This is a genomic window from Siminovitchia sediminis, assembly GCF_042680885.1.
Lineage (GTDB): Bacteria > Bacillota > Bacilli > Bacillales > Bacillaceae_C > Siminovitchia > Siminovitchia sediminis.
On the sequence record NZ_JBHUEO010000032.1, the window covers coordinates 1 to 57,671 of the forward strand.

Consider the following 57,671-nt stretch of genomic DNA (forward strand, 5'->3'; position numbering starts at 1 on the left):
CAGCGTTCGTCCTGAGCCAGGATCAAACTCTCATAAAAGATGTTTGTTAGCTCATTTTAAAGCTGACTAAAAATCATAAATTATTGACGTTTCGTTTCGTTCAGTTTTCAAAGATCAAACTTACTTACTGCCCTTTCGGACAGGATTATTATTATATCGCATCTAATTTAGTTTGTCAACAAGTTTTTTTGGTTTGTCTTTCAACCTCGTTTGAAGCGACTTTATTAATATAACACCTCCAGCAAAACAAGTCAACACTTTTCCCAAAAAAGTTTAACTGGGTTACTTCATCTGCTCAAAAGTGTATTTACATACTATCATGCTCTGCAACCACCGGTCAACAGCCAAATATATACATAAAACAAAAAAAGGATCTGAGATAACAGACCCTCTTCCTATGATTAAAAGATAAAGATGAAATATAATACAAATACTATAAAGAAGAAATACATGATCGGATGAATTTCTTTTGCTCTTCCTTTAACGATCATGGTAATTGGGTAGAAAATAAAGCCTATTCCAATCCCAGTAGCAATCGAATAGGTCAATGGCATTGATATGATGGTAAGGAAAGCCGGAACAGCAATCTCAAATTTCTTCCAATCAATCCCTCCTATTCCTGAAACCATCAAAACACCGACAATAATTAAAGCCGGGGCAGTAACTGATGCGGTAATCACACCGAGCACCGGATAAAAGAATAATGAAAGTAAAAATAGCAGTGCAGTAACAATACTTGCAAAACCAGTCCTCGCTCCTGCAGCAACCCCTGCTGAGGATTCTACATAAGCAGTTGTTGTAGAGGTTCCAAGAATAGCCCCGACAACAGTAGCTGAAGAATCCGCCAAAAGCGCTTTTCCTGCATTCGGGAGCTTATCTCCTTTCATTAAGCCTGCCTGCTGTGCCACTGCAACAAGGGTTCCCGCAGTATCAAAAAAGTCGACAAACAAGAAAGTAAGAATAACTATAAGGAGCTGCAGCGTAAACAAATCACCCGGTGAATTGAAAATAGGCTCCAAAGCTGCTCCAAAAGTTGGAGATATACTTGGAATAGCCCCAATGACTCCATCTGGTTTTGGAACAACTCCCGCAAGCATTCCGATCAAACCTGTAATTAGAATACCAAAGAATATCCCCCCATTAATGCCACGGGTCATCAAGATAACCGTAATGAAAATCCCCAAGATCGCAAGCAGCACGTTTCCATCTGTCAAGTCGCCTAATCCAACCAAAACTGCATCATCATTGACAATAATACCTGCATTTTGAAATCCGACGAAAGTAATGAATAAACCGATCCCGGAACCTACAGCAATCTTTAATTCGGATGGAATCGCGTTAATCAGCATTTCACGGATACCTGTCAATGACAGGATGACAAAGATGATTCCGGAAAACAAAACTCCGGTCAGAGCCGTTTGCCAAGGAATCCCCATTGTCAAGATAACAGTATAGGCAAAAAATGCATTGAGCCCCATACCGGGTGCCAGAGCTATTGGATATTTAGCGATTAATCCCATCAGCAGAGTGCCCACCGCAGCGGCAAGAGCTGTTGCCACAAATACAGAACCATGATCCATTCTCAAAGCTTCCGGTAAATCTTCCACAGTATCCAGTGCCAGCGTGATCGGGTTTAATATAAGGATATAAGCCATGGATAAAAACGTTGTGATTCCGCCGATCGTTTCCCTGCGGTAATTGGTACCCAGTTCAGCAAACTTAAAGTAATTCTTCACCTTTTTCCCCCCAACTTTTTCATTTAGTGTCTTCAAGCAGCCTGGAACCATACGCAACATTGCATTTTTGCAATGTCAAAAACGCCTTAAGCAGCAGCTTAAGGCGTAAACTTCGAGATTATTATACAGGGAATAGAAAATGAATATTACATCCTGTTTTCATCTCGTAGTCAAGCTATTTACGGCAGCCTGGTAGAAACTTGCGGGCCATATCCCCGCAATTATACGATATAAAACGACATATTTCTCACGAGTCCACTTTACCAGCAACTATACAGTCCGTCAATACTTTATTCCCATTCAATGGTGGATGGCGGCTTAGTCGTAATATCATAGACGACTCGGTTGACATGGTCCACTTCATGGACAATCCTGGTAGAAATCTTCTCTAACACCTCATACGGAATTCTTGCCCAATCCGAAGTCATACCATCTGTTGAATGCACAGCACGAATTCCTACTGTGTAATCATAGGTCCTGGATTCGCTTCTCACCCCTACACTTCTAATACCTGGCAAGACAGTAAAGTATTGCCAAATATCTTTGTCGAGGCCGGCATTCTTGATCTCTTCACGCAAGATATAATCGGATTCACGGACGATTTCCAACTTTTCTTCCGTTACCTCTCCGAGAACCCTTACACCCAGACCCGGTCCCGGGAACGGCTGGCGCCATACAATTTCATCCGGGATCCCCAGCTCGGTACCAACCTGGCGCACCTCGTCTTTAAACAATGCTTTTAATGGTTCAATTAATGTAAAGTTCATATCCTCCGGCAGCCCGCCGACATTGTGGTGAGATTTAATCGTTTGGGATGTTGCCGTTCCGCTCTCGATGATGTCCGGATAAATGGTTCCCTGTGCAAGGAACTCAATTCCTTCCAGCTTGGAAGCTTCATCATCAAATACATATATAAACTCATTTCCTATAATTTTCCGTTTCTGTTCCGGATCCGTTACACCTTTTAGCTTGGTTAGAAATCTTTCCTGAGCATCTACTTTGATAACGTTCATATGAAACTTCCCTGTGAAAGTTTCCATGACACTCTCGGCTTCTCCTTTGCGAAGAAGACCATGATCCACAAAAATACAAGTGAGCTGATCGCCGATCGCTTTGTGGACCAGCACAGCAACAACAGATGAATCTACACCGCCGCTGAGCGCGCATAGAACTTTTTTGCTGCCAACAGTATCCTGGATTTTTTTTATTTCCGTATCTATGAATTGCTGCATGGTCCAATCTTCCGTGCAGTGGCAAAGCCCAAATAGGAAATTACCTAACAGTTCACTGCCTTGCTCCGTTTGGACGGCTTCCGGGTGAAATTGAATGCCATATATCTTATTGTCTGTATTGCTGATGGCAGCAATTGGAACAGAACCGCTTTCCGCATCTACAACAAAACCTGCCGGCATTTCTTCAATGACATCCCCATAGCTCATCAATACGTCCATCTTTGCAGGCAATCCTTTAAAAAGCTCAGGCCCGCCATCTTTTATTTGCAGAGTAGATGGTTCGTATCTTCTCTCTCCATTTCTTGAGATGTGCCCTCCAAATTGTGCTGCAATGATCTGCATTCCGTAACAGATTCCCAGGATCGGGATACCCATTGAAAAGATGTTTTTATCTATGGTCAAAGCATCTTCCGAATGGATGTGTCCAGGGCCTCCGGAAAGAATGATCCCTTTCGGATTTAATTTCTTCATTTCTTCGGCTGTAATGGTATGCGGGTGAATTTCGCTGTATACTCCAAGCTCCCGTATCCGTCTCGCAATCTGCTGGTTATAGTGACTGCCGAAATCAAGAACAACAATAATATCTTGATTAAATGATTCATTTTCTACTAGCATTCCCGGACCCTCCATCAAATATTTGAAACTCGGCAATAATCTCGAACATGCCGGTCGATAATACTTATTCATCTTATCCATTTTTTTTCACACGGTCAATTTATTGTCTTCTTTATTAAATTTTCCCATAACTCCTTGCTATATTCCCAATTTGTATGGGTTTCTTCCCCGCCATAGATCAGTTTTTCATACCTTTCGGTCAGTTGGCTCATATCTGTTGTCCCGAAATGATCATCAACCACTGAAGCATAATTTCTCAGCGTTTGTCCAGGCCCTTTCTTTAATCCAAAGCTGTCCAGCCGCTTCAATAGCGTTTCATAGGCTTCGGCAAAAGTTGTATCATTCTTATTAATTTTGTATTTCCATATTAACAGACGAGGGATCCACCGATTTCTGCTGATGAATAACCCCGACGCTCCAGCAATAATGGAGAAGAGCACAAGAGCAATGGTCCTCCAATATTTCATGAAAAACTCTGCAAATCCTGACTCTCGCAATGTGAATTCATTTCCGGAGGATGAATTTTCATCGATTTCTGCTGCCTGTTCTTCCTGTTCCGTTTCTTCTGATTCCGGAACAGATTCATCTGAAGAAGATGAGGATGTTGAATTTGAATGCTCATCGTTCACAACCTCAATAGGATTGTTAAAACCTTTGGTTGGTTCGAAGGGGACCCAGCCTTGTTCCGGAAAAAAAACTTCTACCCATGAATGGGCCTCATTGTTTGTTATTTCGTAAAGCCGATTGTCAGCATCTGACATCCCTTTATAATTCCCAGGGGCATATCCCTTAACCCATCTTGCAGGAATATCGAGGGTTCGAAGCATGACGACCATGGATGTGGAAAAATTATCGCAGTATCCCCTTTGGGTATCAAACAGAAACTGATCCACATAGTCCTCATCATTTGCGGGAACAGCCACATTTGTTTGATCATACGAAAATTCGCCCGTTTGAAAGTACGCTTCTATCGCACGAGCCTTATCATACCAGTTGTCATGTTCAGCAGTCAGTTTTTCCGCTAGTGTATGAACCCGCCGGGGGAGCGTTTCAGGCAACTGGGTATACTGTTCCTGAAAATCCGTATAGTCCGCCCCACCCGGAAGATTCTGCGTTTGGCGCAAGGCTTTTTTACTAAAAACAGCCTCCCGGTAAGTGATGGTGTAGCTTTTTAATCGCTCTTCATGATGTTGTTCTGTAAAAGTGTGGAGCTTATCCAGCCTGGAATCATAACGGACAAATCCGTTCCCCTCTGTTTGTTTTTCCACGGACAGGAACCCATACGGCCTGACAATATGAGGGTAGGATATTTCAAAATCCAGCGTCGCTTCTTGAATAGGGTTGTTGCTGGAAGAAACAGTATCCAACCGCCGTACTTCTCCATATTGAATATCTGCAATGGGGGCGCTCGCCTGACTTGAAGCAACCCAGCCTTTTCCTGTGTATACATCTTTCGTTTCAATTTTCCAATATTGACTTGTCGGCGTCCTTGCAATAAAAACAACTCGGTCATCATGAATGAAAGGTCCGCCTAATTGAGTGTCATCCATGCCATATCCAATTTTCGAAACGCCGCCATTCCTAATACTCTCAGCTTTAGATTCCAGGAATGGAACAGGATCCGGCCAGATAGGAGCAGCTTTTGGAGACAGGTATCCAATTCCGACCCCTGTACACACCACCAAAAACAACGGGATGATCCAGCGGCCCAACAGCGAAAACTGATCCTCCATTTGTTCCTTTTCATATAATCTCTTAAAAAACAACACGCCCAGCAAGGTAAAACCGATAATTACAATCCGGACAATCGCATGGCGGCCACTATATTCTGTAAAGGTATCCAGCAAGGTAACATACAGGATCGTCATGACATAAAAAACAAAAACTTTTCTTTTTATGGTCAGCCAATAACGCAGTAAATAGGTAATTTGCCACAGCAACAGGAAAAACAGAAAACTTCTGTATAACGGTGAAAGATCAAGCCATACCGACTTAAAGACCATCACCGTGTTTATTCTGATTTCATCGACAAGTTGAGAGGTCCAGGCTCCCAGTCCCATTTCACCGGAAAAGATGGCAAAAAGAGCGCAGAAAATAAAGGCAGCTTTCAACGGCCATGAAATAAACCAGGGAGCCTGAAGAAAGTTTAATAGTAACGAAAGCAAAACAAAAACCACAAAATAGTGAATTTCACTTGTTTGGGTAATTTGTTCGAGAGGAAGAAGCCACTCCAAAATCAGCATAAAACCTAAAACATATAATAAAAATGACAACAGTTGACTTTGTTTCATGCCTGCTTCACCCCTGAAAACCCCCTTGAGGAGCAATTTGTATCATCAACGATAAACAGCTGGATTCCTTTTTGACTTGCTGAAGCCGCCAATACGGTTTCTTCAGAAGTCATTGTGTCTTGCCCTTTGATAAGACAAATCATGACAGAACCCTTTCTGTTCAGAAGTTTGCCTGCCCTTTCTATTAATAGTTTGGACAATTGGGCTGTCATGATCGTAAATGAGGCATAATCACCTGCCAAAGCAGAATCCTTCAATACTAACCCGGGCTTAGATTGGTCCGTTTTGACCTTTGCCAGCTGATAGAATATGGCATGTTCTTGACCGGCCCCTTTACGTGGAGGGATCAGAATTCTTCTTTTTCCGGGTAAAAGTAATCCGGTTTCTATACCGTGTCGAATCGCGGCCCTTGAATAAGAGGCAGCAAAAGCCACAAGTTCTTCAAAGTGACAGGAAGGCTGCATATCCAATATCACCATTAAGTTGTTGGATCTCCGTGCCTCGAACTCTTTTGTCATCATTTCACTGGACCTTGCAGATGCCTTCCAATCAATCCGGGAAAATCGGTCTCCAGGTTCATATTCCCGAATACCGGCTATAAGCGTTGTGTTGTTCTCTGTCCGGGACCCGGGCAACACGGCCCCCTGCTCTGACTTTCCGCTGAGTGATCGGAGAACCACCGGATGATAGGAAGGATATACAAGAATCGTCTGCTGAAGGGGGATTTTTTTCTCCTTTTCTATGAATCCCAACACGTCTCCTGTTTTAACTCTTACAAATTGAAAGTCGTGTTCCCCCCGCACAGCGCTGTTGATCTTGTAATTCATTTCGATTCTTTTTCTGAACCAAGGAAATAACATCCGCTTTCCTTCTGTATGTTCTAATAGGTTGGGGCTGTCATCTTCAATGAGTAAGAAAAAAAGAGGAAATGGTAATTTCCTTGTCAGGATTAAAGTAATGTCGATTGAATCTCCGGCATTATACGTCTGTGAGTCAATGACCCGTTCAATTTGGAAGGCCATTGGGTAAAAAGAGAGCAGAATGGAATACAAGGCAATAGGCAAGAAGCTATAGAATAAAAACCAGCTGACAAATCCGCCTTGAAACATGGCATAAGAAAAAGTGCAGGCAAGCAAGAGCAGCAGCACAATAAAAGAGACTACCGGCTTTACCTTTTTTAACCTGTCCCTGAAATCCGTCATTTTACTTCACAGCCTTCTTTACTGGCACATGAACAGTGGAGAGCAAATCTTCCATCACATCTTGCGGGGAGACCCCTTCATATTTTGCTTCAGTTTTTAAAATAAGCCGATGGGAAAAAACATAGGGTGCCATATACTGGATATCATCCGGGACAACATAATCCCGTCCTGACAAAAAAGCCAAAGCCTGGGATGCTCTTAATAGAGCGATTGAAGCACGGGGGCTGACTCCAAGGTGAACCTGCGGGTGCACCCTTGTAGATCCTGCCAGTTCAACAATGTATTGCTTCATCATTTCCTCAATATACACATCTTTTGCCTGCCGTTGCAGATTCCGTAAGTCTTCAAGTGAAATGACTGGCTCCAGTTGGTCAATCCGGGAACCTTTCAGGCTGCGCGTTAATAACTCCAACTCTTCTGATGCACTGGGGTAACCCATTTCCAGCTTTAACAAAAAACGGTCAAGCTGTGCTTCCGGCAGGGGATATGTTCCTTCATATTCAACCGGGTTTTGGGTAGCCATTACAAAAAAAGGCTTTTTCATGTCCAGCGTCACTCCGTCAATTGTCGCACTATGTTCTTCCATTGCTTCCAATAGAGCTGACTGAGTTTTAGGGGAAGTCCGGTTAATTTCGTCCGCCAAAATGATATGTCCCATAATAGGGCCGGGACGGAAGGAGAATTCCATTTCCTTCGGATTATAAATGGAAACGCCGATAACGTCGGAAGGCAAAAGATCGGGGGTAAATTGAATTCGTTTAAATTCTGCATTCACAGACCTGGATAGAGCCTTGACCAACATTGTTTTCCCTACGCCGGGGACATCTTCCAATAGCACGTGTCCTTCTGCGAGCAAAGCCACGAGGCAAAGCCGCGTTACATCATTCTTACCGATCATCACCTTTTCAACATTCTGTAAAATTTTTTTTATTTGCTGATGAGTCATCCCGTCTGTCATACCGTTCACCTGCCGCTCATATTTTCAAAACGCCTGCAGAACTTTCAAAATCGTTGTGTAATTAAAATTGACCAAGAGAAAGTGAACAGGAATTACCCCGTTCACTCCTAGAATCATTTCCAAAAATCATCAAACACATTGACTGGCAAATGGCGTTTGTGCATTGATTTTCGGTACAACGCCTCGATTGTGTTCTTCGCTTCATCGGAGACTTCTTTTCCTTCCAGATAATCGTCAATTTCCTCATAAGAAACACCCAGTGCCACCTCATCCGGAAGCATCGGCCGGTCGTCTTCCAAATCAGCTGTCGGTATTTTCGTATATAAGTGTTCAGGACAGCCGAGCTCCTTCAGTAGCAGCCTGCCCTGCCTTTTATTCAGCCTGAAAATCGGAACGATATCTGACGCACCGTCACCATATTTAGTGAAAAATCCGGTAATGGCTTCAGCTGCATGGTCTGTTCCCAGTACAACACAGCCATTCGTGGCAGCTATACTGTATTGGGCCTTCATCCGCTCCCTGGCTTTCTCATTTCCTTTTGTAAAGTCGGAAATCTCAATTCCTGCTTTTTCAAGAGACGCGATGCTTGCATCCACTGCCGGCTTAATATTTACCTCATATGTGACAGACGGCTGGATAAACTGTAAGGCGTCATCCACATCTTCTGCATCACTTTGTACGCCATAAGGAAGCTTGACAGCGATAAAACGGTATTTCTTTGTACCGCGGTCCTCATTTAATTCATCAACGGCCATCTGTGCAAGCTTACCTGCCAATGTGGAATCCTGCCCGCCGGAAATGCCCAGCACATACCCGTTAAAAAATTCATGGGCCAGCATATACTTTTTTAAAAAGTCAACGCTGATCCGGATTTCTTCCTTCGGAACAATCGACGGTTTGACTTTCAACTCATCAATAATTTGTTTCTGCAGGTTCATGATGGAAATACCTCCTTTAAAAGCCAGGTTTCTCTCTCAGCGCGTCTGTTTTTTTCTTTACTTCTTCAATATTTCTCATCTTATTATCCCAGCATTTCTGGCTTAAATCGACCGGATATTCTTCGGGATTTAAGATCCGGCGATATTCGTCCCACAATATGTCCAGGTTTTTCTGAGCATAAGCCTTAATTTCATCAAGTTCAGGAATCTCATAAACCAGTTTTCCATCCACAAATATATCTTGAAGCAAATTTTTCGCCTCAAAGTTTGTAACGTATTTGCTGATAAATGTATGGACTGGATGAAACATCTTCAGCTTTTCTTCCGATTGCGGGTCTTCATCCCATAGCGTAATGTAATCTCCCTCTGATTTATGATTTAACCGATTAATGATTCTGTAAACCTTTTTCCTGCCGGGTGTTGTAACTTTCTCTGCGTTTCCGGATATCTTAATGGTATCCTGCCATTGGCCATGTTCATCCTCAATGGCGACAATTTTATAGACAGCACCCAGAGCGGGCTGATCATATGCCGTAATGAGTTTGGTTCCCACACCCCACGAATCAATCTTGGCTCCCTGTGCTTTTAAATGAAAAATTGTGTATTCATCCAGATCACTTGATGCTACAATTTTGGCATTCGGAAAACCTGCTTCATCCAGCATTTTCCTTGCCTCTTTTGATAAAAAGGCCATATCCCCGCTATCGATACGAATCCCTATGAAGTTAATCTGATCTCCCATTTCTTTAGCCACTTGAATAGCAGCCGGTACGCCTGATCGAAGAGTATCGTACGTATCCACAAGAAAAACACAATCGCGATGGCTTTCAGCATATTTTCTAAACGCAGTATAATCATCCCGGTAAGCTTGGACAAAAGAATGCGCATGGGTTCCCGAAACCGGCATTCCAAACAACTTTCCTGCCCTTACGTTGCTCGTTGCATCAAAACCCCCGATATAGGCGGCACGAGTTCCCCATAAAGCTGCATCCATTTCCTGTGCCCTTCTGGTTCCGAATTCAAGCGCTGCCCCCTCTCCTACAACTTCTCTGATCCGAGATGCTTTAGTAGCAATTAATGTTTGGTAATTCACAATATTTAGCAGCGCAGTTTCAACGAGCTGTGCTTCTGCAAGAGGAGCTTCAATTTGCATAATGGGCTCATTGTTAAAAACAATTTCACCTTCGTGCATCGCACGAACCGTTCCGGAAAAACGCAGGTTGGCCAGGTAATCAATAAACCCGTCATCATATTCCATCTCTTTCAAATACCTGATATCACTTTCTGTAAAGCGAAGCTCGTTTAAATAATGGATCGCACGTTCCAGGCCAGCAAAAATAGCATAGCCGTTTTTAAATGGCAGCTTGCGGAAATACAGATCAAAAACCGCTTTACGGTTATGGATTCCATCTTCCCAGTATGTTTTGGCCATATTAATTTGGTACAGATCCGTATGCAGCATCAAGCTGTCATCAGGATGATAATATTTCATGTCTGTTCCACTCCTTACTCCACGACGCGGGCACCCAATGTATTCGTAAAATGTGTCAGGGCCCAATTATGGCCCGCCTGGTTAAAGCTGGCTACTGCATCTTTATGAATAACAATTTGAAATCCCTTATTATATGCATCAACGGCAGTATGCAATACACAAATATCCGTACAAACCCCGCAGATGTGCACTTCCTCAATATTCCGTTCACGCAGTTTAATTTCCAAATCTGTTCCAGCGAATGCACTGTATCTTGTTTTATCCATATAATGTACGTTTTCGGCTTCTTTATGTTCATCATACAGCTGTTTCAAATCACCGTAGAAGTCTCTCCCGGGGGATCCCTCTATATTGTGAGGGGGGAACAGCTTTGTTTCCGGATGAAGCCTGTCACCTTCCACATGTTTATCCACCGCAAAAACCACATAATCGCCCGATTCTAAAAATTCCTTGGTCAAACGGACAACGGCCTTTTCAATATCTTGACCGGGTTTTCCGCAAGTCAGCTTTCCATCTTCTGCTACAAAGTCATATGTATAATCCACATTCAACAGTGCTCTTTTCATCTTGATCAAAACCCCCCATACTCTTTATGATAAAGAGATCTTTTGTATATGTTTTAAACCTTCTCTTTTTGCCAATTTTGACAGATCCTGACTTTCGATATATCGCCGGACATTCGAATATTCTCTAAGTGCCCATCCAATCGCTTTCTGAATAAAAAATTCATCTATGTGTTTTATCCTGTCAATGATTAAAAATAACCGCGCTTCATCCGTTTTGTCCTTGTATTTCAACTGGAAAAGAAGCATCGTCCGCTCGAGCCACATATTTCCGGAAGTCAACCATCTTTCCCCGCGGTTATCAGCACATTCCGGATATTTATAATAGATCTTTCCTGCTGCATGTGAGGCAAGAGCGTCTACAGTATCCCACCACGATTTAGTGACAATGAGGTATTCAATCAAGTCCAGGTGGCCTGTACAAAGATTATCCTTCTTTTTTACGAGAAAGTCGACCGCTATGTACTGGTATTCCCTTTCGGGGAGTTTCCATAAAGCCAATACATAAGGCTGGAAATCTTCTAGTTTACAGAGCCGTTGATAAACTGGCTCGACAACTTTCTTTGTTCCGGCGCTTGAATGCCCAGAAAAGAGAATTGGTGAACCATGTACTTTTTCATAGCAGCAGCCTTTTCCTTATGACGATAGTGATCCAGGTCGTGTTGAAAGGCTGCAATAAACAGCTGTGTGTCCATCATCCCTTTCCTCTTCCTTACTCCAGGACTTTCAAACCTGCAGCTCCCGCAATGATGCACGATAGAAATAACATTCGTTTCCACCCTGCAGACTCTTTAAAAAACAAAATACCCACCAATACGGCACCGGCTGCACCAAGACCAGTCCATATGGCATAGGCTGTCCCCAGCTGAATGTCCCTCATTGCCAGAGACAGAAAATAAAAGCCAAACCCAAAACTAAGAGTCATCATGAAAAGCCAGAAGTACGATTTTTTTTGATTATACAGGTTAATCATCATGACACCAAAAATTTCTCCTAAACTGGCAATAACCAAGAAAAACCAAGCCAATTTATTCTCCCCCTACAGCTGACTTTGCTTTTTCTTCCGGTTGGCTGTCCGTCGTAATTTTGATCCCTGCAACACCAATAATAATGAGAGCGATAAACACCACTTTAAAAACGGACAAGTCAGCCCCAAAAAATAAAAAGTCCACCAATACAATCGCTGCTGCACCGGACCCCGTAAAAACTGCATACACCGTACCCGATGGGATTTTTTCACAGGCTTTGATAATAAAAAAGAAACTAAAAATAATGGCTGTAATGGTACCGATCCACTGGGGCACTGAATTCGAATATTTCAGCCCGATAACCCAGAAGACTTCTACAATTGCTGCTAAAAGTACATATATCCAGGCCATGGTCTTCACCTCACATCGATGCTTATGAACTTATTCTATCACAGAAGAACAAGATGTGGCGGCTGCAAAAACAGGGAAGAAACTGGATAAAAAAGATGGTGGGCGATAGTTGACGCGGAAAAGAAGAACTGGTAAAATGAGGAAGTTTTCAAAAAATTGATTGAGCAACAAAAAACATGCCCAATCAATTTATTAATCATGATGGTTTGTCTCCGCGAAACCGGTTGATTTGGCTAATCGTATTTCTACGGTTGTCCCTTTTCCAAGCTCACTTTCAAACTGGATGGTACCGTGATGATTTTTAATAATCTGCCGGCTGATCATAATGCCGAGACCGGTTCCATTTTCTTTATTTGAATAAATGGGTATCCCCAGCCATAACATTTTTTCGGGAGTCATGCCTTTTCCGTCATCTTTGATCTTGACAGACAGAAACCTATCTTCGGATTCTTCAATAGAATAAAAATACTTCCATTTTTATACACGGCTTGAACAGCATTCTTTATTAAATGGAAGAAAGCCAACTTTAATTGTGCAGGCGACCCATGTACCATGGGAAGTTCCGTTTCGCAATTCACAAAAATATGGACATTTTTTTCTAACATTTCCGGATTGATTGTTTGGATAGTATATAATGCGTCACTTACTATATCTCGAACATCTGTATAATGAAAATCAAATTTGGGGTCAGGATCTGTAAGCACAATAAATTCATTGATGATCGAGTCAATTTTTTCAGTCTCCTGCAGAATCATTTCATAATAGGGATTCGATTGCTCCTGACTACTTAAAAGCTGAAGAAAGCCTTTTATCGTTGTCAGAGGGTTTCTAATTTCGTGGGCGAATGCAGCAGCAATTTGGGAAATAAAGTCCATCTGGCTAGATCGGGAGCCCTTTTTCCCCCTAGTTTTCCAATATGTGATATCGGTAGTAAAACTCAATTTTCTGGTTATATTTCCATTTTGATCCCTAACAGGAATGAAGATTGTCCTGAACCATCTTTCCTGATCCCCTTTTATTCTGTACTCCCATTCTGATGATTCAGGGGAATAAGCCATTTGAATCAGCTTGTCTGCATCTTCCGGATAGACTTTACTTCGAACCGCAGAAATGTCGTTGAATACATCCTCCACATCAAGGTCCTCCCAAAGATCATGGAAGGATGAACTGAGATAAAGAATTTTTTTATTCTTAATATCAAACAGACAAACTATTTCATTGGTTTGGTCAAACATGTCCAGATCCATACCTGAATCTGAATAAATATGGCACTTTTGTTCTTTTTCCACGAATTTTCAATTCCCCCTTATGATTACCAACACTTATACATATATTAACAAAAAGAAAAGTAGAAATTAACAAAAAATCCTTCACTAATAGGTAAAAAGAAGGAACTATTTTAAAAAAGACAAATTTTAATAAAAGTACTCCTCATAGTTACTCTTTTATCCGCCTTAATTAAGGAAAAGACGCAATACAACAGTTGCGCCTTTTTCCTATTTGATTTAACGCTGATTGGTATGATTTGGATGAATCCTGTTCTTCCGAAAACAGTTGCAGCCATTGAATTATTATATCCCTGCAGCTAACCACCTGACGGCTTTAGAGAACACTCCAGTGGCCGTTAACCTGCCAATGGTCCTTCGAGAGAACTTTGCCCTAAATAAGCATCCTTGGTCTCCTTCCGAACACCGTCTTTTAAGACCGGCTGCCTATTATTGCTTTATGATTTAATTCAACTCGGCAGCGAGCTGCGCCCACTTTTGTTCCTGCACCCCACATCCATTCCAATCCTTAACGATCGAACACATATTGAATTAAAATTTTAGATCCAATTGGAATGACTTCCTCATTAAACTGAAATTTCGGGTGGTGCAAATCAAAGTTTTCTCCTTTTTCATCACGCACACCCAATCTAAAATAGCAGCTTGGCACCTTTTCTGCAAAAAAACCGAAATCATCAGATCCCATGGAGACACTGTCCAATTCCAGTACATTTTTCTTGCCAATCATGGCCCAGGCGGCTTTATTTATTTTCTCTGTGGTATCCGGGTCATTGATGACGGCCGGCAATCCTTCCCTATAATCTACTGCAGCTTCTCCACCAAAGTCTTTTGCAATATTTTTTACGAAGACAGGGAATTCTTTCCTCAATTTTTCCCTCGTCTCGGATGAAATGGACCTTATCGTCCCCTCTAAAATAACCTGGTCGGCAATAACGTTTTTTGCCTTTCCGCCATGCATTTTTCCGACATGTATAACTAAGGGATCAACAGGATCTTTCCATTCCGTTGTGTAGTACTCTATCGCATCTACGATCTTTGAACCAATGGTAATGGTATCAATGCCTTCATGCGGCCTTGCAGCATGTCCACTTTTTCCCTTTACTTCAATTTTAAAATCATCTGATGCAGCGGTCACTGCTCCGGTCTTAGTGCCGATAGTTCCTTCGGGTATCTTTGGCCACAGATGCAACGCAACCATATTGTTTATTTCCGGCTGGGATAATACGCCAGCTTTGATCATTTTTTCGGCTGCTCCCAGTGCTTCTTCACCGGGCTGAAAAATACACCGCACCATCCCTTTTAGCTGAGATTTATATTTCCATATATGATAAACGGCCCCAAGCAGAATAGTTGTATGGCCATCATGTCCACACGCATGCATGACACCTTTATTCCTTGAGGCAAAATCGAGTCCGCTCTCCTCTCTGATTGGCAAAGCATCAATATCTGCACGAAGAGCAATGTTCGGTCCGTCGCCCGCTTCTCCCGTTATATCAACGACAACTCCAGTTTCACACACAACTTTAAAAGGAATACCCCATTGATTCAGCCAATCCTGAATATACAGGCTGGTTTGGTGCTCTTTAAATGATAATTCCGGATATTGATGGAGGTGTTTCCGAATTGAAAACAACTTCTCCGTTACACTGTCATCCCATTTCCAGAAAGTCTTGGTTTCCATAGTGCCACTCCCTCCATTTTGCTGTTCCGTTCTTTTCCTTTTCCACAAACGAATAAAAAAAAACGCACCTGAAACAGGTGCGAAAAATGAAGGTAGAGGTTTTTAACAATGAGTAAACAAGTCAATGATTATTGAACGAAACGGCCGCGTTGACGCATTAATTCACGGTTCAATTTAGGGTCCTTCTCGAACGCTGCACGTCCATGCATCCAGAACAAGTTGTTAAGAACAACAAGGTCTCCAACCGGAAGCTCTAACTCTATAACACTTTCGTCAGATTCCAGGGATGCGGAAAGATCTTCCAGGTATTTAGCCTGTTCAATCGTTTCGGGGTAAACGAATTGGTCAATAAAGCAGATGCATGGCTTGTCATTCACGTTAAAGAAAGTAGCACGATCTACAGTTTGAGTAACATTTTTACTTGGTGGTGCAATATATGTGAACTTATGCTGTCCAAGCGGGTTGTTCGCAAACTTGTCAAGCTCTTTCCAGTCATCCAGGTGAAGAAGTCTGGATTCGCCGCCCACAGCATTTTCTTCAACCATTTTCATCATGAGCAGCCAGTCTGTTGGCTCATCAACAAATGTTCCATCTGTGTGCAATGTGAACAGACGGTAAGCCTGACGAAGGTAAGAGTCACTATTGTCAGTGTCTTTTACTGTAAAGCGCGCATAGTATTTACCTGACATCGCGTCAAAGTTTGGAATACCTACCAAGTGGGAGATTGCTGTACCGAAGATAACAAATTCGTCTGTATCTTCTGTTACGCCTTCCAGCCCAAGTGTGAAACCGCCGGATTCACGGTCATGTACAATGGCTCTGAGAGTTTCGCCCAGATCCTCACCTACAAAATCTTGCAGAAGGGAAGCAACAATGTGACGCTGATATGGTGTATACTCAAGGCTTTGAACAATGATGTTTTTCTCTTCAACAGCTGCCAAGAACTTAGCAACTGCTTCTTTGTCGATTTCGATGTGATAAAGACGATTGGATTGCGGATGCGGCTTTACTTCGTAAGCCTTGCCAGTTTTAATAAACTTCAATTCTTGTGTCGTGCTCATTAGAGATTCCTCCTAATAGATAATTAGTTTTTTAATTGGAGAATACAGAACATATAAAAAGCCAGTTGCCGACGCAACTACTCCTAAAAAGGCATAGTTTATGCGTTCGAGCAACTGGCTTATATTCACTTCACCGCTCTATGGAAGTAGAGTCACAGTGAATATTGCAGTCTGCATTTATTGTTCTTGATCTCCGTATAATCTATCACTATTCACGATTTTGAAAAGGCATTTTTCAAAAGGTGAATATGTTTGAATTGCTGTTAATTACATACTATCATTCCGTTTTTAAGATGTCAACAATTTTTCACATTTTTTCTTGGCTATGGTCATCAAACAATGGCATTGAACCTGTCGGCCCCACAAAAAAACGGTGACATAACTGCGGGTATGTTTTTCATTGATGATCAATCGTTTTTTAAATGTCGTTTTGTATTATAGGACATTTTTTGGAACCTGCGCTTTTTAAACACCCCCTTATAAAACCATTTCAACTTAGACACGTTCCCGCCAATTTCAAATTGGGTGCGTGCTGCATCTTACAATAACTTAACTTTAGAAACAAAATGATGCTTGCAGTTTCGTTAAACTCATTTTATATGTACACAAAGAGATCCTTCCGGGACCAACTGTATCCGGAAGGATCTTATCATCAGATCATTTTCATAAGCCTATTTTTCAGCTGCCATCACCTGTTTATAATGGAGATCCAAATCCTTCATGGCAGCAATAAGTGCATTGGTAGCTTTGCCTTTGTAATACGCCTGGATCGCTTCAATCTGTTCATCGATCCCATCCCTCAAACTTGTACCCCTTAAAAGTCTTCCAATAAAATCACTGCCGTGTTCTGTGGCAAGAGTAGCAGAAGCTTTCAAAATCACCCCGTACTTGACATCAACTTCAGCTGTAATTGTTAAGGTCTCATACACGCTTTTGGCAGCCATTCCCTGCGGCAGGCGCGCATGGCCGGCTATAAACATCGTTTTGGCGTTAAACTCCATGGATATAGTCTCCTTTTTCCAATTATAATGTTACAGCAGCTTCTTTAAGATGCATTTGTTCAGGAATTCTTCTAACCACTTCTTTACCAATTTCAATGGATGCCGTTGCTGCTGGCGAAGGGGCGTTACATACATGGATGGTTCTGTCTCCCATAATGATATTAAAATCATCCACCATCGATCCGTCATCCTTAAGTGCTTGAGCACGGACACCTGCTGGAGCCGGTATCAAGTCGTCCTCTTGGATCTCAGGAATCAGCTGTTGCAAACTTTTTGTAAATTGGGCTTTGCTGAAGGAACGGACGTACTCATCCATCCCTTCTTTCGCGAATTTTCCAGCCATCTTCCACAGCCCTTTAAATGAGAGACTTTCCGCCAAATCTCTCGCACTAAAATCTAGTTTCCTATAACCTTCACGCTTAAATGCTAACACAGCATTTGGTCCTGCATCAACTTCCCCGCTGATCATGCGAGTAAAGTGAACGCCAAGGAACGGAAATTTAGGATTAGGGACAGGATAAATCAAGTGTTTGACAAGATGGCGTTTTTCCGGTTTCAATTTATAATATTCTCCGCGGAATGGCAGAATCTTCATATCCGTTTTATATCCTGCAGCTGCTGCTACACGGTCACTGTGGAGACCTGCACAGTTAATCACTAAACCAGCCTTTACTGTGCCGTTGGAAGTTTCAATAACTACTGTATCAGTACCTTCATTAATTTTTTCAACCTTGGTGCCAAGAAGGATATCTCCGCCGTTTTCCTGTATAATCTCTCCGAACTTTTCACTTACTTGCTTATAATCAATAATTCCCGCCATCGGGACTCGGATCGCAGCAAGTCCCGCAACATGCGGCTCAATTTCATTTAATTCTTCTTTGCCAATTTTAGTAATTGCCAAGCCATTCTCCAGGCCTCTTTCATACAAATGATCAAGAAGCGGCAGTTCTTCCTGTTTAGTTGCCACAATCACCTTTCCGCAAATATCATGTGGAATATCATGCTTTTCAGCAAACTCTCTCATCGACTGGCTTCCTTGTTTTGCAAAACGCGCTTTAAAACTTCCCGGCTTATAATAAATTCCAGAGTGGATGACACCGCTATTATGGCCGGTTTGATGTTGTGCCAAGGAAGATTCTTTTTCAATGACAACTACTTTCGCATTTGGGAAACGATTATAAATAGCCATCCCCGTTGACAAACCTACAATTCCGCCGCCTACAATCGCAAAATCATACATAGTCTTTATGCCTCCATTAATTAAGTATGTTTTTTAATGCTTTCCATACAGTCTATTAAATTATTTTTTGTATGCAGAATATGGTATTCGACCGCAGCCCGCAGTTCCGCAGGGTCTCCTCTGAGTGCAGCCTCATAAATGACCCTGTGTTCCCGCTGTGTTTCTAGATAATAATCGATCAGCAAATTGGGTGCGATGGGTGAAATCCCAAGGTTTTCAACCATTTTTCGCAAACGCGGCCATGGACACCCGCTTAACAGTATTTGATGAAATTCCGCATTTAAACGGATGTACTCCTCGTTTGTCTGATCGGTCAAATTCAAAGATTCCATCTGCACAAGAATATCGTGCAATTTCTGTTTGTCATCTTCTGTCAGAAAAGGGAGTGATTTCTCTACTGCCAATCCTTCCAGCATGGAACGGATTTGATAGATTTCCTCTACATTTTCCTTTGTAATCGGGGTAACTACTGCACCCTTGTGGGGGACGAGTTCAACAAGCCCCTCCATTTGCAGTTGTGCCAGTGCTTCACGAATAGGCATTCTGCTGACTTGCAGCTTGTCAGCCCACTCTTCTTGAATCAACCTTTCACCCTTTTTCAAAGTTCCGTCCAAAATGACCTCTCGCAGGCGCTTTGTGACATTATGAACAACTGTGGATTTCGACTCTGCCAAAATATCCACCTCGATTCACTTTGGATACAATTTAAAGTATACCACACGAATATTTAGCTTTCAATCAGTAAAAATCAAAAAATTGAATCCAATCTATTTTAGATTGGATTCAATTCTAAGATTATATTTGATTCTCTTTGTCGTCGTACTTTAATTTACCTTTAGGGAAACTTTCCCCCATTCCAACCATTAGAAGAAGCCCAAGAACCGCCCAACCAGCAAAAATCGCCCACTCATATGGCCATACAAGAGCTGCAGGCATACCTGGCATATAAAGGATTACAAAGAAAATACTGAAGATAATTGCGAGCCATCCGACAATGTTTGATTTTCCTGCTCGGAATGGCCGTACCATGTTCGGCTCATTTTTACGAAGCTGTACAAAAGCCACAGCTGCAAGGAGATAACCGACAACAATAGCGAGTCCGCCTGCATCTACCAGCCATACAAGCATCGGACGTCCAAGCAATGGCGCTACAGTTGCCAAAGCTCCGATGAATAGAACAGCGTTTGTTGGTGTACCATGTTTCGCATCTAATTTACCAAACCATGCAGGAATCATCTTTTTATCTGCCATCGCATATAAAATCCGGCTGCCGCCAATGATAAAGGCGTTCCAGCTTGTAATGATCCCGGCAATACCGCCAAGGATTAAGACAATTCCCCAAATGTCACTTCCAAATACAGCTGCCATAGCATCTGCAGTCGGAAGTGTTGAAGCTGCCATAGAAGCTTTATCCAATCCAAAAGCTACAGCCAAAATGACTGCAATATACCAAATAACAGCCATAACAACTGACAAAATCAGGATCTTTCCAATGGCTTTTGCGGGAACATTCATTTCTTCAGCCGTTTGCGGAATTACATCAAATCCAACAAACATGAATGGCGTCATAATAGCAACAACCATAATCCCGCCAATACCTCCGACAAACAACGGGTCAGCATTGGCTGCTTCTCCATTGAAAACTCCACCAAAAATAAGTAATAAACCAATAAGTGCAATAATAATCGTTAAGACCATTTGCAGAAAAGCTGCAGACTTAACACCAAGATAGTTAATAATAGTTACAAAAATAGACGCTCCAACGCCTACCAATACCCATGAGGCGTATACTTCATACCCATTAATTGTATACATATACCCAACTTTATAGTTCGGAAAAATATATTCAATAACTGTTGGAAGCGCAACTGCTTCAAATGCTACTACAGAGATATAGCCAAGTGCGAGCATCCATGCAGCTACAAAAGCTGATCTGGCCCCGACACCCCTAAATACATAAATAAGTGCTCCACCTGTCGTAGGCATAGAAGATGCAAGTTCGGCATATGTTAGACCAACAAATATAACAAGGATTCCGCCAAACACAAATGCAATCATTGCTCCAATTGTTCCGGCACCTTGTATCCATTCTCCTGACATGACAACCCAGCCCCATCCAATCATGGCGCCAAAGGCTAAAAACAGGACATCCCAGCGGCCTAACACTTTTTGAACATCTTGCTTTTTATTATCCATCGCTTTACTCCTTTTTTTCATTTTTCCATTACAATAAAAACGGTTTCTTTCCCTTCTGTATCCAGGGTTCCTGCCAAAGCCCTTCAGCTATTGGCAGGATGAAAAATGAATACAACGATTACTTGGTGAAAGGATTAATGGTAATCGTCTTGTTGGTTGTAAAGAATTCAACTGCAGCCTGTCCTTGTTCTTTCGGACCTTGTCCTGAAGCTTTTGTGCCGCCAAATGGAGCCTGCGGCTCTGCCCCGCCCGTCTCACCATTGATCTGCACCATACCCACTTCACTGTTTTCCATGAAATGGAAGGCTTTTTCAAGGCTGTCAGTGAAAACAGCCGCACTTAACCCATACATCGTATCGTTAGCTCTTTCAAGCGCTTCATTATAATCAGCGACTTTCATAAGGGCTACAACAGGTCCGAAAATTTCTTCTTTTACGATGGTCATATCGTGCGTGGCATGTCCAAAGACGGTTGGCTCAATATAATAGCCGCCATCAATATTCAATGTGCCGCCCCCGTATAATAGTTCGGCTCCTTCATCTTTACCCTTTTGGATATATCCGGTAACCGTATCAAATTGTTTTTTGGAAGCAACAGGCCCCATTGTAATTCCTTCTTGCAAGCCGTCCCCAACGGTAATATTCTTTACATTTTCAATAACTTTTTCGACAAAAGTATCATACACACCAGCTTCGACATACACACGGCTTGTCGCGGTACAGCGCTGTCCCGTTTGCTTCATGGCCCCATCCACTACAAGGCGGGCTGCAAGATCCAAATTAGCATCTTCCAGGACAACTGCAGGATTTTTCCCGCCCAGTTCAAGTTGATATTTTTTCCCATTGGCAGTCGCGAGCTTCGCAATATGCTGTCCGACTGCATTGGATCCAGTGAAAGTTACTGCCGCCACATCTTTGTGGGTGGATAGGATATCTCCCATGACCGATCCTCTTCCCAGAACGAGGTTCAGAACACCCTTAGGAAAGCCTGCATCTTTAAAAACTTCAGCTACTTTCGCCGCTGTAATGCCGGTTTCTTGTCCGGGCTTCCAAACTACCGTGTTACCGAATACAAGAGCAGGAGCAATTTTCCAAATTGGAATGGCAATTGGGAAGTTCCATGGTGTAATAGCAGCCACTACACCAACCGGTACCCGAACTGCAAGCAGTGTTGTTCCGTCTGATGCAGAAGGCAGCACTTCCCCTTTTGTACGATAGCCTTCCTGTGCATAATACCTTAGAATTGACGCTCCTCTTAGCGCTTCACCCTTGGTTTCCACAAAGCGCTTTCCCATTTCTAAAGTAGCCGTTTTTGCTATATCGTCTGCACGTTCTTCCAAAAGATCCGCAGCTTTCCGAAGAAGTTCCCCGCGATTCACAGATGACATCGCTTTCCAGCCTGGTGCAGCTTTTTTGGCTGCCTCTATAGCTCTTTCTGCATCAGCAACTGTAGAAACCGCAGTGAAGCCAATACTTTCATTGGGCTTAGCCGGATTAAAGTGCTCGCGTTTTTCACCCGAAGACGCCCCGGTCCACTGTCCATCAATAAAGTTTAGGTAATCTGCCACAACGTTCACTCTCCCTGAATTTTTTCGATTTGTTCAACTGAACCGGATAATAGCTCAATTCTCGTTGATTGTGTCGTGCAATATACAGACCTGCATCCCCGGTACTTGTAGAGCTTTAAATTCGCGCATGACAAGCTCGATGACAGACAGTATACATACTGTGCATGTCACCGGAGTAATCATTGGTTTCATCGGCGTGCATCATTTAACAGTAAAACAATTAACCGTTTTCAGACCAGCGCGTATTTCACCCGTTGAATTTTTCAGCTATACGATTTACCGATGAATCGGAGATGCCGCTGTACGACAGGCCATTAAAAAGAAAATAACCAGTTTTACTATAAAACGGCCTTTTTCGACACGAACATTGTGTTGAGCGGTCATTTTTTAAGTAAGAACTGGCTCTCATCTACGTTATCGCTTTGTTTTTCCAACAAAGTCAGGTAAGATTTGACAGTCTTTCTTAAATAACGTTATGCAGTCATGAATTATTTATGACATTTTAACTATAGCAATAACGTTTGCATACTGTCAATCTAATTTCTCTACAGATTCGACAAAATTTTTTCGAGAGTATTTAAAGTGAAATCGCCATCGCGATTTCATCGCACGCCGGAAATTTTGGGCAATGGATACAATCGGTCCAAACCTTTTGCGGCATCTCTTCCTTATTGATAACGGTAAAGCCGCATTTCTCAAAAAACACAACCTGATAAGTCAAAGAGATTAATTTCGGAATCCCTAACTTTTTCGTTTCTTCTATAATTTTTTCCACCAGAATTTTTCCAATTCCGCGTCCTTGAGCTTTTTTATCCACGGCAAGAGATCTAATTTCCGCCAGATCTTGCCCTAAAATTGCCAAACTGGCTACCCCCAGCACTTCACCGGCTTCTTCTGCCACAAATATGGATTGTATATTAATAATGAGCGAGTCCCTTGTTCTTGGGAGCAACAGTTCCTCACCGGCATATTGGTTGACCAGCTCATATACACGGTCAATATCATTAAGAACCGCCTTGCGGACTTTAATCATATTCATCACCTTTACATTCAATCTAATATGTTCATCTTACTGACTCACATGGCATGAAGTCAATAGATGTTTTAATAATTATTCACATATTTTAATATTTATACAATCTTAGTCTTTATTTCTACCGTGTAACCACTGTATAATACTGTTAACCTACTATATTATAAAAAGATGGGAGATTGTGTAATGGAGCCACAAACTTTTTTGCCCAAAGGCTTTTGGTCGTGCGCCAAGAACGTCGGAATTAAAGATGATACACTGGATTTTACTGTCATTTATTCCGAGACCCGTGCAGCCGCAGCTGCCTTGTTCACGCAAAACCAATTTTGCGGGGCACCGATAACGGTCGGGAAAGAAAACATAAAGGACGGAAAGCTGCAGGCTTTTGTCATCAACAGCAAAAACGCAAACGTTGCAACCGGCAAACAGGGAATCCGGGATGTTTATACGATCACTGAAGCCGCAGCAACTGAACTACACATTGATTCCAAAGATATCCTTCCCTCTTCAACAGGGGTTATCGGAGTTCCGCTTCCAGTGCAGAAAATTCTCGAAGGTATTCCCGGCATCAAAAAAGAGCTGAAGCAGGATGGATTAAAAGAATCTGCCGAAGCCATTATGACAACCGATACGTTCCCGAAATTTCGTTCCCGGAAAATAGGTGATGTCACTCTATGTGCGATTGCCAAAGGTTCAGGCATGATTGAACCTAATATGGCCACGATGCTGAGCTATATCATGACTGATGCAGAAATTACCCCTCAAACATTACAATCGATTTTGCAGCGCGCAGTTGACGTTTCCTTTAATATGGTTTCCGTAGACGGTGACACAAGTACAAGTGATACCGTCGCTGCAATGGCCAACGGCTTGGCAGGACCCGTAGATCTGCATGAATTTGAACGGGAATTAACCGGGATGCTGATCAGCCTTGCAAGGGACTTGGCTAAAGACGGGGAAGGAGCCACGAAACTTGTTGAAGTACAAGTTTCCGGTGCCCAAAACAATGACCAGGCCAAAACCATGATGAAATCAATTATCAACTCACCATTGGTAAAAACAGCCATTTTTGGTGAAGACCCAAATTGGGGCAGAATCATTTCAACAATCGGTAATGCAAAATTCCCTGTTGATCCAGAAAAAATTTCCTTCTCATTTGGAGGGCTGTATGTATTTCGGGAAGGAGAGCCAGCACAAACGGATAGAGAGGCCTTGGCAAATTATTTAAAAGGCGATGAAATTGTCATAACCATTTCTCTTGGTGACGGCCCGGGAGCAGCAACAGGTTGGGGATGCGACTTATCCTACGACTATGTGAAGATTAATGGTGAATACACAACGTAATGTGCAAGTGCCGAAAGCTGAAAGAGAGCAGGAAGCCCCGCTCTCTTCTTTGTTGCACCTATTACATGCTATTCAGTTAAAGTCAGGCTGCCTGCCCTTCGACCCGCTTTTCATATCTTCTCATTTTCTTTTCAATAGCTGCAAATAAGACTTCAAATATCCAAGAAAGGACCCAATAGATAATGGAGGCTACTAAATACATCTCCAGAAATCTATATCCATCGTTGGCAATGATCCTGGCTATAGCTAAAATTTCAACTACTTTTACAGCAAATGCCAGGGATGTCGCTTTAATCAGGCCAATAAAGGTATTTCCCAGATTGGGAAGGGCCACGACAAATGCCTGCGGTAAAATAATCCTCCACATTCCCTGCGCTGTCGTCATGCCCACAGAATGTGCTGCCTCCATTTGACCGGCGCTGACCGCATTGATGGAAGATCGAAAGATTTCAGCCTGGTATGCCGATGTATTAATGGTGTAGGCAATAAAAGCATAAATTAACGGCGAGATCCCTGTCGGATCAAAGCTGGTTCCCCATTTTTCATTCACAAACTCCAATAACACCGGTACACCATAAAAAAACACGTACAGCTGGACAAGTAGCGGTGTGCCTCTGATAAAGGAAATATAGATAATGAACAAACGGTTCAGCACCGGAATTTTATAAATTCTGCATAAAGCAATCAATAGGCCTGCAATGAGTCCGAAAAACATGGCTACAACGGTGATAGCCATTGTGGCAGGGACTCCCTTTAATACTTCAGGAAAGTGTTCAATGGCAAATTCCAGGTTGATAATTGACGAAAGCAATGCCGCCCCTCCCTTCTATTACTGCCGGGATAAACTGACCCGGCCTTTTTTAAATAATTTTTCCAGATAACCGATAATACTTTCTATTAATATACAAGTCCCCCAATATACCAACGAAATCACGACATAAATTTGGAACATACCCATTCCATGATTATTCCCAAGAATAATTCGAACTTGCCCCATAATATCGATAATTCCAATCGTGAAAGCAAGGGATGTATCTTTCAACAATTCGATGATGTTGTTGCCTAAATTCGGCAGAGATACAACAAAAGCTTGTGGAAGTATTATTCGAAACAACGCCTGAGGATAGCTCATACCTACACTGTATGCAGCTTCCAGCTGATCTTCCCCGACGGCCAGGTAGGCAGATCGGAATACCTCTGACAAATAGGCCCCTGTATGGAAAGAAAACGCGATGACTAGAAATACGAGCCGGTCCCAGCTGTTAATATCGATGTTAAAAGCAAGCAGCAGCTGCGGCAGGCCAAAGTACACAAGGAATAACTGCACAAGCAGCGGTGTACATCTTGTGAATGATAAATAAAAAGTCGCCAATTGGTAAAGTACCGGCTGTTTCTGTATCCGAATGACGGCAATCAGTACTCCCAGGATAATTGCAAAAAACAGTGACAATCCCAGCATCAATAAGGTTAGCGGAAGCTTTTGCAATACTTTTATAAATAAATCCATCCAGCCGGAAAGCCCTGAATACATCTCGCATTCACCCCCTAATGAAAATCCGTATTGAGGCGGCAAGCACCTCAATACGGAATGCAGGATTAATTGTTAAATTGAAATCCTTCTTCATTGATATACTCCAAATCTTGGAAAAAGTCTACACCAAACCACTTCTCCGCCAATTCTGATAGTGTACCATCTTCTATCAATTCTTGAGTAGCCTGATCAAACTCTTTTGCCAATTCCTCATGATCTTTATTAAACACAGTATAAATAGGCTCTTTTGAGATAATGCCAGCAACTTTCAAATCCAAATCCAATTCTTTTTGTATTTCATTAAACGTCGTCACATTGATGAACATTGCATCCGCCTGGCCTTTATCTACCATTTTGAGGTTTTCTGCATTGGATGGCGAATCCATGCTTTCCAACGTTAAAGGATGATCCGGATGCTGGTCATTGTACGCATTTAAAATCGCACGCAGTCCTCCGCTTGGTGAAACCGGCGGAAACTTTTTGCCAACCATGTCATCCAATGTTTTTATATCGTCCCTGTCTGTCTTAGTAACCAGTGATGTCAAAGAGTATCCGAATTCATGTTCCGGATAAAGAAACTTTTCTTCTCTTTCAGGATTTTTAAAGAACCAGTTGATGGCAAGGTCATATTTTCCGGTGTCCACACCTACCAAATTGGACTCTTCTTCTCCCCAAATATATTCAAACTCATAATCCGGCAGTTTCTTTTCAATTTCTTTCATATAATCCATGTCATAACCAATCGGTTCATTGTTTTCATCCGCATACAAAAATGGCGGGTTCACCTCATCACTGATCGCCACTTTGATCACTTTCTTCCCATCTTCCGTTTCTGAAGATGATCCTTGAGAGCAGCCCGCCAATACCAATAAAAGTGCTGCGAGTGCCAAGGCTCCTTTCCATACCTTTTTCATCCCTAATTCCTCCCTTTAAAATAACAAAATTAAATAACAAAATCTTGTTCTTTTGTTAATCTTCTTAAAAATCTTTTTGTTCTCTCATGTTTTGGGTGGATCAACACTTCTTGCGGTGTCCCCTGTTCAACGATATGTCCCTCATCCATAAAAATGACACGGTTTGCCACTTCACGGGCAAAATCAATTTCATGAGTAACGACAACCATTGTAATACCCTCTTCAGCAATTTCCTTAATGATCGACAGCACTTCCCCCACCATTTCCGGGTCCAATGCCGAGGTCGGTTCATCAAATAAAATGACAGAGGGGTTTAAGGCTAACGCCCGGGCAATCCCAACACGCTGCTGCTGACCGCCCGAAAGCTGAGACGGATATTCATCCACCTTCTCAGCCAAACCTACTTTTTCAAGTAATGCGCGACTGATATCTTTAGCCTTCTTCTTTGGCATTTTCTTAGCGACAATCAGCCCTTCCATGACATTTTCTATAACTGTTTTATTTTTAAAAAGATTATAGTGCTGGAAAACCATTGCCGTTTTTCTTCTTAATGCCAAAATATCACCCTTGGAGGCATGGGACCCTTCTACCGTAAAACCATCGATTTCAATAGTTCCTTCGTCGGGTTTTTCTAAATAATTCATGCATCTGAGCAAGGTCGTTTTACCTGATCCGCTCGGGCCGACAATGACTAAAACATCACCCTTTTGCACATCAAGATCAATCCCTTTTAACACTTGGTTATGCTTAAATTGTTTTTTAATATTTCGTAACTTAATCATCAAGACTCCCTGCTTTAACAGTAAGATTTGAATTGCATCCAAAGATTAACATAACTATTCTTAGTTGTAAAGTGTGAATTTAAACATATTCACAGATTTATATATAATGAATAAAAGCTTGACGGTAAAAAGTTAGTTAGATATGATTAAAACCGATAAAACAAGTAGGAATAATGTATCGTACGCACTTTTGACATAGAGGTGAAAAGATGAAGGATTTATTTATAAAAACAGACTTTCAGCAAAAATGGCTTGATCGATTATATGAAAAAGAAGCAGCATTCAAGAGCAAATCTGCAGAAACCGATCAACAGGCCAAGTTTCCAATGGAAAATATGCAGGAGCTTGTTCGCATGGGATATACCAGCTTGCCGTTAACAAAAGAATACGGCGGAGAAGGTATTGGCGTATACGATATGGTGCTTTTTCAAGAAACCATTGCCAGTTTTGACGCAGCTACCGGCCTTTCCATCGGCTGGCATATGGGAACCATTGGGGAACTCTATGAGAAAAAGCTCTGGTCAGAGGACCGGCTGAACTTTTTTGCCAAAGAGGTGCTGGATGGTGCACTTGTTAACCGCGCTTTAAGTGAGGCGCAAACCGGAAGCCCGACAAGAGGCGGCCGCCCCGGAACAACAGCAGTTAAAAAAGATGGACGCTGGGTGATTTCCGGACGGAAAGGATACACTTCCATGTCCCCTGCCCTGACTTACTTTTTAACTTCCGTATGGATTGAAGAAACAGAATCTATCGGATTTTTCCTGCTTCACAAAGATACCAAAGGCTTATCCATTGACGAAACGTGGGACGTAATGGCCATGAGAGGAACGGAAAGTCACGATCTGGTCTTGGATCATGTCCAAGTTGACGATTTCATGCTCGTAGAGAGCAGCGTCGGGCCGCGCGGCAGCCGAATCAATGGATGGGCTCTGCATATTCCGGCTTGTTATCTGGGCATTGCACAGGCAGCAAGGGATTACGCCATCCAGTTTGCCAACACCCATTCACCCAACAGTATCAAAGGAACGATCAGCGAGCTCCCCAATGTACAGCGTCTGCTGGGTGAAATTGAACTTGAGCTGATGAGAGCACGTCATGTGATCTATCATGTTGCCGAAGCATATGACGATCCGGAGCGCAGACAATATATTAAAAACGAACTGTCGGTCGCTAAATATACGGTTACGAATGCAGCTCTTGCAATTGTTGATAAAGCGATGCGTGTCGTGGGAGCAAAAAGCCTGCAGCTTTCCAATCCTTTGCAGCGGTATTACAGAGATGTCCGTGCCGGGCTGCACAATCCGCCGATGGATGATATGACATTGCAAAAACTGGCCATGACGGCAATTGAGGAAGGAAAATCAAAAGAAGAAAATTAAATATAATGATCATATGCCTCCGCAGCTGGTGCGGAGGCTTTTTTATGAAGGCCGCAATCGGAATTTATTAACGGTTCACGGATCCTGCTGTTTATACGATACATTGACAATGTACCGGATGGACAGGAAAGCTTTCCCGCTGCGGCAGTGAAAGGTTTAAGGGATCGATACACAAACATGAAGGAACAATCATTCATCGTATATATATTCCCATCATCGCTAACTTTTCAGTGACCATTTGTACGATGTCCTCCATCTCTGGCACTTGAGGTTCTCCAGTGACCGTTTTGCACGTTTGAACCCGAATCCGTATTCGAGGCTCTCTCCAGTCACAGTTTTGCACGAGCGAACCCTAATCGGGTACTCGAGGAGGCTCTCCTGTGTCTGTTTTGGACGACTGAACCCTAATCGGGCACTTGATACTTTTCCGGTTACTCGTAATCACTCATCATACAAAAACTTGCAGGATGCCTGTAATTCATTTCTGCTTTGAACCATTTAAAGTGCACCAAAATGAAAAGAGAGCATCTCTGCTCTCTTTTCATTCACTCATTTTTTCTTTTCGTCTTTTGCCGCTTTAGATCCTTTGCAGTTGCCGCATAGTTTACAGCCTGATTTAGCGAGACACATGTTCCTATTCCTCCTAAGAATCATTTGTCCGTTAATCAGAAAACCGGCGTAAAAAAAACCAGTCATGACCCACCCGTTCTTACCATAGAAAAGGATGGATACATGACTGGTTTGTTCTGCGTTTGTCCCGCGGTTGCAGCCGCGGCTAACAGAGTCGGCAGTCTTCTATTAAACGATGTGTTGTGATAAGGTTGCGCACTATTTTACCTGAACCGAAAAAAGGTAATTAATCCGGAAAGTAAATTTTGTACGTCTACTATTATCATAATTGCGGACTGGTCTTCTGTCAACACTTTTTTAAACGCTTACTTAATCTCCTGCATTTTAATAAAATGATTTTTCATGAAAAAGTTTCAATTTCCATCGATTCGGCTATGAGTGATATACATAATAAAATGCTTATTATAATGAGGTGAAAAAATGAAATCAAAAATTGTTGTCGGGTGTAAAACATGCGAAAAAAATTTATTAAAAAAACATTTTTTTACATCTCCCGGCCTTTCTGGCCCATATCTCCCTTTTCCTGTCCAAACTGCTTTTGAAGCAAAAGATCTGCCGGATCTCATGTTGGGGTTTACTTGTGATTTTTGTGGACGTGAATTACCCATAACCACAAAAATGCTGAAATTTGCCGCCACATTTTTAGACAAACGTTTCCATATTCATGTTATCAACCGCTCCATCTTCATTTCCAATGGTGAGCTGAGCATCACGATTCCGATTGGCCAATCCATTGAATCTATTGAGGACTACCTAGGAGGATTCCATGATGCCAATGCCCCAGAGATGCTTCCTACAGAAAAGGATATTCAGTTAATCCAGGAAGCGGTTCAGGATTTCGATCCTGCCAAATGGCATTTTACATTAAAATCTGAACATACAGAAAATGCTGCTGCAGGATATGACCCGATGGTATAAAACAGAATAGACAGGAGGCACTGGCAGGAGTCCCTCCTCTCTGATCTTTATTTGGACAAGTTATATTTTTTCAGACGTCTCATCAGCCATGATTGAGTCACGCCGAGTTCCTCTGCTGTCTTTCTTGTTGTTTTAAATTGATAATATGCTTTTGAAATGATATTTTTTTCTACAGTGTCAAGGATCTCCGGCAAAGTATCCCCCTGCTCAAAATCTCCCAATGCAAAAGTTTGTTGTTTTTCCGTTCTAATATAGGACGGTAAATGTTCTGAAGAAATGTTGTCACCTGTGGTGATAATGACTAACCGCTCTATCAGATTTTCCAGTTCCCGGATGTTTCCCGGCCATTCATAATTTTGCAGATCCTGTATGGCGTCAGGGGTAATATGGCATTGCCTCTTGTGTTTTTTATTATATTTCTCTAAATTGAATTGAACCAGTCCCGGGATATCTTCTATTCGTTCCCGCAATGCAGGTACACGGAGAGGCAAAACATTCAGCCTATAATATAAATCAGAACGGAAATTTCCTTTTTTTACTTCTTCCTTTAAATCCAAGTTTGTAGCAGCAATTACCCGTACATCAGACGAATGATAATCCGTGGAGCCGACCGGCAGATATTTTTTACTTTGCAAAAATTGAAGCAGCTTGGATTGCAGATGGAGAGGCAGCTCACCAATTTCATCAAGAAATAGAGTTCCACTATCCGCCATTTTGATCAATCCGGCTTTCCCCCCTTTGTTTGCCCCGGTAAACGCCCCTTTTGAATAACCAAAAAGCTCTGACTCTATTAAAGATTCCGGGATCGCCCCGCAGTTGATTTCGATAAAAGGAGCACCGCTTCTCTCACTTAAATCATGGATCCTTCTGGCGATGACATTTTTTCCTACACCTGTTTCTCCGCCCAATAATACCGTTGACTCCGTATGTGCGATTTTATCAATAATATTTAGCAGCGATCTATATATGTCGCTCCTTGATTCAAAAAAATAGGACTCTACCGTATTTTTTTCATAATTCATTCTCATAATTTCTTGCGTATACCTCTTTAACAAAGATTGTGTCTCTTCCAGTTCAGATGTTGTTTTTACAATTTCAGTGATGTCCTTGGTTTGGGCAATTATATAATCAATTTCCCCCTTCTGATTTTTAATGGGATGTCCGGAAACAATCAACCTCAATCGGCTATCACCATCCGGTGTTTGAACAGTACTTGCAGCGGCTTGTTTTTCAATAACCATTTTCGTGACTGATGGTACAAACACACCCTGCTCTTCCAGTAAATAAACATTTTTTCCTATAATAGTAGACCTCGGCCGATTCGTAAACGTCTCGCAGGCATTGTTCAACCACAGGACTTCTCCTTCTCCGTTTGCTATTAAAACGCCATCAGAAACGGCATTTAATATCTTTAAAAAATAAGGATGATCCAAAAGTTCCTGAATATCTATCAATTTTCAGCACCCTTTCAATGAAATTATGAATGGTAGTCAGAGTTTGAATTAAATTTGACTCAAAAAATCAAGATTCTCTCTTTTCCGCCATCTGTTTGAGTCAATTATAACTCAAAACAAAGAAAATTTGAGTCAATTTTGTCAAAAAAATTGTAAGCGCCCCCAAATATAAAGAAAAATGTAGCGAAATAGTGCTTTATTTACATAAAAAAGTTGGCACGCGAATTGCAATTATAAAAAATGAGTCAGAAAAAATACGTTTTCTTATATAGGGGGTCTTCAGCATGATTAAACAAAAAGTACAGATTGATATTCACCGTCTTATGAAAACGCTTGAGCATAGCGGTGAAATTGGAAAGCTGTCCCAAGGAGGCATCTGCCGCCTGGCATTAACGGATGAAGATAAAATGATGAGAGATGAATATGTTCAATGGTTAAAAGACAGCGGTTTACAGGTTCGCATTGATGACTTCGGAAACATTTATGGAAGAAGAGAAGGAAAGAATCCTGACGCTCCTCCGGTTCTTATTGGCTCACATTTAGATACACAGCCGGAAGGCGGACGTTACGACGGTATATTGGGTGTTTTAGCCGGCCTTGAAGCAATACGAACACTGAATGATGCTCAAATCGAAACAGACAGGCCTGTCGAACTCATTAATTTCACAAATGAGGAGGGAGCCAGGTTTGAACCGCCCATCCTGGGGGCCGGGGGGCTTTCAGGGCATTTCGACAAAGACTTTGTATACAGCCGGACGGATAGGGAAGGACGAACATTCCTGGATGAACTAAAACGGATCGGCTATCTCGGTGCAGAAAGTAACCGTATTCAACAAAGTTACTGCTACCTTGAACTTCATATTGAACAAGGACCAGTCCTTGAACATAAGGGGCTGGATATTGGAGTGGTAACGGGGATTCAGGGAATGGATTGGCTTGAAGTGAAAATAACCGGCCAATCGGATCATGCAGGACCAACGCCAATGAGCATGAGAAAAGATGCACTTTATGCTGCATCAAAACTCATTCAACTGATCCGCGAAACCGTCATCACTGAAAACGAAGAAGCTACGGCAACAGTTGGACGAATAGAGATTAAACCCAATTCCATCAACTGTGTTCCCGGGGAAGTAATTTTCTCTGTTGATGTCAGGCATTCAGATGATAAAGTGAAAGAACAATTAAGCAAACTGATCATAGAAAAAATAAGTATTGCTGCAGCAGCAGAACAAGTTAAGATTGAAACAAGAAAAATTTGGGAAACCTCCGCCAGCCATTTTTCGACTCGATTGGTTGAGACTATTGCAGATACAGCCAATGAACTCGGATATAGCAGTCAAAAAATGATCAGCGGAGCAGGGCATGACTCAAAATATATGAACGAAATCACTCCAACAGCCATGATTTTTGTTCCGAGTGCCGATGGAAAAAGTCATTGCCAGGAAGAATTCACAAGTCAGGATGCCATTGAAAAAGGTGCAAATGTACTTTTGCATTCCATATGTAAATTAGCCGGGGCATCTATTTAGTGCCCGCCGGCACTTGGTACATTTGATGAATAGCCTCTATGATACACAACAAGAATAGGAGTTTTATATATGTTTGCAGACTTGATTCTTAGGAATGCCAATATCTATACAATGGATAATCAATTCCCGGAAGCGCATACCATCGCAGTGAAAGATGGGAAAGTGTTGGCCTTTAATGAAGAAGCCCGCCAATTAAAGGGGCCTTCCACCAGAATTGTGGATGCCGAAGGAAGAGCAGTATTGCCTGGCTTCATAGAAAGCCACGCTCACCCGCTGCATTTTGCCGCTAATCTTTATCAACTTGACTTGCGGCCGGAAGTCACCCCTGATATCCAAAGTATTCTGGATGCAGTAAAAGAAAGGGCTGCCATTACACCAAAAGGACAATGGATTACCGGCATGAGCTGGGATGACAGCAAATTAAAAGAAAAGCGATTCCCAACAATAGATGAGCTGAGTGAAGCTGCCCCGGACCACCCTGTCTTTTTAAAGAGGACATGCGTTCATAACGCAGTGGTTAATCAAATGGCCTTTAAAGTGAGCGGTCTTCCAGAAAAGCCAAAAGATCCGGAAGGCGGACACTTTCATATCGATCCGGCAACCGGTAAACCAAGCGGCCTCATCCAAGAAAATGCCATGATGGAATTTGCAGTCCCTTCCTTTACGACGGAGCAACTTATGGAAGCGATGTTGGAAGCCCAAAAGCAGTTTTTTAAATGGGGCGTTACTACAATCCATGACATGGCGGTAACAAAAGAAGAATTTTTAGTTTACCAGCGATTGCAAAAAGAACCGGACTTTCGCATGAAAGTACGGATGTGGTTATGGGCAGTCGACCAGATGGGATGGACCGGTGTTCAGGATGAAGCCATCGGCCTTGGTTTAGAGGGCGTTTATGGGAATGACCATTTAAACATCCAGGGTCTGAAGTACATGCTGGATGGAAGCGTCGGCGGCAGAACAGCAGCTGTTCAGGAATCTTATGAAAACGAAGATGGCAATTTCGGAATTTTATATATGCAGCAAGAGCGTATAGACAAGCTCGTCGAAGAAGCCATCCAAAACAATATGAGGGTGTCCATCCATGGAATCGGAGAGCGGGCAATTGATATGGCTGTTAAATCGGTTGCAAAGGCGAATAGTCCAGAAAAAAACAAACCTATGCGCCACCGCATTGAGCACTGCGCTCTTCCAACAGATGAGCATCTGCATTTGATGTCACAGCATGGAATGATTGCCGGATCATCCATCGGTTTCATTTATTCCATCGGCGACAGCTATCTCTCCAACCTTGGAAATAAACGCGCAGAGTATGTATTCCCGCACGCTTCCTTTAAGGAACATGGCATCACTGCCCCGGGTAACTCCGATCTGCCGGTTTGTGACGGAAATCCGCTATTTGGTATTTACTCAGCCGTTACCCGCAAAACGATCGGCGGGCAGCAGCTTGGTACCTCTCAATCCATTGCTGTTGAGGATGCCATCAAAGCCTACACTGTGGATGCTGCCTATTCGGGATTCGATGAAGACAAAATCGGTTCACTATCCATTGGGACATATGCTGATCTTATTGTATTGGACCAGGACCCATTTCAAGCTGATCAGGATACCATCAAAGATATAAAAGTCATTCAAACGATTGTCGAAGGAGACACAGTGTTTGAAGAAGAGCCAATGCTCAGTAAAGCATAATTTTAAAACTACACCTAAGGGGGAAACAAAATGTTTAGCTCGCAAGAACAATCGATTTTAGGCGGAATTGTTATCTTTTACTTCTTATTTCTCTTCGCCATTTCTTTTTATATCAACAAAAAGAGTATTAAAACGTATGACGACTATAACGTCGCTGGCCGATCTGTATCTATGTTCCCGTTAATACTGACTTTCGTTGGAACTGCGATTGGCGGTTCTACACTGCTCGGGTTTATGACAAATGGTTATAGTTTCGGTATGGGGCAGCATTGGCTAAATTTCAGTATCTTTATCACAGGTGTCTTTATGATGTTCTTCTTCCTTAAGAAGATTCGCGCATACGGGGAAAAATACGATATGGTTACAATCGCCGACTATACCACATTGCGGTTTGGCGAAGGTGCCCGCTTCCCGACAGTCATCAGTATTTTAATTGCCTACAGTGCCATTACAGGTATGCAATTTATTGCAATTGCCACGATTTTAAACTTGACTGTTGGTATTAGTATAACCACTGGTATTATTGTTAGCTGGATTATGTTATCACTCAAGACCTACTATGGAGGCATGAAGTCCGTTATCTGGCAAGATGCTTTTCACGGAACTATTCAGACAATTGGTATTTTTATTTTATTTGTTGTGGTAATTATTGTTTCAGGCGGCTGGAGTCAAATCTCCGAAAATGCAGCGGCATTAGGTGAAGGAGCCAACTTAAGCATTTTTAACATCTCTACGGCAGAAGTATTGGTCTACCTGCTGACAATTGGAGGATATCAATTTGTCAGACAAGATCTGTGGCAAAGATTTTGGGCAGCAAAAGATGTGAAAACAGCTTCAATCGGTTATTGGATTTCCATTATTCTTGCCCTTGTAACTGGAATTTTTGTCATTATGATTGGCGTTGCGGGGAAATATGGCTTAAACATGGGAGAAATCAATCCAACGCTGGCCTATTACGCCATTTCAGAACATGTATTCAATTTCCCGATGGTCATCGTCATGATTATCGCATTATTGGCTACAGTCATCTCTACAGCTGACTCATTCTTCATGGCAGGAGCCTCATCGATCGTAAACGATGTCATCAGACCGCGAATGAAAGTTCAAGATGACCAGAAACTGTTAAAATACAGCAGATTGTCCGTAATCCTTGTTTCGTTTTTATCTTTGGTACTGGCTCTTTATATCCCCAATCTTGTTGATTTGTGGGTAACAGGAACAGCGATGCTCGTTTCCGCTTTGGTTGCACCGGTCACTTTCGGCCTTTTTTGGAAAGGAGCAACAAAAATTGGCGGTACAGTAGGTATGTGGGTTGGCTTATTCGTAGCGGTAGGCTGGCAATTGGCAGGACATCCATTCGGAATCCATCCGGTATTCTTGGGATTGCCGATCTCCATCATTTTAACAGTGGTTGTTTCACTGATGACAAAACCGAACGACCTGGACAACTATACCAGTAAAGAGGCAGTTTAAACAGCCTGCTTAAATGTTCTATAGAAATACAGTCCACTGATCAAAGGATCATTTCGTATCGAAAGGGAGGCTCCCTCGGGAAGCCTCCCTTTGCTGTTCTATCTTACCAGAATGAAATAATTCAATAATGAATAATTTTATGCATAATTGCAATGCCATTAAAAGAATGAGGTGTCCCCAATCCTTTTAACAAGCGGAATCCGTCCACATTTTTTGAGCCACACGAACTTATTTGAGTTGGCATGCTTTTTGCAATATATTTAACATAGACACTGAAAAAGTGAGGGGGAAGCAAATTGAAAGCGGATATCATTATAGAGAGTACCGCTGTGTTTACTGGCTTAACAGATCACCCTGAACATTTGTCTATTGCGGTAAAGGATAGCCAAATCATTGAGGTGAGCAGCCCTGACAAAGTGAAAAAATATGCAGGCGAAAGCACACGTATCATTGACGCTGGAGATCAACTGGTTATGCCCGGTTTTTTCGATTCCCATGTCCATGTCATGGCCGGAAGCCTATTTAACTACTATGCCGTTCCACTGAGCGATACCACTTCTGCCAAAGATGCTGCCAGGAAAGTAAAGGCCTATGCAGATGAGCATCCGGAGGCAGATTGGATTATCGGAACCGGCTGGGATCACACAGCTTGGGGAAATAAAGATTTTCCCGACCGCCACGACCTTGATCTATACATTCCTGACCGACCGGTGTTTCTGATTCATGCAGAAGGCCATTATGGCTGGGTAAATACGAAAGCGCTTGAAACCGCGGGAATTACGAAAGACACCCAAAACCCTGACTATGGAATTGTATACAAAGATGAAAGCGGACATCCTGCCGGAATTCTCATTGAGTCGGCCATGTCCCTCATTGGGAAATATGCCTATGACTTTTCTGAGGAAAGAAAAAGAAAAATGCTTCAGTCATTTCTTGACCACGCGGTGAGCCAGGGAGTGACATCGGTAAGCGATCTTTACTTAAGCCGTGCCCATGAACAGCTTGAGGGCTATTCCGTTTTTAAAGAGTTTGACCGCAAAAACCAATTGACTGTAAGATTGCATGTCTATCCACCATTGAACGGCGACTTAGAAAAAGCGAGGAAATTCAAAGAATCCTTCAACTCTTCCAAATTGAAAATGGCCGGCTTAAAGCAGTTTATCGATGGCGTTGTTACAGGATATACAGCTTACATGCTGGACCCATACAAAGACAGGCCTGAAACCCGGGGGGAGACCGGCTTTTCTAAGGAACAGCTTCAAGAATGGGTGACTGCGGCAGACAAAGAAGGCTATCAAATAAAGTTTCATACGATCGGCGACGGTGCAGTAAGAATGGGGCTTGATTTGTATGAACATGCACAAAAAGAAAATGGCAAACGGGATGCCCGCCATACTCTGGAGCACATTGAAGTCGTTGCACCAGAAGATATTCCAAGGTTTAAAAAGCTGGGGGTCATTCCTTCCGTACAGCCTTACCACATGGCGCTCATGCCGAGGGAAAGCCATACCGAACGAGTCACTGAAGATAAATTCCCTTACCTTTATTCAAACGCTGTCTTTTTTAATGAAGGCAACGTCATGCCGTACAGCAGTGATTACCCGATCGTTCCATTAAATCCGATGCTGGGCCTGTATCATGCCGTTACAAGAAAGGATTATTCCCTGAAAGACACATGGAATGAACAGGAGAAAGTAACGCTTGCGGAAGCATTGAAGGCATACACTTACGGATCGGCATACAGTGTGTTCCGCGAAAATGAATTAGGAACACTCGAAAAAGGAAAGCTTGCAGACTTGGTCATCCTTGATCGAAATTTGTTTGACATCCCTGAGCACGAAATTTTAGAAACAAATGTCGAGACAACCATCGTTGATGGTCAAATTGTTTTTGAAAGATCCGCGGAAACTGCTCAAAAGTAAAAAATCCGAAATCCCCCTTGCGGGGATTCGGTCAAAAATAAAGAATTATCCATATAACAACAGGAGTGAGCATCATGGAAAACAACAAAATGACAAGATCCCTTACCCTTCTGCCGGTAGTGCTTTTTGGTTTCTCTTTCATGGCTCTTGCAACCGTATTCAGCACTTATGGAGTTGCAGCTGAATTATCCCACGGAATGGTGGCAGGATCTTATTTATTGGCATTAATCGTCATGCTTTTTACCGCTTACAGTTATGGTCAAATGGCAAAAGTAGTACCATCGGCAGGCTCTGCTTATGCATATACACAAAAAGCAATGAACCCGTTCGTTGGCTTTATGGTAGGCTGGGCCATTCTCATGGATTATCTCTTTATCCCGATGGTGAATTATCTGTTGTTTGGAATCTTTTTCTCGGCGGCCTTCCCTGCCATCCCAAGCTATGTTTGGATTTTGGGGATGCTATTATTGGTTACAATTGTCAATGCAAGGGGAATCAGACTGGCCACCATGGCCAATGCATTTATTAGTATCTTCTCTTTGCTGTTCATCGTTATATTTATCGGCTTATCGGCAAAAGATATCATGGGCGGAGCCGGAACGGGCACCATTTTCAATTTTGAGCCCTTCTACAATCCTGAGTACTCTTTCTCTTATATCGTGGCGGGTGCTGCTCTTCTTTGCTTCTCATTCTTGGGATTTGATTCTGCTACCGCATTTGCAGAGGAAACGATCAAACCCGAGAAAACGATACCAAAAGCCGTATTCATTATTACCCTTGTCGGCGGCGCCATTTTTATGTCGGTTGCCTACTTTGCACATCATGTCTGGCCGGATTATACAACGTTTACAAATGCAGATGCTGCTTCCCACGAAATAATAACTGCCGTAGGAGGCAAAACATTGGCTTCGATGTTCCTGGCCGTTTATTTCTTTACTGTTTTCGGTTCGGCGATGTCATCCCAAGCAAGTGCATCGCGTGTTTTGTTTGCAATGGGCCGTGATGGCCAGCTGCCAAAGTTTTTTGGCAGACTGCATCCTAAATACAAAACGCCGACCAATAACATTCTTATCATCAGCGGCCTTTCTCTTCTATCACTTGTGCTCAGCCTGACGCTGGTCGCTTCATTTATTAATTTTGGAGCATTTATCGCGTTTATCAGTGTAAATATTGCGGTGATTTATTATTACTTTATTCGTCAAAAAAGGCGGTCCATAAAGGGCGTCCTATTATATTTGCTTCTGCCGGGAATCGGGGCTGTGCTGGATTTTTGGCTGCTTTTGAACTTGGATATTCATTCTAAAGTGTTGGGAAGCATTTGGTTTGCTCTTGGGCTTATATATTTGTTCTTCCTGACAAAAGGATTTAAACAGCGTCCGCCTGAACTGCGGCTCGAATCCGAAGCAAATACACAAGAAACTGCTTAACTTCTGATAGAATTCGAGCGTAAGAGAAAGTTATCGGAAACTATCAGGATCAACAGCTCGTTTTTTTTAAAAAAATAGGTTTATTCCCTATATTTTTTGGGAATATACAGAAATTCTGCAAAAAAAGAGGGAACTCCCCTTTCTTTTATATAAGCAAAGGGCTATAATATATAATTGTGCAGAGCAATTTCATAGTACAATTTTCTACAACATTGAAAAGGAGCGATTCTAGTGAGCAATGAAGCATTGAGACAAGAATTGGTTGAACTCGACAAAAAACATTTCATTCACCCAACATCATCTTTGCAAGAACAGCAAGAAAAAGGACCTTCTATTATATTTGACAGAGCTGAAGGCGTGCACGTATATGATATAAACGGCAAGAAATACCTTGAAGGTATGGCTTCCCTTTGGAATGTTAACATTGGATACGGTCGCAAAGAGCTTGCTGAAGTTGCAAAAGAACAGCTTGAAAAATGCGCATACGTAAACAGCTTTTCCGGCTTCAGTAACGAGCCCGCTATTCGTCTTGCAGCGAAAATTGCTGAAATCACACCTGGTGATTTGAATGCAGTATTCTTTACTTCCGGCGGATCTGAGTCAAATGACTCTGCATACAAATTAGTGCGCCACTACTGGAAAGCAAAAGGCAAGCCTGAAAAAACTAAAATCGTTGCACGTAAAAGAGCTTATCACGGAGTCGCTTCCGGATCTACCAGTGCTACAGGTATTGAGCCATTCCATGACTTCACAACTTCTTTAGCACCAGGATTCGTTCATGTAGACCCTGATGACCCAGAGGCTTTCAGAAAACTAATCGAAGAAGAAGGCGCAGATACCATTGCCGCATTCTTGACTGAGCCTGTCCAAGGTGCTGGCGGAGTAAACTTCCCTAAGGAAGGATATCTCCAAGAAATCCGCAAAATCTGTGACGAACACGATATTTTGTTCATTGCAGACGAAGTCATCAACGGCTTTGGACGTACTGGAAAAATGTTTGCTTCCGAACACTTCGGTATTGTTCCGGATGTATTGCTTTTGGCAAAAGGGATCTCAAGCGGATACATTCAATTAGGCGCCGTTGTTATTCGTGAAAAACTCCATAAAGATTTAATAGAACATTCTCCTGGCGTACTTATGCATGGATTCACATACAGCGGACATGCAACAGCTTGTGCAGTTGGTTTGAAAAACATCGAAATCTTGGAAAACGAAAACATGGTTGAAAACTCCCGCGTTATGGGTGACCTGCTCGGAGAAAAATTAAAAGAGCTTCAAAAAGAAACAGACATTGTTGGTGAGGTACGCCACTTAGGCCTTCTTGGTGCAGTGGAAATTGTGAAGGACCAAGAAACTGGCGAACGCTTTGCTGAAAAGCTAACTCCAAAAATTGTGGCAGAAGCCAGAGAGCGCGGTTTGATCCTTCGTAACGTAGTTTACTGGGAAAAAGATACAATTGTTTACTCTCCTCCACTCTGCATGACTGAAGAAGATGTAAACGAATTTGCAAGCATCTTAAAAGAAGCGATTTTGGAAGTCCAAAAATCTCTATAAAAAATGAAAGAGAAAAAAAGCAGTCCGGTCGGGCTGCTTTTTTTGCCCTTTTTAATCTGCATAGGAGCTGACGGCTGATTCAAATAATCATACAGGCCTTATCCTTTTTATGTTAGTCATTCCCCCTCTTTCCTACAAGTCAAGTGATCCCCCATACCCATGATGCCTCTTTTCAGTTATGATGGGTATTAAATAAACGTGTAAAGGAGAGAGGGCATTGAAAACTTTTAAAACAGCGGATTTATGTGATGACCATTCGGAGCAGCTGCAAATATGCAGTACGGTATTCCAGTCCTATGGGAAAAGGACCCGGTTTTACGGAAAAATTGAAACTGTCAAAGTACTTGAGGATAATGTACTGGTTCTTGAGGCTATAGAATCGGTTGCACCGGGATCTGTTCTTGTCGTAGACGGTGAAGGGTCAAGGCAATGCGCTTTAATGGGTGACCGATTGGCAGGAATTGCGGCATCCAGGGGACTGTCAGGGGTGATTATCCATGGATGTGTCCGGGATAGCGGTGCGCTAGCCGTATTGGACCTAGGCATATTGGCCGTCGGAACCCACCCGTTAAAAAGCAAAAAGGAAGGTAAAGGCGAAAGAGATACCCTTCTTAACTTTGGAGGAGTCACCTGGAGACCCGGAGAATATGTGTATGCGGATCGGGATGGCGTCGTTATTTCAAAAGATCCGCTTCTTTAATTTAAAAAAACATATAAAAAGCAGTCCGAGACATTTAATTCGGACTGCTTTTGCGGTTTACAACAACTTACTTTAATCCCAATACGCCAAGGCGCGCTTTTTCATCGCTTCCCTGTTTTGTTCTGTTGTTTTTGGGAGGTATTCTCCTGTTTGCTGGTCAATGATAATGCCGTAGCGGCGGATCAGATCCAGCAGATCTACTTCGCCATTCTGATATTTTTCCATGACATTCTCCGGGTCTTCCTCCAGCCATTTTTTACGGTTCAGTCTGATGTATTCACGAGCTGTTGCTGTTGCTTCTTCATCAATTTCAAACAGATCAATTTCACGGTCAATTTCCCTGATGACAACGCCATAGTCTTTTTCCGCCCGTTCAATGGACACATACTCATCAATGACATCTTCAAGGACGGCTTTCGGTTCTCTTTTAAGAGGATCACCCAGACCGCCGCCTCCTGCAGAAGGACGTGTGAAATAATCATTTTTTCCTACTTTAACGTTTGAGAATATGGTTCCGAGGAATTCCGTCTCTTCCCCGTCCCTTTGCAGTTTCACCCCATGTGGTGTGGAAGGAAGACCTCCAAAAATACCCCATGTCACTGAACGCGACCTGTCACAGCAGTAGGACATTACTGCATCATGGGCTTCTGTAAGAATACCGCCTTTTTCTACCCCGCATCCTCCGCGGTATTGCCCTGGACCGCCTGAATCTGTTACAATTTCATGCTTTGTAGTAACAACTGGTGTGAGCCTTTCCTGCCCTTCACAAGGCTGGATGCTGAGCCCCACTCCAAACACAGGAGAAGTTGCATTGGCTCCATCTTTTATACTGCGGCCTCCATGTCCGCCTGCCATCCAGTCATACCACATGAAGTAATTATGATAACCTTCACGTTTGTCGTCTCCTCCAATGAGCAAATACTCCAAGTTGAAAGAGCAGGCCAATGCCCGATCCGGCATAATGTTGGACCATAACTCAAAACAGGCGTTCATAATTTTTTCATAAGCCCCTGAGCAGAATCCTGTTACAGCCACCGGCCATGGAGCATTGACGACTGAATCTTCTGGAAGCTTGACGTGAACAACCCGGTAGAATCCGGAGTTTAAAGGAATATCAGGGAAGAATGTTTTTGTTCCGGCATAGGCTGCGGACAAAGATGAACCAAAAGCAGAGTTCAAGAAGCAGCCAATATATTTATGGGAACCGGACAAGTCATAGAATATCTCGTCATCCTTAATCGTCAACTTCACCTGAATCGGGATCAGACCGTCACCAAGTTCCGGGTCCATGTCAATATAGTCTGTTGTTTCCCAGACCCCGTCAGGAAGCTCTTTTACTCTTGCTCTTGTAAGGCGTTCTACATAGTTTTGAACCTCTTTAAATGCAGTTAATACTGTATCCAGGCCGTATTTTTCAATAAAGGCAATCAACTGTCTTTCACCGGTTTTTGTTGCTTCAGCTTGTGAGCGGAGGTCCCCAAGACGCTCTTCAGGAATCCGCATATTGGACACCAGGAGATTTGCCACGTCTTCCATGTACTCGCCTTTGCTCCAAATCCGCAGCGGAGGAATCCGCATTCCTTCTCCATAATGCGTTTTGGCATTCACATCGAACGAACCTGGTGTGGAACCACCCATGTCGGCCCAGTGCCCATTCACTTGCATGAATGATATCAATTTACCGCCATAAAAGACCGGGCGGATAATCCGCGTGTCATTAAAGTGGGTCCCACCGCGATATGGGTCGTTAACGATAAATACATCTCCTGGATGGATATCGTCTCCAAAGTCTTCAATGACGGCTTTTGCTGTCAGATGAAGTGTACCGACATGCACTGATATATCTTGCGTTCCCTGCATGATGGTATTTCCCTCTGCATCGCAAAGCGCAGAACTGAAGTCACGGTTATAAATAACGAAAGAATAGCATGTTCGTAATACTTGCTCTGACATTTGGTCAACGAGGTTCACAAATCCATTTTTCAGGACTTCAAATGTAACCGGGTCTAATTTAGTAGTAACTGTAGACATCGTCTCTCCCCTTTTCTTCGTTTTTCAGATGGCATGATTATTTACGGTTCATGATTATATTGCGATATTCATCAATTTTGACAGTATAGTCAGTCGGCACAACAATGGTGGAATCCAGCTGTTCTATAATGGCAGGGCCGCTGAATTCTGATAAAACAGGAATTTTTGTACGATCATAAATCGTTGATTCAACCATTCCGCCTGCTTCTTCAAAATAAACGCTGCGCGTTTCTTTTATTGCTTCTTCCAGCGTGCCTTTCGGCTCTTCTTTCGCAAAGACAGGCTTATTAACCGCTCCAATGGCTTCCACGCGCAAACCGTAAATTTCTACACCTGTGTTTCTGTCAGCAAAGGCGAACTCACGCTCATGCTCCTGATGAAACCTTTCGATCGCTTCATCCAATGACATAATAGGCCGGTCAATTGTGACAGATAACGTTCTCCACTGCCCGACATAACGCATGTCAATATAGCGGATTAAATGCATTTGCTCTTCTTCAATTCCTTCTTCATCCAAAAGCTTGGTCGCTTCTCTTTCCATCTCAATAAATTCTCTTTCCAGGTCCTCTTTCGTTACCTCGTTTGTATTGGCAACGAATGTTTTTGAAATGTCGTGTCGCACGTCCACAAGCAGACATCCCATTGCCGCTGCAACACCCGGGTGAGCCGGAACGATGACAGTAGGAATTTCCATTTCTCTTGCAAGGTCCGCGCCGTGCAGTGCCCCGGCTCCGCCGAATGCGACCAGTGCAAAATCACGCGGGTCATAGCCTCGCCGTACAGAAATTAAGTTTAATGCATCTACCATATTAGCGTTAGCCACTTGAATCATCGCATTTGCAGCGCCATGGGCATCGTATCCCAAAGGCTTGGCTACACGCTCTTCAATTGCTTTTACCGCAAGATCCTTGTCCAGTTCCATTTGCCCGTCAATCAGCTTCGTATTCAAACGGCCCAGGACAAGGTTGGCATCTGTATTGGTCGGCTCCTTACCGCCTTGTCCATAACAGGCAGGCCCCGGATCTGCCCCTGCGCTATGGGGTCCGTTTCGCAAGGAACCTCCGTCATCAATCCAGGAAATACTTCCACCCCCTGCACCAATAGTTAAAATCTCGATACTTGGAAAACCAATGGGGTAGCCATACTCAATATACCAGTCTTTAGTAATCCGCAATTCGTTGTCATACATCAACGAGATATCCGTACTTGTTCCGCCCATATCCAAGCCAATGGCGTTCTTAAATCCGCATAGATTAGCAATATGCTTGCTCGCAATTGCGCCGGCGGCAATTCCTGAGCTTGCCAGTCTCGCAGCATATTTAGGAACCGTCTGGGAGGTCATAACTCCTCCTCCTGAATGAAGGACGATAATATCACCATCATAGCCCAATTCCTTCATGTTGCCTTCCAGTGTATGAATATACTTGCTCACAGTAGGTCCAAGGACAGCGTTTACAATAGTTGTACTCATCCGCTCATGCTCGAAAATTTCAGGCAAAGTATCGGAAGATGTACAAATATAAGCTTCAGGCAGTTCTTCCTGTAAAATTTCCTTTGTCTTTTGCTCATTTTCTGCATTTACATAGGCATTAATAAAACAAATGGCGATGGCTTCAACTTGTCTTCGTTTCAAGATTCCGGCAAGTTCCCGAACCTCATCTTCATTGACTTCTTTCAACATTTCTCCGTCGTATCCGACACGCTCATCCACTTCAAACCGGTCTCTTCGTTTGATATAAGGTTCCGCCACATCACTGTAAGCATCCCACAGATCCAGCTTTGTCCCGCGTCGGATTTCCGGTACATCACGGAATCCTTTTGTGGTCACAAGAGCAGCTTTTGGAAGCTTTCGTTCAATTAACGCATTGGTTCCTACAGTGGTCCCGTGTGAGAACATTTTTATCTTATCCCCGGTTAATTCAGCTTTCAGTATCCCATTCATAATCCCTTTTTCCGGGTTGGAAGGGGTAGAGGATGTTTTGGTTACAAACATTTCTCCCGTTTTTTCATCATACACAAACACATCGGTAAATGTCCCGCCAACGTCAACTGCAACATGGTAGCCTGTCTTCGTCAAATTACTCATATTTTCGCCTCCGTATTAATCATATTTTTAAACTTGGTGTAAAAATCAAGATGTACTCTTCCCTTACGAATGCATCACCACCTTAAAGGTTTTTACTTTTGATAAATTCAGCGCCCGGTCCCGTCAGGATGAAGCCAATCACAGACTAAGACAAAAGACGCTTCTTCTTCAACAGCTTTATGCTTGCGGAGCAAGGTGTTTACGCTTTTCTTTTTCTACCTCAAATACTTTCTGCAATCCGATCTATTAATCTTTCTTTTTCACGTCTGATTGAAATTGCCTGATCAACAGTGATCGCCTGAAATCTTACTTTTGACATCGGTCTCATTTGTGCCAGTTTGCTTAAATCCGACCAAATGACTGTTCCGATTGTTACAAAACCCCCCCCGCCTGTTCCATCGGTTAATAAAATAATGACTTCTTCCTCATTCGGTACGATTACTGCACCGATAGGATAAGGGATATCCACAATATTACCGGGCATTCCTCCCGAACCAAACGGCGGTTTTTTGTCCGAGTAACTGATATGTCCGCCTCGGACTCTGCATCCTGTCCTGTTGGATTGAGGCTGAATCGACCAGTGACTGTTCAAAAAAGAAACAAGTCCTTCATCACGTATCAGATCACAGGTAATGCCTAAAACCACATGGACCGTTTCAGTTTTACCAAACTCGGGGATTGCTTCAGGGTTCAATTCTTTCCCAACATATTGCACAGCTCCAGGCAGAGGTTCTGAAAGAGCAATTTGATCTCCGGCCAACAAGAGTCTCCCGGTGATTCCCGGAAACGCGCTGTTTAGGCATGTCGATTTGCTTCCCAGCAATTCAGGAACGTCGAATCCTCCCGAAACACAGAGATAGCTGAATAACCCCTTCTTTATGTGGCCTATTTCAAGCAGATCGCCTTTTTGAACCTCAAACACTTTCCACATTGGCTGTTTGCGGCCATTCAATAATACTTCGGCAGGTGCACCTGTGACGATGGCTGTTGTTTTTTTATGAAATTCAATAACTGCCCCTTTCACCATCATTTCCAATGCTGCAAGCCCCCGTGGATTGCCCAGCAAAAGATTGCCAAACATAAAAGAGAATTTATCGGCAGCACCGGCAGGCGGTACTCCCTGATGATAATAACCTGTCCTTCCCATATCCTGAATCGTTGTGCGAATCCCCGGCTGCAACAACTCAATCATCGATTAAACTCCTCTTTAATCTGTGTGATGTAGTCCGTCGTAAGCTCGGCATATTTTGCTGCAGAAAAAGAAAGGGACTGCATTTTATATTCATATGTTCCATTCAGTACCTCTTCACGAATGTTTTGATACTCCGCTTTAGAGATCGGCCTGTATTTCCATAAATCTCCCGGGCGAGCCAGAAAATAGCTGTCCTTGAAAGGTTCCAGCCTTTGATAGACATCATAGACGGGTACAGCGGATCTACCGATTAATTGATAGCTTCCTGTGGAAACAGACGGATATACAACAGTAAACATTCCTCCAAGACTGAGTGCCCTCTCAGGGGTATAGGGCCTGGGGCTTCGGTATTTCGGGATCTCCAACATCTCGCTTTTTGGGACATCCAACGGATAACACCAGGCTGTACCGGGTTTAAAACCGATTGCTGTGATTAAATAAAGCGGTTCAGAATGATAACGTATCAATTCTTCTTTACTTTTAAAGCCGGCCAGTCTCATGACATAGTCAAAATCGGACCCTTCACTTTCCCCATGGTGGTCAGCGTACCGGCCAGAGATTTTTCTAGTTTCTTCGTCATCGTATAAAACAGGGATTTCAATAATACGGCCTTCGATATCCAAGCTGTCTTCCTCATTTTTCGTCCTGTCCACATCTCTCAGGTAGTCCAGCAGATGATGCGGAGAAATAACAGTAGGATCATATCTTACAAGATAAGACGTGTTGTTTGGATAAATTTCAGTAATCCCCGGGATGTTCCTCTTTCTCAGTTCTTTTGTAATGGATAGAGCCTTTAAAGTACTCTCTATCTTCATTTCCCGGGAAATTTCGCCATAAATATATTCGTCTCCGCAAAAATCAAATCTGGTTTCAGAAAAGAAGATCATGGTGCCCACCTCCCGGATGCTGTTCTTCATTAAACCTTTTCATTCTCCTGCTGACGGTGGATATACTGACTTCAAGTGCTCTTGCAGCTTCGGTGGCAGTTCCATATTTTTGCACCGCCAGCTCAATTAGCTGCTTTTCTGCCTCTTCTACGGCTTTTTTTAAAGGAATAATCCCTTTTATCGTTAAAAACCCCTGTTCCCTTGAATCCGTCTCCCATAACACCCGGTAGGCATCCTTTTCCGAAATCTCTTTACCTTTCGATACGACTATTAATCTTTCGATGACATTCCGCAGTTCCCTTATATTCCCCGGCCATTGATAACTTTCCAAAACACTTAAAGCCTCAGTCGATATTTTCTTTTCGTAGCCATTTCTTTCATTCAACTCTTCCAAAAAATTAATCGCCAAAGGGCCAATATCATCTTTTCTGTCGCGCAAAGGCGGAATTTGTATAGGTACCACATGGAGCCTGTAATATAAATCTTCACGGAATTCATTTTGCTGTACCATTTGCCGCAAGTTTTTATTTGTTGCAGCTATAACCCTGACATTAATGGGGATTGGAACAGCTGAACCAACCCGGATCACTTCTCTTTCCTGTAAAACACGGAGCAGTTTTACCTGCATGGCATAGGGCAGCTCTGACACTTCATCAAGAAAAACGGTTCCGCGATGACCTTGTTCGAAGAGACCGATCCTCTTGCTGTCAGCACCGGTGAAAGCTCCTTTTTCATGACCAAATAATTCGCTTTCAATGAGGTTTTCGGGAATTGCCCCGCAATTAATCGCAACGAACCCTGCCGATGAACGGCCGCTCAGCTCATGAATTCTCCTGGCAATGACTTCTTTTCCGACACCGGATTCGCCGGTAATTAATACATTAGATTCAAGCGGTGCCACAGATTTTATTTCTTCCATAAGGCTGGCCATTTTAACCGAGCGATAAATGACCGGTTCATTCTGAGACTGTTCAGCGGATGAGCTCACGTAATTTTCCTCCGCTGATACATCCTTGGACAGAACAATGACCCTCTTAATTTTCCCGTTTTCTCTTACTGGTGTAGCCGTGGACAGTACTGTGCCGTTTCTTCCTTTTTGTGTCAGCATCACCCTGTTGTTCCGCTCCATGCAGATGGCAATGATATTGGGTTTGAAGACACCTTTTTTTTCCAGCTCCGCAGCACTCTTCCCTACTAATTCACTGCGTGCCATTTCTCCCCAGAAGTTAGTAAAATAGGCTCCTGCAATTCTTGTAATTCTTCCCTTCCCATCGGCAACCAAAATCTGCTCATTGGAGAGTGAGTAAATGGCCTGAAGATCTTCATTCATTTCCCTTACAAAGTCAATTTCATGGACAGCTTCCTCCAGCTGATCTTTCAAATAGAAGTTATGAATGATTCCAGTCACTTTGCCATTTTCATATATCGGAGAGAATTGCCCTGATATGACTTTGAAGTTAAACGTATTTTCAATGCCAAACCATTTTTGCCCTTGGAGCACTTCCTCAAAAGATGTATCCATGCGGATCAACTTTCGGTAATCGCGGCCTTGGATCAGCCGTTTTTCCATTCCAAGAATCTGCTCTGCCTTTTCGTTCATAAACAGGACATGAAAAGACGGATCCAGGGTAACAATGCCCATCTCCGCATTGTTCAATGCATCATTAAAGGCTTTTAATTGAAGCTCATTCAAATAAGCATCGAGGCAATCCATGAACAGATATCCGGACGGCTGACTCGATGAGTCAGCTCCAACGACAATGGAGCAGTTGTGAATATGCTTGGCCGTTTCTTCTTCCCTGACAAACAGAAAATCTTTTCTCGGAATGATTCTGCTTTCCATTCCGCCCTTGGTCCCCATCGTTTGTTCCAGCAATGAAGAATCCGTAACATAACCTATAATCTTCTTGTCTGTTAAAACAAAACCAACATCTGTTTCCTTTTCTTTCAGAAGTGCAAAAACTTCTCTCACCGTCATAGTAGAATGGACGAAAAGCCTGATTGGCTGCAGTATACTTTTCCAATCCCAATGCATATTGGTTCCTCCGATTCTTATTCATTGTGACGGCATGCTATTTTTCATTATTGCAAGATGCATGCCAATTCTTTAAAAGTATAACTTTCCTGATCAAGACAACGTTTTCAAAAGGGGAAAAAGAAATTGTCCTATTCCTTATTTTGCATTTCTGAAAACCATTTTGCAATATTGAAAAGAACATAGCCGACTTTATGGATGTCGTTCCTGAGCGTAATGTCCGTGGTTGGCACCCACCCACCATACAACCCATAAAAACGAAAAATGTATAACTTTCACCCCATACAAAAATCCTCCGCCCACCTATAAGTGGACAGAGGATGAACATTGATCCTTACATGGATATTTGCGGCTTCATGTTCCCGTTATCATCCTTACGCTGCTTTTGGATAAACCAAATGGAAAGTAAGACAGCTGCGCCGATAAAATCACTGATGGTTTCCGGGAATATCATCATGAGTCCGCCGGCGAATAAAGCAATTCGTTCCCACATGAATGACTTCCGGGCATAAAATCCGACTACCGCACTGCTGACCCCGGCCATACCTATTAGAGAAGTGACAATTGCAATTATCAGTGCCAAAGGTGTGACATCTACCAATACTAAAATTGGGTTGTATATAAATATAAACGGTACGATGAAAGCCGCAATGGCAAGTTTTACCGCAATCACACCTGTTTTAAAGGGGTTGGCTCTTGCAATGCCCGCTCCCGCATAAGCCGCCAGACAGACAGGCGGTGTAATGTCTGCTACGATTCCGAAATAAAACACAAACATATGAACAGCAATTGGTGCCAGGCCAAACTCATTGATAAGGGCAGGTGCTGCTACGGTTGCCGTAACTACATAGTTTGCCGTAGTGGGAAGCCCCATTCCCAGAATAAGACAGGCAATCATTGTAAAAATCAGTGCCAATATCAGGTAACCGTTGGACAAAGCGATAATCCCGGAAGCAAACTTTGCACCGAGCCCGGTTATACTGACGACCCCTGCGATAATGCCCGCTGTGGCTACGGCGGCAATGACAGGAAGGGCCACTCTTGCCCCTTGTTCCAATACGTCAATCGTTTTCCTGAAGGATAAACGCGTGTCCTTTCTAACTAAACTAACAACAAATACTGAAACAATCCCCAATAAGGCAGCACGCTGCGGAGTGAAGCCTGAAAGGATCGTTCCGATCATAATGACGACAGGAAGAAGCATAAACCCATTTTTTAACATTAAATCTTTAAAAACAGGGAGCTGAGATTTTGGGAGCCCGAATATCCCCAGTCTTTTGGCTTCATAATGAGTACCGATAAAGATTCCAGTGAAATACAGTACTGCAGGGATTGCAGCAGCCAGCATAATTGTAGAGTATGGGACTCCCAAATATTCCATCATAATAAAAGCCGCTGCGCCCATAATTGGCGGCATTATCTGGCCGCCCGTTGAAGCGGATGCTTCCGTGGCCCCTGCAAATTCAGGGGTGAATCCGGACTTTTTCATCATCGGAATAGTAAACGAACCGGAAGCAACCGTATTTCCCACCGAACTGCCGGAAACCATTCCTTGAAGAGAACTGGCTACGACCGCTGTCTTGGCTGTCCCTCCTGTAAATCTTCCAGTTAAAGAAAAGGCAAGATCGTTAAAGAATTGCCCAATTTTAGTATGAATAAGCATGACACCAAAAAAAAAGGAAAAGGAAAATAAATTTAGCCGATATTTGGACGGGCGTTCCAAAAACCCCACTTTCCTGATACCACAAATTTGGAGCAAGCCGCTCTGCCGAAAAACCGGGATGGGATAAAATAGTGGTAGGAATATACTTCCCGAACATGGCGTAAATCATGGTAACGCTTGCAACGATGACAATTGGAAGTCCAACGGTTCTTCGAGTAGCTTCCAGGACAAGAAGGATTCCAATGATGGAAATAATGATATCCAACGTGCCATAGCCTGTGACTCTGCTACTTAAAATAGAATCAAAGAAAAAAATTTTATGGTAAGTCACATACATGGCTGTGAAGGCCAATAGGACATCATACCATGGAACCTTCTTTTGAGTTTTATACCATCCTTTTTTCGCCGGGAAAAGTAAAAAAATAATTCCCAAAGCTGTCCCGAGATGAATGGCACCCTGCTTTTGAGAAGGCAATGTTCCAAAGTAGCCTGTATATAAATGGAATACCGTCAATGAGACGCCCAATAAGGTAACGACCCACGCCCACTTTCCTATTTGGGTTCTAAATTGGTTTTCTCTGTCAAACTTCTCCAATATTTCTTGTGCATTCACATTTTGCTCTTTCATAGAAACACCTCTCCTGAAAGAAAAAGGGATGAAGCAAAAAAGTTCGGCCCATCCCTTCTTTTATCTCCCTTATTTAAGGTCTTCCAAGCTGTTGATCCCTGTTTTTTCACGCGTGACAATTTGGACAACTTCAGGATAAATATGCCCAATAAATGCAGCATTGGTCACTTCGGCTCCTTCAAACTCTCCTTCCCCCTTCACAGCCGCCAATGCCGGAACATGTACTGTCATGCCAAGATCCATATGCCCGTCGCGAATGCTTGACAGGTTCTCCAATGATGCTCCTGTCTCCGTATTAGTAACATTGACCCCGTCAACATGCTTATTCCAAATATTGGCCATCTCGCCTCCAAGCGGATAATAGGTGCCGCCCTGGCTCCCTGTACCCAAAATCAATTCACTCTTTCTGTCTGCCTTGTCTGCTTTTAACTCAGCAACAGGATTATCAACTGTTAACCCCTGTTCTTCATAATATTTTTTTGCACCCGGGTGGATTGGCAGGCCTTCCGCTCCATTTAAGGCATTTTCCAAAATCATATGCTTCGCCTGATCATGGGTATTTTCACTGGACTTCTCCACCATCACTTTCGCCAGCTCATACCCCAGCTCTTCATCAATGGTGTCTGTGTTCCCCATTAAAACAGCGTAGGCAGTCACAGTCTCAATATCGGAATCAAGAAATTCATACGTATCCTGCGGAATGGTATACCGTTTATATCCACTGTTTTCTTCGATATGTTGAATAGCGGCATCTGAAAGACCAAACATCTTCACATCACCAGTGGATGCTTGCAGACTTTCAATATTTCCGGCGGGCAATCCTAAAATTCCGATCGACACGTCAATGTTTCCGTCTTGTACTCCGTCAGCCGCATCGCCAAAGCCCTCTTGGTAGGCTTCATAATCCCCCTCTCCCAGACCATAAGCTTCCAATATCAGTCTGGATACTGAGTTTGTCTCACTTGCAGGAGGGCCAATGGCAATCTTCTTCTTCCCCCCACCGTCACTGCCGCTGCCATTGCAGGCAGCTAACAATATGGCGAACACGGACAAAATGACAATCATTGCATATCTGTTTTTCATCAATTTCCACCTTCCCCTTCCCGTGAAATTGTCCCTTTCAATCCGGTTTAAAATGGACGGGCCGCAGACTCCGGTCAGTTACCCCATTTATATTCAACAATCAAGCAAGTTATTCGCACAAACTCACACTGTGGAAAGGTAGACGCTGGACATGAAAGTAGACAAAAAAAAATTGGCAATGAATGTTTACAATTTCATCGCCAAACAGTTTAACTTTACAGGAAATGGAGAATATTAACTCTTACATTACTAAACCGCCAAATATCCCTATGACAGGGTATTTCAAAATTCACATTTGAAACAGACAGGTTATCATTCCGCTTATTAACGAGGATCAGGGTTGTCCGGGGACTGAATTTTGTGCCTCAGCAGGAAAAACTCACTTAGTAAACAACGATACCGGCAACACCTGCAGCAAAGATCACTAAAGCCGGATGCCATCTAAATCTGAACAAAGCAAATAAGCAGAACAAGAAAACAACGGCGCCCATCATGGCTTCTTTCGTCCAAGTAAAAAGACCATTCGACTGTGCAAATGAATAGGCAGCAAAAATGATTAAAGCCGTCACAATAGGACGCAAGCCGTAAAAAGCTGATTGAACAGCAGGTACTTCGTTGATTTTATAGAAAAAGACGGCAATCGTTAATACGATTAGAACAGATGGAAGGGTGACAGCCACGGCAGCTGTAACCGCCCCTGGAAATCCCATCGTATGAAACCCGACGAAAACAGCTGTATTGGTAGCAATGGGGCCTGGCGACATTCCAGCTATCGCGATTATGTCGATCAACTCTTGGGATGTCATCCAACCGTGCCTTGTGACTTCTAATTCAATGATCGGCAGAATAGCATAGCCGCCGCCAAAGGAAACAAAGCCGATCAACAAAAAGGTAAGAAAGATATCTAAAAGCATTGTACTCGCCTTCCTTCTTAAACTTATTTATCAGCAGAAGCCGACTTTTCCTTCGGTGCTTTTGTTTTTTTAATTACGATTCCGCTTACAATACCCGCAACAATCATCAGAACCGGATGTACATGTAAAATGGCGAGCAAGAAAAGAGCAACAATCATCAACGCCAATGTGAATGTATCTGTGATCGCCGAGCGAACTGTCCCCCATGCAGCATAAAGAATCAACGCCACGACTGCAGGCCGGATCCCCATAAAGGCTGCTTCAACATGCGGGTTGTCCCGGACAGCTATAAAAAGCAGGCTTAATATAATGACGATAATAAAAGTCGGTATCATCATGCCGAAGGTTGCAAGGAGCGCACCACTGACTCCCCCTACCCGATATCCGACGAATGCCGCCGCATTCACAGCAACAGAGCCGGGCGCTGATTGTGCCAAAGCAAATGAATCAATGATCTCTTCATCTTTGAGCCATTTTTTCTTTTCCACAACCTCTTTCTTCATCAATGGCATCATGACAAAACCACCGCCAAACGTAACCGGGCTGATCTTCATGAATGCCCAAAATAACTGCAGGAGCAAATACAGTCTGTTTTTGTTCATGCATCATGTTCCTTTCTGCTTTCTTCCTTTTTTAGAATAAAGGATCAATATGGAAAGTAAGATTGAAACACTTGAATCGCAGCCCCCAGCGCAATAGCCTCCTCTTTCAAAGTTCCTTTCTTAAAAACCGGGGCAGATCCCTTTTCCGGCATATACAGATGCGCAACAGCATGCTGGACCGCCTCTGTATAGAAAAAAGGTGTTTCATATACTAGGTGCCCATGAAGAACGACAAGCTCCGGCCTGAGAGCATTGATCATATTGGCTAGGCCGACCCCATAATAAAAAGCTCCTTTTTTGGCAATCCGGATGGCCTCCTGGTTTCCTTCTTGAATCCGTGACAAAAACCTATTCAATGAAACATTCTTTTCACCACTGACTCTCTCATATTCTTTCATCATCGCGGGATAAGAGGTATAAGCCGCCAGACATCCTTCATGACCGCAAGTACAGACTTTGCCATTCGCCTGTACAATGATGTGGCCCAGGGCACTTGTATCTCCCTGACCGGCAGTAAATACTTTGCCGTGGTTCACGACACCTCCTCTGATTCCGTAGCCGTTAATACAATATAAGATATGGCTGAATGTTTCATTATGCCGGACAAATTCTGCCACTGCTGCACTATTGGCTCCATTATCCACCAAGATCCGGACAGGGAACCGTGCCAGTTTTTCACGGACAGCTACATTTTCCCAGCCAGATGAAAGAAAAGATTCAGGGTTTCGCATCCTTCCTTCTGTCCTGAGAACCGGCCCGACCGTTCCAACTCCGATCCCAAGCAACTGCCCATAAGAAATTCCGTATTTATCCAACCATTTTTCGATCACATGATGCAGTTCCTCAAAAACCACATCGGGCGTGTGGTTGTCAGTCATTTCCATCTGATGGTGTTCTACAATCGTATAACCAACGGTGGTCAGAACTGCTCTTGTTTCCGTTCTGGAAATATCAATTCCTATCATCCAAGCTGCATTTTTTTCTGCTTCATATAAAATGGGGGGGCGGCCGCCGCTTGAAAGCCCCACTCCGCCTTCTTTAATCCAGCCTTTTTGAAGCAGTTCTTCAAGTGCACGGGTCATGGTTGTGGACCGCGCCTGCAAAATTTCAATTAATTCCGCCTTGGATATCAATTTTCGTTTATGGATCTGCCTGTATGTTTCCTTTAAAAACTCATTTTTTCTGGAATGATCGGAAAGAAATTCCTTCAGCAATGTTGGCCCCCCTGTCATACAAAAGTGCTTTCTTTACTTTATTCCTTTTTGGAATTAAGTGTACTTATACTCTAGCTCTTTCGCAACGGATGTTCAAGTTCTTTTTATAAAAAAAGAACCTTTTCCTGAATGGAAAGGCTCTAACTCAACGCGTTGCAACATAGGCAGCACAGAGAAGCGGTTCATCCTGCTCGTGGTAATCAATATATCCTCCAGGATTAGCCGTGAATCCTATCAATTCATACTCATCTTCAACAAAACCCCCACTTGATAGGTTTTTCGCTAGAAATTTAGATTGAAGATTGTCCGGATGACCATTTGGATAGAGATCACGCAGGGTTCCGGATGATCTCGCTCCGGATTCATAAAAAATATGGTACCCAAAAACCTTCGTTCTGTGATTGCAATACGGTGCCAATAATTCTAATGGCAGCTTGTTATTAAACAATGAAAAATCATTAAAGGATAATACATCAATAACCACATCAATAGATCCGTGCTTCAAAGGAAGATCCAATTGGCTGTTCACCAGATAGATTACTTTTAATGCCGGATTGAAATGCTCAATTTTTCTTTTTAGCTTCCTCAGCATGTCCATCGTGTTACCACAAAAAAT

45 protein-coding genes, 2 pseudogenes and 1 riboswitch (1 of these 48 running past the window's edge) are annotated in these 57,671 nt (G+C 42.9%); of the genes and pseudogenes, 10 read left to right on the plus strand and 37 right to left on the minus strand.

Annotated features, from left to right (window positions below):
• Positions 1–401 precede the first annotated feature (401 nt).
• The 21 genes and pseudogenes from ACFSCZ_RS11665 to ACFSCZ_RS11765 form a co-directional block, all read right to left on the minus strand.
• On the minus strand, positions 402–1,736 hold the full coding sequence (locus ACFSCZ_RS11665; protein ID WP_380774108.1) for an NCS2 family permease: 1,335 nt from the start codon (positions 1,734–1,736) through the stop codon (positions 402–404).
• 147 nt (positions 1,737–1,883) lie between these two features.
• Positions 1,884–1,985: riboswitch (purine riboswitch) on the minus strand.
• 41 nt (positions 1,986–2,026) lie between these two features.
• Entirely contained in the window at positions 2,027–3,583 is a 1,557-nt protein-coding gene (guaA, locus tag ACFSCZ_RS11670) for a glutamine-hydrolyzing GMP synthase (protein ID WP_380774109.1), read from the minus strand.
• A 95-nt stretch (positions 3,584–3,678) separates the two neighbouring features.
• Positions 3,679–5,874 carry a transglutaminase domain-containing protein gene (locus ACFSCZ_RS11675; RefSeq protein ID WP_380774110.1) on the minus strand — a complete coding sequence of 732 codons (2,196 nt, stop codon included), beginning with the start codon at positions 5,872–5,874 and terminating at the stop codon, positions 3,679–3,681.
• Positions 5,871–7,076, minus strand: coding sequence for a DUF58 domain-containing protein (locus ACFSCZ_RS11680; RefSeq protein ID WP_380774111.1), 1,206 nt, complete (start codon positions 7,074–7,076; stop codon positions 5,871–5,873). The genes ACFSCZ_RS11675 and ACFSCZ_RS11680 overlap by 4 nt, the downstream gene beginning before the upstream one ends.
• Position 7,077: 1 nt before the next feature.
• On the minus strand, positions 7,078–8,034 hold the full coding sequence (locus tag ACFSCZ_RS11685; protein WP_380774112.1) for an AAA family ATPase: 957 nt from the start codon (positions 8,032–8,034) through the stop codon (positions 7,078–7,080).
• 113 nt (positions 8,035–8,147) lie between these two features.
• Positions 8,148–8,972: an ammonia-dependent NAD(+) synthetase gene (gene nadE / locus ACFSCZ_RS11690; RefSeq protein ID WP_380774113.1), complete on the minus strand. Its 825-nt coding sequence runs from the start codon at positions 8,970–8,972 to the stop codon at positions 8,148–8,150.
• A 16-nt stretch (positions 8,973–8,988) separates the two neighbouring features.
• A complete protein-coding gene (locus ACFSCZ_RS11695) occupies positions 8,989–10,464 on the minus strand; it encodes a nicotinate phosphoribosyltransferase (protein WP_380774114.1) in 1,476 nt (491 codons plus the stop codon).
• Positions 10,465–10,478: 14 nt separating this feature from the next.
• Positions 10,479–11,030 (minus strand): cysteine hydrolase family protein, encoded by a 552-nt coding sequence (locus ACFSCZ_RS11700; RefSeq protein ID WP_380774115.1) that lies wholly within the window; start codon positions 11,028–11,030, stop codon positions 10,479–10,481.
• Positions 11,031–11,054: 24 nt separating this feature from the next.
• Positions 11,055–11,725: pseudogene (locus tag ACFSCZ_RS11705) on the minus strand (DNA alkylation repair protein).
• Positions 11,726–11,739: 14 nt separating this feature from the next.
• A complete protein-coding gene (locus ACFSCZ_RS11710) occupies positions 11,740–12,054 on the minus strand; it encodes a DMT family transporter (RefSeq protein WP_380774116.1) in 315 nt (104 codons plus the stop codon).
• Position 12,055: 1 nt separating this feature from the next.
• A complete protein-coding gene (locus ACFSCZ_RS11715) occupies positions 12,056–12,406 on the minus strand; it encodes a DMT family transporter (protein ID WP_380774117.1) in 351 nt (116 codons plus the stop codon).
• A gap of 192 nt (positions 12,407–12,598) precedes the next feature.
• Entirely contained in the window at positions 12,599–12,805 is a 207-nt protein-coding gene (locus tag ACFSCZ_RS11720; protein WP_380774118.1) for an ATP-binding protein, read from the minus strand.
• Positions 12,802–13,695 (minus strand): histidine kinase dimerization/phospho-acceptor domain-containing protein, encoded by an 894-nt coding sequence (locus ACFSCZ_RS11725; protein ID WP_380774119.1) that lies wholly within the window; start codon positions 13,693–13,695, stop codon positions 12,802–12,804. The genes ACFSCZ_RS11720 and ACFSCZ_RS11725 overlap by 4 nt, the downstream gene beginning before the upstream one ends.
• 505 nt (positions 13,696–14,200) lie before the next feature.
• Positions 14,201–15,373, minus strand: coding sequence for a M20 metallopeptidase family protein (locus ACFSCZ_RS11730; RefSeq protein WP_380774120.1), 1,173 nt, complete (start codon positions 15,371–15,373; stop codon positions 14,201–14,203).
• Positions 15,374–15,501: 128 nt separating this feature from the next.
• Positions 15,502–16,434, minus strand: coding sequence for a glutarate dioxygenase GlaH (gene glaH, locus ACFSCZ_RS11735; RefSeq protein WP_380774121.1), 933 nt, complete (start codon positions 16,432–16,434; stop codon positions 15,502–15,504).
• A 671-nt stretch (positions 16,435–17,105) separates the two neighbouring features.
• Positions 17,106–17,435 (minus strand): DUF3870 domain-containing protein, encoded by a 330-nt coding sequence (locus ACFSCZ_RS11740; RefSeq protein ID WP_380774122.1) that lies wholly within the window; start codon positions 17,433–17,435, stop codon positions 17,106–17,108.
• 22 nt (positions 17,436–17,457) lie between these two features.
• Entirely contained in the window at positions 17,458–18,675 is a 1,218-nt protein-coding gene (gene lhgO / locus ACFSCZ_RS11745; protein WP_380774123.1) for an L-2-hydroxyglutarate oxidase, read from the minus strand.
• A 20-nt stretch (positions 18,676–18,695) separates the two neighbouring features.
• Positions 18,696–19,358 (minus strand): GntR family transcriptional regulator, encoded by a 663-nt coding sequence (locus tag ACFSCZ_RS11750; RefSeq protein ID WP_380774124.1) that lies wholly within the window; start codon positions 19,356–19,358, stop codon positions 18,696–18,698.
• Between the two features lie 112 nt (positions 19,359–19,470).
• Positions 19,471–20,871 (minus strand): APC family permease, encoded by a 1,401-nt coding sequence (locus tag ACFSCZ_RS11755; RefSeq protein ID WP_380774125.1) that lies wholly within the window; start codon positions 20,869–20,871, stop codon positions 19,471–19,473.
• A gap of 118 nt (positions 20,872–20,989) precedes the next feature.
• Entirely contained in the window at positions 20,990–22,438 is a 1,449-nt protein-coding gene (locus ACFSCZ_RS11760; RefSeq protein ID WP_380774126.1) for an aldehyde dehydrogenase family protein, read from the minus strand.
• A gap of 577 nt (positions 22,439–23,015) precedes the next feature.
• Positions 23,016–23,471 carry an N-acetyltransferase gene (locus tag ACFSCZ_RS11765; RefSeq protein WP_380774127.1) on the minus strand — a complete coding sequence of 152 codons (456 nt, stop codon included), beginning with the start codon at positions 23,469–23,471 and terminating at the stop codon, positions 23,016–23,018.
• Between the two features lie 186 nt (positions 23,472–23,657).
• Here ACFSCZ_RS11765 and argJ point away from each other — a divergent pair, with 186 nt between their 5' ends.
• A complete protein-coding gene (argJ, locus tag ACFSCZ_RS11770) occupies positions 23,658–24,815 on the plus strand; it encodes a bifunctional glutamate N-acetyltransferase/amino-acid acetyltransferase ArgJ (RefSeq protein ID WP_380774128.1) in 1,158 nt (385 codons plus the stop codon).
• Between the two features lie 82 nt (positions 24,816–24,897).
• Here argJ and ACFSCZ_RS11775 read toward each other — a convergent pair whose 3' ends face one another.
• The 4 genes from ACFSCZ_RS11775 to ACFSCZ_RS11790 form a co-directional block, all read right to left on the minus strand.
• Positions 24,898–25,626: an amino acid ABC transporter permease gene (locus ACFSCZ_RS11775; RefSeq protein WP_380774129.1), complete on the minus strand. Its 729-nt coding sequence runs from the start codon at positions 25,624–25,626 to the stop codon at positions 24,898–24,900.
• Between the two features lie 18 nt (positions 25,627–25,644).
• The gene (locus ACFSCZ_RS11780; protein WP_380774130.1) at positions 25,645–26,346 is read right to left on the minus strand and encodes an amino acid ABC transporter permease; all 702 of its coding nucleotides are present in this window, start codon (positions 26,344–26,346) and stop codon (positions 25,645–25,647) included.
• Between the two features lie 65 nt (positions 26,347–26,411).
• Positions 26,412–27,260 (minus strand): transporter substrate-binding domain-containing protein, encoded by an 849-nt coding sequence (locus tag ACFSCZ_RS11785; RefSeq protein ID WP_380774131.1) that lies wholly within the window; start codon positions 27,258–27,260, stop codon positions 26,412–26,414.
• Positions 27,261–27,289: 29 nt separating this feature from the next.
• Complete coding sequence (locus tag ACFSCZ_RS11790) at positions 27,290–28,042, minus strand: amino acid ABC transporter ATP-binding protein (RefSeq protein ID WP_380774132.1); 753 nt, start codon at positions 28,040–28,042, stop codon at positions 27,290–27,292.
• 209 nt (positions 28,043–28,251) lie between these two features.
• On the opposite strand from ACFSCZ_RS11790, the gene ACFSCZ_RS11795 reads away from it, so the two are divergent.
• Together ACFSCZ_RS11795 and ACFSCZ_RS11800 are read left to right on the plus strand one after the other, a co-directional pair.
• Complete coding sequence (locus ACFSCZ_RS11795; protein ID WP_380774133.1) at positions 28,252–29,421, plus strand: acyl-CoA dehydrogenase family protein; 1,170 nt, start codon at positions 28,252–28,254, stop codon at positions 29,419–29,421.
• Between the two features lie 1,050 nt (positions 29,422–30,471).
• Positions 30,472–30,969, plus strand: a complete 498-nt coding sequence (locus tag ACFSCZ_RS11800) for a hypothetical protein (protein ID WP_380774134.1) — start codon at positions 30,472–30,474, stop codon at positions 30,967–30,969.
• Positions 30,970–31,016: 47 nt separating this feature from the next.
• Here ACFSCZ_RS11800 and ACFSCZ_RS11805 read toward each other — a convergent pair whose 3' ends face one another.
• Positions 31,017–32,423 (minus strand): sigma-54 interaction domain-containing protein, encoded by a 1,407-nt coding sequence (locus tag ACFSCZ_RS11805; RefSeq protein ID WP_380774135.1) that lies wholly within the window; start codon positions 32,421–32,423, stop codon positions 31,017–31,019.
• Between the two features lie 284 nt (positions 32,424–32,707).
• Here ACFSCZ_RS11805 and ACFSCZ_RS11810 point away from each other — a divergent pair, with 284 nt between their 5' ends.
• From ACFSCZ_RS11810 to rraA, 7 genes are all read left to right on the plus strand, one after another.
• Positions 32,708–33,952: a Zn-dependent hydrolase gene (locus ACFSCZ_RS11810; protein ID WP_380774136.1), complete on the plus strand. Its 1,245-nt coding sequence runs from the start codon at positions 32,708–32,710 to the stop codon at positions 33,950–33,952.
• A 69-nt stretch (positions 33,953–34,021) separates the two neighbouring features.
• Positions 34,022–35,644, plus strand: a complete 1,623-nt coding sequence (locus ACFSCZ_RS11815) for an amidohydrolase (RefSeq protein WP_380774137.1) — start codon at positions 34,022–34,024, stop codon at positions 35,642–35,644.
• Positions 35,645–35,674: 30 nt separating this feature from the next.
• On the plus strand, positions 35,675–37,117 hold the full coding sequence (locus ACFSCZ_RS11820; RefSeq protein WP_380774138.1) for a sodium:solute symporter family protein: 1,443 nt from the start codon (positions 35,675–35,677) through the stop codon (positions 37,115–37,117).
• A 296-nt stretch (positions 37,118–37,413) separates the two neighbouring features.
• Positions 37,414–39,039, plus strand: coding sequence for an amidohydrolase (locus ACFSCZ_RS11825; RefSeq protein WP_380774139.1), 1,626 nt, complete (start codon positions 37,414–37,416; stop codon positions 39,037–39,039).
• 74 nt (positions 39,040–39,113) lie between these two features.
• A complete protein-coding gene (locus ACFSCZ_RS11830; protein WP_380774140.1) occupies positions 39,114–40,466 on the plus strand; it encodes an APC family permease in 1,353 nt (450 codons plus the stop codon).
• 231 nt (positions 40,467–40,697) lie between these two features.
• A complete protein-coding gene (locus tag ACFSCZ_RS11835) occupies positions 40,698–42,020 on the plus strand; it encodes an aminotransferase family protein (RefSeq protein WP_380774141.1) in 1,323 nt (440 codons plus the stop codon).
• Positions 42,021–42,237: 217 nt separating this feature from the next.
• Positions 42,238–42,720, plus strand: coding sequence for a ribonuclease E activity regulator RraA (gene rraA / locus ACFSCZ_RS11840; protein ID WP_380774142.1), 483 nt, complete (start codon positions 42,238–42,240; stop codon positions 42,718–42,720).
• A gap of 72 nt (positions 42,721–42,792) precedes the next feature.
• Here the strand turns inward: rraA and ACFSCZ_RS11845 are convergent, their stop codons facing one another.
• From ACFSCZ_RS11845 to ACFSCZ_RS11895, 11 genes and pseudogenes are all read right to left on the minus strand, one after another.
• Complete coding sequence (locus ACFSCZ_RS11845) at positions 42,793–44,751, minus strand: hydantoinase B/oxoprolinase family protein (protein ID WP_380774143.1); 1,959 nt, start codon at positions 44,749–44,751, stop codon at positions 42,793–42,795.
• 37 nt (positions 44,752–44,788) lie between these two features.
• On the minus strand, positions 44,789–46,837 hold the full coding sequence (locus tag ACFSCZ_RS11850; protein WP_380774144.1) for a hydantoinase/oxoprolinase family protein: 2,049 nt from the start codon (positions 46,835–46,837) through the stop codon (positions 44,789–44,791).
• A 220-nt stretch (positions 46,838–47,057) separates the two neighbouring features.
• Positions 47,058–48,029, minus strand: a complete 972-nt coding sequence (locus ACFSCZ_RS11855; RefSeq protein ID WP_380774145.1) for a 5-oxoprolinase subunit C family protein — start codon at positions 48,027–48,029, stop codon at positions 47,058–47,060.
• Positions 48,026–48,916 (minus strand): 5-oxoprolinase subunit B family protein, encoded by an 891-nt coding sequence (locus tag ACFSCZ_RS11860; RefSeq protein WP_380774146.1) that lies wholly within the window; start codon positions 48,914–48,916, stop codon positions 48,026–48,028. Before ACFSCZ_RS11860 ends, ACFSCZ_RS11855 begins: the two co-directional genes overlap by 4 nt.
• Positions 48,900–50,951 (minus strand): sigma 54-interacting transcriptional regulator, encoded by a 2,052-nt coding sequence (locus tag ACFSCZ_RS11865; protein ID WP_380774147.1) that lies wholly within the window; start codon positions 50,949–50,951, stop codon positions 48,900–48,902. The genes ACFSCZ_RS11860 and ACFSCZ_RS11865 overlap by 17 nt, the downstream gene beginning before the upstream one ends.
• Positions 50,952–51,285: 334 nt before the next feature.
• Positions 51,286–53,242 (minus strand): annotated as a pseudogene (locus ACFSCZ_RS11870) (TRAP transporter permease).
• A gap of 69 nt (positions 53,243–53,311) precedes the next feature.
• Positions 53,312–54,403, minus strand: coding sequence for a TAXI family TRAP transporter solute-binding subunit (locus tag ACFSCZ_RS11875; RefSeq protein ID WP_380774180.1), 1,092 nt, complete (start codon positions 54,401–54,403; stop codon positions 53,312–53,314).
• Positions 54,404–54,708: 305 nt separating this feature from the next.
• On the minus strand, positions 54,709–55,239 hold the full coding sequence (locus ACFSCZ_RS11880) for a chromate transporter (RefSeq protein ID WP_380774148.1): 531 nt from the start codon (positions 55,237–55,239) through the stop codon (positions 54,709–54,711).
• A gap of 23 nt (positions 55,240–55,262) precedes the next feature.
• Positions 55,263–55,841 (minus strand): chromate transporter, encoded by a 579-nt coding sequence (locus ACFSCZ_RS11885; protein WP_380774149.1) that lies wholly within the window; start codon positions 55,839–55,841, stop codon positions 55,263–55,265.
• 44 nt (positions 55,842–55,885) lie between these two features.
• On the minus strand, positions 55,886–57,055 hold the full coding sequence (locus tag ACFSCZ_RS11890; protein WP_380774150.1) for an ROK family protein: 1,170 nt from the start codon (positions 57,053–57,055) through the stop codon (positions 55,886–55,888).
• A gap of 145 nt (positions 57,056–57,200) precedes the next feature.
• On the minus strand, positions 57,201–57,671 hold the 3' end of the coding sequence (locus ACFSCZ_RS11895; protein ID WP_380774151.1) for a MerR family transcriptional regulator. Its footprint extends 756 nt past the window's final position; 471 of the gene's 1,227 nt are visible here — the last part of the coding sequence; its start codon lies beyond the right edge, outside the window; it ends in the stop codon at positions 57,201–57,203.

Excerpts from the sequence above, each read along its gene's own strand:
- guaA (WP_380774109.1), bottom strand. The coding sequence starts at position 3,583 with ATGCTAGTAGAAAATGAATCATTTAATCAAGATATTATTGTTGTTCTT.
- ACFSCZ_RS11675 (WP_380774110.1), bottom strand. The coding sequence starts at position 5,874 with ATGAAACAAAGTCAACTGTTGTCATTTTTATTATATGTTTTAGGTTTT.
- ACFSCZ_RS11680 (WP_380774111.1), bottom strand. The coding sequence starts at position 7,076 with ATGACGGATTTCAGGGACAGGTTAAAAAAGGTAAAGCCGGTAGTCTCT.
- ACFSCZ_RS11685 (WP_380774112.1), bottom strand. The coding sequence starts at position 8,034 with ATGACAGACGGGATGACTCATCAGCAAATAAAAAAAATTTTACAGAAT.
- nadE (WP_380774113.1), bottom strand. The coding sequence starts at position 8,972 with ATGAACCTGCAGAAACAAATTATTGATGAGTTGAAAGTCAAACCGTCG.
- ACFSCZ_RS11695 (WP_380774114.1), bottom strand. The coding sequence starts at position 10,464 with ATGAAATATTATCATCCTGATGACAGCTTGATGCTGCATACGGATCTG.
- ACFSCZ_RS11700 (WP_380774115.1), bottom strand. The coding sequence starts at position 11,030 with ATGAAAAGAGCACTGTTGAATGTGGATTATACATATGACTTTGTAGCA.
- ACFSCZ_RS11715 (WP_380774117.1), bottom strand. The coding sequence starts at position 12,406 with ATGGCCTGGATATATGTACTTTTAGCAGCAATTGTAGAAGTCTTCTGG.
- ACFSCZ_RS11720 (WP_380774118.1), bottom strand. The coding sequence starts at position 12,805 with ATGACTCCCGAAAAAATGTTATGGCTGGGGATACCCATTTATTCAAAT.
- ACFSCZ_RS11730 (WP_380774120.1), bottom strand. The coding sequence starts at position 15,373 with ATGGAAACCAAGACTTTCTGGAAATGGGATGACAGTGTAACGGAGAAG.
- glaH (WP_380774121.1), bottom strand. The coding sequence starts at position 16,434 with ATGAGCACGACACAAGAATTGAAGTTTATTAAAACTGGCAAGGCTTAC.
- ACFSCZ_RS11740 (WP_380774122.1), bottom strand. The coding sequence starts at position 17,435 with ATGGAGTTTAACGCCAAAACGATGTTTATAGCCGGCCATGCGCGCCTG.
- lhgO (WP_380774123.1), bottom strand. The coding sequence starts at position 18,675 with ATGTATGATTTTGCGATTGTAGGCGGCGGAATTGTAGGTTTGTCAACG.
- ACFSCZ_RS11755 (WP_380774125.1), bottom strand. The coding sequence starts at position 20,871 with ATGGATAATAAAAAGCAAGATGTTCAAAAAGTGTTAGGCCGCTGGGAT.
- ACFSCZ_RS11765 (WP_380774127.1), bottom strand. The coding sequence starts at position 23,471 with ATGATTAAAGTCCGCAAGGCGGTTCTTAATGATATTGACCGTGTATAT.
- argJ (WP_380774128.1), top strand. The coding sequence starts at position 23,658 with ATGGAGCCACAAACTTTTTTGCCCAAAGGCTTTTGGTCGTGCGCCAAG.
- ACFSCZ_RS11780 (WP_380774130.1), bottom strand. The coding sequence starts at position 26,346 with ATGTATTCAGGGCTTTCCGGCTGGATGGATTTATTTATAAAAGTATTG.
- ACFSCZ_RS11785 (WP_380774131.1), bottom strand. The coding sequence starts at position 27,260 with ATGAAAAAGGTATGGAAAGGAGCCTTGGCACTCGCAGCACTTTTATTG.
- ACFSCZ_RS11790 (WP_380774132.1), bottom strand. The coding sequence starts at position 28,042 with ATGATTAAGTTACGAAATATTAAAAAACAATTTAAGCATAACCAAGTG.
- ACFSCZ_RS11795 (WP_380774133.1), top strand. The coding sequence starts at position 28,252 with ATGAAGGATTTATTTATAAAAACAGACTTTCAGCAAAAATGGCTTGAT.
- ACFSCZ_RS11800 (WP_380774134.1), top strand. The coding sequence starts at position 30,472 with ATGAAATCAAAAATTGTTGTCGGGTGTAAAACATGCGAAAAAAATTTA.
- ACFSCZ_RS11810 (WP_380774136.1), top strand. The coding sequence starts at position 32,708 with ATGATTAAACAAAAAGTACAGATTGATATTCACCGTCTTATGAAAACG.
- ACFSCZ_RS11815 (WP_380774137.1), top strand. The coding sequence starts at position 34,022 with ATGTTTGCAGACTTGATTCTTAGGAATGCCAATATCTATACAATGGAT.
- ACFSCZ_RS11820 (WP_380774138.1), top strand. The coding sequence starts at position 35,675 with ATGTTTAGCTCGCAAGAACAATCGATTTTAGGCGGAATTGTTATCTTT.
- ACFSCZ_RS11830 (WP_380774140.1), top strand. The coding sequence starts at position 39,114 with ATGGAAAACAACAAAATGACAAGATCCCTTACCCTTCTGCCGGTAGTG.
- ACFSCZ_RS11845 (WP_380774143.1), bottom strand. The coding sequence starts at position 44,751 with ATGTCTACAGTTACTACTAAATTAGACCCGGTTACATTTGAAGTCCTG.
- ACFSCZ_RS11850 (WP_380774144.1), bottom strand. The coding sequence starts at position 46,837 with ATGAGTAATTTGACGAAGACAGGCTACCATGTTGCAGTTGACGTTGGC.
- ACFSCZ_RS11855 (WP_380774145.1), bottom strand. The coding sequence starts at position 48,029 with ATGATTGAGTTGTTGCAGCCGGGGATTCGCACAACGATTCAGGATATG.
- ACFSCZ_RS11860 (WP_380774146.1), bottom strand. The coding sequence starts at position 48,916 with ATGATCTTCTTTTCTGAAACCAGATTTGATTTTTGCGGAGACGAATAT.
- ACFSCZ_RS11865 (WP_380774147.1), bottom strand. The coding sequence starts at position 50,951 with ATGCATTGGGATTGGAAAAGTATACTGCAGCCAATCAGGCTTTTCGTC.
- ACFSCZ_RS11880 (WP_380774148.1), bottom strand. The coding sequence starts at position 55,239 with ATGCTTTTAGATATCTTTCTTACCTTTTTGTTGATCGGCTTTGTTTCC.
- ACFSCZ_RS11885 (WP_380774149.1), bottom strand. The coding sequence starts at position 55,841 with ATGAACAAAAACAGACTGTATTTGCTCCTGCAGTTATTTTGGGCATTC.